The organism is Acidovorax sp. (assembly GCF_046291265.1).
Classification (GTDB): Bacteria; Pseudomonadota; Gammaproteobacteria; order Burkholderiales; family Burkholderiaceae_C; genus Acidovorax.
Map to the genome: position 1 here is coordinate 1 of NZ_JBKBTV010000038.1, position 47,292 is coordinate 47,292.

Consider the following 47,292-nt stretch of genomic DNA (forward strand, 5'->3'; position numbering starts at 1 on the left):
CGCGGCTTCGCTGCTGCCGCAGGTGTTCATCTGGGTGGTCTCGGGGCCGCCCTCGGCCAGCGCCTGGGTGCTGGGCATCGAACTCGGTGGCGCGGCGGTGCTGGCCTACCTCATGCTCAGCTTCTATGTGAGCTTCATGAGCGACTTCCGCCAGGTGCTCGCCAGCATGGAGCAGACGGCGTCGGGCAACCTGCGCACCGTGCTCAAAGCCAGCGGCAGCGACGAGCTGGCCGACCTCACCCGTCTGCTCGACCGCATGGTCGGCAACCTCTCGGCCATGGTGGCCGAGGTGCGCAGCAATTCGGCCCTGGTGGCCCACGCCGGCAAGAGCCTGGCCACCGGCAACCGCGATCTGGCCGACCGCACTGAACAACAAGCTGCCAACCTGGAGCAGACCGCCGCCAGCGTGCACGAACTCTCCAGCACCGTGCAGCAAAACGCCCAGACCGCCGGCGACTCCGACCACCAGGCCGCGCAGGTGCGCGACGTGGCGGAGTCGGGTGCGCAGTCGATGGGGCGCGCGGTGGAGTCGGTCGAAGGCATCCAGAAGAGCGCGCAGCAGATGAACGACATCATCGGCGTGATCGACAGCCTGGCGTTCCAGACCAACATCCTGGCACTCAACGCGGCGGTGGAAGCCGCGCGCGCAGGCGAGCAGGGCAGGGGATTCGCGGTGGTGGCGGCCGAGGTGCGTTCGCTGGCCCAGCGCTCGGCCGCATCGGCGAAAGAGATCCGCCAGCTCATCGAGGCCTCGCGCCTGCAGGTGGAGGCCAGCGTGGCGCAGATCCGCACCGCGGGCAGCAGCATCCAGCAGATCGCCAACGGCGTGCGCGGCGTGGCGGCCAACATGTCGCTGATCTCGGCGTCGAGCGCCGAGCAGAGCACGGGTTTGAGCGAGATCTCGTCGGCCGTGTCGCAGCTCGACGAGATCACCCAGCGCAATGCGCAGATGGTCGAACGCGCCGTGGCGCAGGCCGATCAGCTGGAGCAGCGCGCGGCGCACTTGTCCAAGGCGGTGTCGTCCTTCATGCTGCAGCAAGGTACGGCCGAAGAGGCCATGCAGCTGGTGGACAAGGCGCAGGCCATGCGCCAGCAGCGCGGGCGCGACGCGTTCGTGCGCGACATCACCACGCCCGCCAACAACTTCTTTGATCGCGACATGTACGTGTTCGCGCTGGACAAGAGCGGCGTGTACCGCGCGTTCGGCGGCAAGCCCGAGAAGGTGGGCAGCCGTGTGCAGGACATCCCCGGCATCGACGGCCAGGCGCTGCTCGATGCCATCGTGTCGCAGGCCGAGGCCGGCCCGGGCTGGGTCGAGTACGACATCGGCAACCCGGCCAACGGCAGCATCCAGGCCAAGATGTCCTACGTGGTGAAGGTCGATGACCTCTACGTGGGCTGCGGCGTTTACAAGACCGCGGCCGCGCGCCAGACGGCCTGATTCGGACGCTGGTTCACGTGCTCGTGCGTTTGGCCCGGGCTCGAGCGAGCGCGGCTTCGATGACGGCGCGTTTTTTGTCCAGCAAGGCCTCGTCGGTGATCTGCGAGTGCGAGGCCAGGTCGGCCAGCTTGTCCTCGGCCTTGGCTTCCAGTTTCGCGTCGTGCTCGATTTTTTCGCGCGCCAGACGGCGCTGGCGGGCCTGGTAACGCGCGTGACCCTGACGCGCCTGCTCGGCCGTCCAGGCCTGCCAGCCGGTGCGCTCGCCGCTGACGATTTCCAGTGAAATGCAGTCCACCGGGCACACCGGCAAACACAGCTCGCAGCCGGTGCAGACCGGCTCGATCACGGTGTGCATGCGCTTGTTGCTGCCGACGATGGCATCGGTCGGGCAAACCTTGATGCACAGCGTACAACCGATGCACCAGGCCTCGTCGATCACAGCCACCGTCACCGGGCCTTCAATGCCGTTGTGCGGGTTCAGCGGTGTAGCGGGTCGGCCGGTGATGGCGGCCAGGCGCTCAATGCCCTCCGCGCCGCCGGGCGGGCACTGGTTGATGTCAGCAGAGCCCTCCGCGATGGCCAGCGCATAGCTCGCGCAGTCGGGGTAGCCGCAGCGTGTGCACTGGGTTTGCGGCAGGGCGGCGTCAATGCGCCGGGCGAGCTCGTTCATGACGGCCAATATAGCGGCGCCTGCAGAAGGCGCCGGGCTCCCGAGGTGATGCGTCTCAGGCGGTCGTGGTGCGCGGCTTGCGGGCGGCGGGTGCCTTGGCTGCGGGTTTGGCGACCTTGGCCGGGGTAGCCTTGGCCGCTGTCTTGACGGCAGCCTTGGCCGCCGCCTTCACCGGCTTGGGCGCTGCCGGCTTGGGCGCTGCAGCGGCCTTGGCCGCCACCGGTGCAGGCACCACCGTGGGCTGGTGCACCTTCAGGAAGGTCTTCACCACCGGGTGCACGAACTCGCGCCAGCGGCGACCGCTGAAGATGCCGTAGTGGCCTGCGCCGGCGGCTTCGTAGTGCATGCGGTGCGTCTTGGGAATGCCGGTGCACAGGTCGTGCGCGGCGGCGGTCTGGCCCGAACCCGAAATGTCGTCGAGCTCGCCTTCTACCGTGAGCAGGGCGGTGTGCTGGATGTCTTGCGGGCGCACGCGCTCCAGCTTGCCCTGAGGGTTTTTCACATCCCAGGTGCCGTTGACCAGCTTGAACTCCTGGAACACCGTGTCGATGGTTTCCAGGTAGTAGTCGGCGTCCATGTCGAGCACAGCGTTGTACTCGTCGTAGAACTTGCGGTGGCTGTCGGCGCTCTCATTGTCGCCCTTGACCAGGTCTTTGAAGTAGTCGTAATGGCTGGTCGCGTGGCGGTCCGGGTTCATGGCAACGAAACCGGTGTGCTGCAGGAAGCCGGGGTACACACGGCGGCCGGCGCCAGGGAAGTTGTCGGGCACGCGGTAGATGACGTTGTTCTCGAACCAGCTGTGCGCGCGCTGGGTGGCGAGGTTGTTCACCGCGGTGGGCGATTTGCGTGCGTCGATCGGGCCACCCATCATGGTCATGGACAGTGGGGTCGTTTCGCCCCGGCTGGCCATGAGCGACACCGCCGCCAGCACCGGCACGGTGGGTTGGCACACGCTGATCACGTGGCAGTTGCCGTAGCCTTTTTGCAGGTGGCGAATGAACTCCTGCACGTAGTTCACGTAGTCGTCGAGGTGGAACTCACCCTCGGACAGCGGCACCAGGCGGGCGTTCTTCCAGTCGGTGATGTAGACCTTGTGGTCCTTGAGCATGGTGCGTACAGTGTCGCGCAGCAGCGTGGCGTAGTGGCCGGAGAGTGGCGCGACGATCAGCACGACCGGCTCACCCTTGAGCTTGGCCAGGGTGTTGGTGTCGTCGGAAAAACGCTTGAAGCGGCGCAGCTCGCAGAACGGCTTGTCGATCTCGATGCGCTCGTGGATCGCGACTTCGATGCCGTCCACATCCACCGTGTGAATGCCGAACACCGGCTTCTCGTAGTCCTTGCCCAGGCGGTGCATCAGGTCGTAGCCCGCGGAAATGCGCTGGGCCATCGGCAGTTGTGCCAGGGGCAGGGAGGGATTGGTGAACAGCTTGGCGGCCACTTCGGCCAGGTCTGAAAACGGCTCCATCATGGAGCGCTGGGTTTCGTAAATCTGGTACAGCATGGGTGTCCTGCTTCGTTATGTTGCAGTGCAATATAGCAGCCTGGCCTGGCGAACGTTAGCGTGATAACACCTAATTTACAGGGCCATCTGTCACCTTCGTGAAAGAATCCAGACCACCGATTCCAGCCGTCGGCCAGACGGCACCGACCCTTCCGACGCCATGTCCGACACCTTTGCCTCACCCCCCTTGGCGACCTCATGGGGCGATCTGCCCGTCACCGAGCGCATGCCCGTGCTCTTCGTGGGCCACGGCAGCCCCATGAACGCCATTGAGGACAACCGCTGGCGCCAGAGCTGGCAAGCCCTGGGCGGTGAACTGCTGGCGCGGGCGCAGCCGCCGCGCCTGATCCTGTGCATTTCCGCCCACTGGCTCACGCCGGGTTGGCAGCTCACCGCCATGGCCCAGCCGCGCACCATCCACGACTTCGGCGGTTTCCCCCAGGCACTGTTCGACCAGCAATACCCCGCGCCGGGTTCGCCCCAGGCCGCGCGTTTCATCAGCCAGTCCGTGCGGCAACCGGCCTCCAACCAGCCACTGGCGCTGGATGAAAACGACTGGGGCCTGGACCACGGCGCGTGGTCCATCCTCAAGCCCATGTTCCCGGCGGCGGACATCCCGGTGATCCAGCTCAGCATGGACTACGGCCGCCCCGCTGCCGAGCATTTCGCCATCGGCCAGCAGCTCTCAAGCTTGCGCGAACGGGGTGTGTTGATCGTGGGCAGTGGCAACGTGGTGCACAACCTGCGTACCATGCGCCGCGACGCCGCGGACAACCAGGCCTACGACTGGGCCATCGAGTTCGACCGCGTCACGGCGGAGCACATCGCACAAAGGCGCCTGTCGTCCTTGTGTGAGTTCCAGCATCTGGGTGCCGCCGCGCAGATGGCCCATCCCACCTGGGAGCACTACCTGCCGTTGCTGTATGCGGCGGGCGCGGTGCATGCGGATGACGAGCCGCGCTTTTTCAACGAGGGATTCCAGGGCGCTTCGATTTCGATGCGCTCTGTGGTCTGGGCGTGAACAGAAGCGCCCCAATGCAAAAACCCGCCGGATGACGGGTTTCAGAAGGCAAGCAGTTTGAAATTACTGCTTTTGCTGACGGCGGCGGACGAAGGCCAAGCCAGCCAGGCCGAGGCCGAGCAGTGACAAGGCGCCTGGCTCTGGCACTTTGCCGGTAGCGGTCAGCGTCGACTTGTCGAGGTAGAAATCGCCAAGGAAAGACTTCAAGGTGATCTCCAGCTTGCCGGTGCTGCTGAGCAGGCCAGTGGCCACCATGCCCAAGGTGCCTTCGGTGGTGTACCAGCTGTTGTCAACTTCCCAAAGGCCGTCTGCGGCAGAACCTGGAAGATCAGCAAAGGCCTTCTCGAAGCTCAGGTCGGGTGAGCAAAAAATGAAGAAGCAAATCCCGTCACCATCGTCGTACATCTTCAGCGACAGCTTGAAGCTGCTGATGCTGTCGCTGCCGGCGTTGTAGCCCGCGGTCGTGAGATCGTGGGTCCAGGTGAACGAAGGGCCGATGTAGACATCGGGCCGTTGATCGATCGTTTGGGTCCAGACCGCTGCAGACGCCGAGACGGAAGCCAGTGCCAGTGCAGCACCTGCCAGCAACACCTTGAGGGTTTTCAACATGAGAGAGCTTTCTTTGTTTGGATGAATGTGCAGCTTTGAAGCGGAATGTTCACCACTGCACGTTCCATAAAAGCAATACCCATGCCGGTATATTTTTCCCTTTAATAACAAGGATCTAAAAGGGATTTTGCAACTTTCTGAAACAAATCTGTAAAGGATCTCGACAGTGGCGACGGTTACTCGCTCACCGCCGCAATGGCTTGGCAGACGTAGTCGATGTTCTTGCTGTTGAGCGCGGCCACGCACATGCGGCCAGTGTCGGTGCCGTAAACGCCGAACTCAATGCGCAAGCGCACCATTTGGTCCTTGTTCAGGCCGGAGTAGCTGAACATGCCGATCTGGCTGGTGATGAAACCCATGTCCTGCTTCACGCCGGCGGCCTTCAGACCATCCACCAGCTTCTGGCGCATGGCCTTGATGCGCACGCGCATCTCGCCGAGTTCTTTTTCCCACAGCGCACGCAGTTCGGGGTTGTTGAGCACGGCAGCCACCACCGCGCCGCCGTGGATCGGTGGGTTGGAGTAGTTGGTACGGATGGCGATCTTGAGCTGGGACAGCACTCGCGACGCTTCTTCTGAGCTGTCACAAAGTACCGACAGGGCGCCCACGCGCTCGCCGTAGAGGCTGAAGCTCTTGGAGAACGAGGTCGAGACAAAGAACACCAGGCCGGCAGCGACGAACTTGGCGATCACGGCGCCGTCTTCGGCGATGCCGTGGCCAAAGCCCTGGTAGGCCATGTCCAGGAACGGTGTGAGGCTGCGCGCCTTGACGGCTGCGATCACCTGGTCCCACTGCTCGGGGGTGATGTCGTAGCCGGTGGGGTTGTGGCAGCACGCGTGCAGCACAACGATGGTGCCGGGCGCAGCCGCATTCAGGCTGGCCAGCATGCCGTCGAAGTTGACGCCGCGCTTGTCGGCGTCGTAGTAGGCGTAGCTGCCCACGGTGAACCCGGCGTTGGTGAAGAGGGCGCGGTGGTTTTCCCAGCTCGGGTCGCTGATCAACACCGTGGCATCCGGATTCAGGCGCTTCAAGAAGTCCGCGCCGATCTTCAGGCCGCCTGTGCCGCCGATGGCCTGCACGGTGGCCACCCGGCCGGACTTCACGGGCTCCGAATCCACGCCGAACACCAGGCCTTTGACCGCAGCGTCGTAGGCGGCGATGCCGTCGATGGGGAGGTAGCCACGTGCGGTGGGCTTGTCCATCATGGTCTTTTCAGCGCTTTGCACGCACTGCAGCAGCGGCAGCTTGCCGTTGTCGTCGAAATACACACCCACGCCCAGGTTGACCTTGTTGGGGTTGGTATCGGCGGCAAACTGTTCGTTCAGACCCAGAATGGGGTCGCGCGGCGCCATTTCGACGGCGGTGAAGAGAGACATGCTGAAGTTCCTGAGGGTTGGTGGGCGGGACAACCTGGCATTTTAATCGGCGGGTCTGTACAGCCATGCGGCGAGGGCGTCCGTTGGTGCGGCAGCGCGCGTAGGAAGCACGAAATCTCCTGTAGTGTGCGACCCTCCTCACTTTGGGTACTTCGTCACACGTTGCGGGTAGTCATGCCGTGGGGGTGTGCGGTATATTCAAAAAGACCGTTAACTTTTATTAACATTTGACCGTGCTTTTGAGGACCAGGACCATGCAAAAACATACTTCAGAACTCATCCGCACCCTGGCTCGCGGTACCGCATTGGTGGCCTTGGTCCTGGGTGTGGTGGGTTGTGCAACCCAGAACGCCAGCCCCCCGGCGCCCACAACGGCAGCCAGCGCCACCTACGAATACAAGGTCGGTCCTGGCGACACCCTGAACATCAACGTCTGGCGCAATCCCGAGCTGTCCTCCACCGTGCCGGTGCGTCCCGATGGCAAGGTCTCCACCCCGTTGGTGGACGAACTGGTCGCCCAGGGCAAAACACCCACCGAAATCGCGCGCGATGTTGAAAAAGCCCTTGGCAAATTTGTGCGCGACCCGGTCGTGACCGTCATCGTCACCAACTTCGTGGGCCCTTACAGCGAACAGATCCGCGTGGTCGGTGAGGCCACCAAGCCCCAGTTCCTGCCCTACAAGCAGAAGATGACCGTGATGGACGTGATGATTGCCGTGGGCGGCCTCACCGAGTTTGCCGACGGCAACAAGGCCACCATCATTCGCGCCAGCGAGAACAACAAGCGCTATGGCGTGCGCTTGCAAGACCTCGTCAAGCGCGGCGACATCTCCGCCAACGTTGAAATGCTGCCTGGCGACATCCTGATCATTCCCCAGGGCTGGTTCTGATCCCGAGCCTCTGGCTCTGACCACCGCTGCCGTGCGCGCGGTGGTTTCTTTTCATTTTTGCTGTCACCCACAGTTGCTTGCATGCAAGACCTCATTGATCAAATAACGACCTTCTTGCGGGGGATGTGGAAGTACCGCCGCCTCGGCGTGCTGGTCGCCTGGCTCGTGGCCGCTGCCACGGCCACCGTGATTTTCATGATGCCCGACCGCTACGAAGCTTCGGCGCGCGTGTATGTCGACACCCAGTCCATTCTTCGGCCCTTGATGTCCGGCCTGGCGGTTCAGCCCAACATCGAGCAGCAGGTCACCATGCTCAGCCGCACGCTGATCAGCCGGCCGACGGTGGAAAAACTCATCCGCATGGCCGACCTGGACCTGGGCGCCAAGTCCAAGGAACAGCAGGAGAAGCTCATCACCGAGGTGACGCAGTCGCTGGCCATCCGCTCCACCGGCCGCGACAACCTCTACACCTTGTCTTACCGCGGCGAAAGCCCCGACAAGGCGTTGCGTGTCGTGCAGTCGCTCATGACGATCTTTGTGGAGTCCAGCCTGGGCGACTCCAAGTCGGACTCGGACACGGCCCGCCGCTTCATTGAAGACCAGATCAAGAACTACGAGACCCGGCTGACCGAAGCCGAAACACGACTCAAGGATTTCCGCCTGCGCAACCTGGATCTTCAGACCCAGGGTGGCATGGACATGGCGGGGCGCATGACGGAGATCGTCAACACCCTGAACCAGGCCAAGCTGGAACTGCGCGAGGCAGAAAGCGCCCGCGAAGCCGCGCGGCGCCAGCTCGACCAGGCCCGCGCTGCGCAACGCGCCACGCCGGCGGCCGGTGGTGGCCCTTCGTTTGCAACGCCCGAACTCGACGCCCGCATCGATCCGCTCAAACGCAACCTCGACAGCCTGCTGCAGCGTTTCACCGAGCAGCACCCCGATGTGGTCAACACGCGCCGCCTCATCAAGGAGCTGGAAGATCAGAAGCGCAAGGAGGTGGCCGATCTGCAGCGCGCTGCAGCCGCGAACCCTGGTCAGCCGACCATGGAAACCAATCCCGCCTTGTTCGAACTCTCGCGCATCAACTCCGCGGCCGAGGTGCAGGTGGCTTCGTTGCGTGCCCGCGTGGCTGAATTCGAGTCGCGTGCCACCCGCGCCCGCGAACTGATGCGGGCGGCTCCGCAGATCGAAGCCGAGCAGGCCCAGCTCAACCGCGACTACGAGATCAACCGCAAGAACTACGAAGACCTGGTGGCGCGGCGCGAGTCCATCACCATGAGCGGTGAACTCGAAAGCGCGTCCAGCCTGGCTGACTTTCGCGTGATCGACCCGCCACGGGCCGATCCGAAACCGGTGGCACCTAACCGCATCCTGTTGATGCCGCTGGCCCTGCTGGCTGCGCTGGCCGCGGGCCTGGGCTTCACTTTCCTGATGAGCCAGGTCCGCCCGGTGTTCTTTGATGCGAATTCGCTGCGTTCGGCCACTGACTTGCCCTTGCTGGGCGTGGTCACCCTGGTCAAGCACGACGCCCTGCGTCAGCGGGAACGCCGCAGCCTCATGCGTTTCGCAGCGTCCGTGTTGGCCCTGGTGGTCGTGTTTGTGGTCGGTATCGCGGTGATGTCCTACCGCGCCGGTCTTTGAAGGTGATTGCCCATCATGTCCAGTCTCATTGAAAAGGCCGCCCAACGGCTCGAGCAGTTGCGTCAGGCGGGTGCCGACATTCCCGCTGATGCGCCCGCGCCGGTTGCTGTGCCTGCCAAGGCGGTCGCAGCGCCTTCCGTCGGTGCCGCGCCGGCACGCGCGGTGCCGTCCGAAGCCCACGCGCCCGACAGCGTCCAGTCGAAGGCGGTGCAGATGGACCTGGAGACGCTGCGCGTGGCCGGGTTCGTGACGCCCAACGCCCCCCGTTCCCCGATCGCCGACCAGTTCCGCGTGATCAAGCGCCCGCTGCTGGCCAACGCCACCGGCAAGGGCGCTGCTCCCGTGCCCAACGGCAACCTGATCATGGTGACCAGCGCCATGCCCGGCGAAGGCAAGAGCTTCACCGCCATCAACCTGGCCATGAGCATTGCCATGGAGCTGGACTACCGGGTGCTGCTGGTAGACGCTGACGTGGCCCGGCCTTCTCTGCGTCAGGCCCTGGGACTGGCCGCCGGCCCAGGCCTGCTCGATTTGTTGATCGACCGGAAAACCCAGATGTCGGACGTCTTGCTTCGCACCAACGTGGACAAGCTCAGCGTGCTGCTGAGCGGCTCTCCGCACCCGCGCGCCACCGAGCTGCTGGCCAGCGACGCCATGACCTCGCTGATCGAAGAGATGGGCCAGCGGTATCCCGACCGCATCATCATTTTTGATTCTCCACCCCTGCTGCTGACCACCGAAGCCCGTGTGCTGGCGACCCACATGGGTCAAATCATTGTGGTAGTGCAGGCGGAGAAGACCCTGCAATCGCAGGTTCAGCACGCCATGACCACCATCGAGGCTTGCCCGGTCAAGCTGATGCTGCTCAACCAGGCCCGTGGCGGTGACCAGGACGCCTACGGCTATGGCTACGGCTATGGCTACGGTTACGGGCAAACCACCAGCCAGGCCGCCGACGCCAATGTCCCGGTGGCTGCGGCAACATGAATCGCCGCACCAGGACGGATCCCGTGAAGACCCGCCGCATTCCAGTGCCTTCCGCGCTCGCGCAGCGATCTGCGGTGTTTGCACTGGGTGCCTTGGCCGCCGCTGCCCTGGGCACGGTGGCGCATGCGCAAGACAGCGTGGACTCGGCGGATGCGCCCGGCCCCAAACCCTCGGTCTGGATCGAGCGCCGCGTCACGGTGGGGCAGACCTTGTCCACCAACGGCAACCTGTCCACCAACGCGCGCAGCGAACAGACCACCGAGGTAACGCCAGGCATCCGCGCGGTGTTCAACACCCCCAGCGTGCAGGGTTTCATCGACTACTCGCTGAGCGCGCTGTACTACGCACAGGGCACCTCGGGCAACCAGTTTCGCAACTCGCTCAACGCCAACGCCAAGGTCAACGCCTGGGACAACCGGGCCTTCATCGACTTGTCGGGTGTGGTGTCCAACCAGGCCATTTCCGCGTTTGGCCCACAGTCGGTCAACGGCCGGTCCGACACCAACCAGTCCGAGACAGCCAGCTTCCGCTTCTCGCCCTACCTGCGCGGCAGCTTCGCGGGCGATACCGACTACGAACTGCGCTATAGCCTGCAGACCGCCGACACGGACACCGCGGCAAGGTCCGACATCACCGACCAGTCCGTCTCGATGCGCCTGGGCAGCCGCCCCGCCGGGCAGACCCTGGGCTGGTCGTTCAACGCCTCATCGGGCGCCACCGACTACAGCCGCGGTCGCGACACCGAGTCCAGCAGCGCGCAGGGCGGGCTGATTGTTGCCGTTTCACCGCAGTTGCAGGTGACACTGCTCGCAGGGGTCGAGTCCAACGACATCATCACGTTGCAGAAACAGTCGTACAACACGGCCGGTATCAACGTGGACTGGCGTCCTTCGCAGAACACCCGGGTCTTTGTGGGGTTGGAAGACCGCTACTTTGGCAACGGCCACAACATCACGCTGGAGCACCGCACGGGACGGACGTTGTGGAGCTACACCGACAGCAAGGGTGTGGCCAACAACCCATTGCAAGAGGGGGCTGTGTCGCTCGGTACGAACTTCGACTTCTTCGACCAGCAATACCAGCAGCTCATTCCAGACCCGATCCTTCGCGCGAGGTTTGTCAACGACCTGTTGCAGTTCTACAACCTGCCAGCCGACGCGCTCGCTGTTCAGAACTTCCTGAGCTCATCCGCCACCCTCGACCGCGTGCAACGCCTCTCTGTGGCGCTCTCCGGTATTCGCAGCGTCTGGACGCTCTCGGTTTATCGCAGCGACTCCAGCCGCCTGGACACCATCGTCAGCGGTGGTGACGACTTCGACTTCAACACCGACATCGAACAACAGGGGTGGAGCCTGAACTACGCGCACCGCATGACCCCGCTGACATCGTTCAACGCGGGGCTGACCAACCAGAAAAGCACCGGAAGTTCCGGCCTCAATCTCCGATCCACCACGGCCTCTGTCGGCCTGGGCACCCGTTTGAGTCGTCGCACCTCTGCCAGCGTCCAGCTGCAGCGCGGCAACTACAACGGCTCCTCCGGTTCCTACAACGACACCGCCATCTCGGGTTTCATCACCCACCGGTTCTGATCCATGTACGAAGCCTTCTACGGGCTGAGCAGCAAGCCTTTCCAGCTCAACCCAGACCCCCGCTTTTATTACAGCAGCAAGCCGCACCGGCGCGCTCGCTCCTACCTTGTCTACGGCGTCATGCGTGGCGAGGGTTTCATCGTCATCACCGGTGAAGTGGGTGCCGGCAAAACCACCATCGTGCGCGACCTGCTCGACAGCCTGGAGAACGGCTCGGTGGTGGCCGCGCACCTCGTGAGCACCCAACTCGGCGCTGAAGACGCGCTCAAGCTGGTGTGCGCCGCGTTTGGCGTGCCGGTGCGCGGCACCGGCAAGGCCGACATGCTGATGGCGCTCGAAGCCTTCTTCATCACACAGACCACGCAGGGCAAACGCTGCCTCCTGATCGTGGACGAGGCGCAGAACCTGCAGCCGCTGGCGGTGGAAGAGCTGCGCATGCTCTCCAACTTCCAGTTTGGGGACCAGGCCTTGCTGCAGACCTTTCTGGTGGGCCAGCCCGAGTTCCGCGAGATCCTGCAAGGCCCGAGCATGTTGCAGCTGCGCCAGCGCATCACCGCGCGTTGCCACCTGGGCCCGCTCGACGAAGAAGACACCCGCGCTTATGTGGAGCACCGCCTCAAGTGCGCGGGCGCCACCGACAAGCCGACGTTCGAGCCCGCCATCTTTCCCGCGCTGTTCCAGCACTCCGGCGGTATTCCGCGGCGCATCAACACCTTGTGTGACCGCCTGCTGCTGCTGGGTTACCTCTCCGAAATGACGCACCTCACGCTGGAGGCACTCAACGAGGTGGTGGCCGAGATGCAGGTGGAGAACTCGGCCGCGCCCTCGCGTGTGGCCGAAGACCAGGAGCGCTGGGCGCACCTGCCCAACGCCGGTGCCAGCGCCGCTCCCACCTGGCTGAACGACGACATGGATCTTTCCGAGCTCGCGCTCGACGCCAATCTGGTGGACGGTATGAACGACCAGCTGACCCGGGTGTCGGCAGAGCAGCTCAGCACGCGCCTGCTGCGCATGGAACGCAGCGTGCTGCGCCAGGAACGCATCAGCCTGGAAATTTTGAGCTCGCTCAAGAAGATCGTGGCCGCCGCCCGCAAGCCCCGCGCCGCAGGCCCCACCACCGACCTGCCCAAGTGACCGCCATGCTCACCCGCGCACCCATCACCAACGCCCTGACGATCGACGTCGAGGACTACTTCCAGGTCTCGGCGTTTGCGCCCCACATCGACCGCGCCGACTGGGACAGTCGCGAATGCCGCGTCGAGCACAACATCGACCGCATCCTCAAGCTGCTGGACGACAAACACACCAAGGCCACGTTTTTCACGCTGGGCTGGGTGGCCGAGCGGTACCCGAACATGGTGCGCCGCATCGTGGCCGAGGGCCACGAACTTGCCAGCCACGGTTATGGCCACCAGCGCGCGTCCGATCTCACCGAGGCCGAGTTCTTCCACGACGTTTCGCACGCGAAGGCCTTGCTCGAAGAAATCGGGGGCACCGAAGTGCAGGGCTACCGCGCGCCCAGCTTCTCCATCGGCACCGGCAACCTCTGGGCGCTCGACACCTTGCTGCGCGCGGGCTACCGCTACAGCTCCAGCATCTACCCGGTCAAGCACGACCACTACGGCATGCCCGACGCGCCGCGCTTTGCGCACCAGATCCGCGACGGTCTGATGGAAGTGCCGCCCACCACCTTGCGCATGTTCAACCGCAACCTGCCGTCCGGCGGTGGCGGCTATTTCCGCCTGTTGCCCTACGCGCTCTCGCGCTGGATGCTGCAGCAGGTGAACCAGCGCGATGCCGAGTCCGCCATCTTCTATTTCCACCCCTGGGAAATCGACGCCGATCAACCCCGTATTCCCGGCATCGATCTGAAGACGCGCTTTCGGCACTACGTGAACATCGGCCGCACCGAACAGCGCCTGGCGCGCCTGCTGGATGATTTCCGCTGGGGCCGCATGGACGACATTTTTCTCAAGGAACGCGCGCCCGATCGTTTGACAGAGGTGCCGGTTGTCTGACCCGCGATCATTCGGTGCGAGCCTGGCTTTGAACGCGTCCCGTTGAACGGGCGCAAGGCAGTCATGGGCAATGTCCTCTTCCTCGCGCATCGCATGCCGTATCCCCCGAACAAGGGTGACAAGGTGCGTTCGTACCACCTCTTGCGACACCTGCAACAGCACCACAGGGTGTTTTTGGGGACCTTCATCGATACCCATGACGATGACGAGCATCTGCCCGCGCTGAAGGCACTTTGCCCGGATCTGCATGTGGAACGCATCCATCCCAAGGTGTCGAAATTTCTCAGCCTGACAGGATTGATCAGGCGCGAGGCGCTCACCATCGCTTTTTACAGAAGTGCGGGCATGCGCAGGTGGGTTCAGCGTACGCAGGCGAAGCACCCGTTGCAGGCAAGCCTGGTGTTCACATCCGCCATGGCGCAATACGCCGAGCCCCTGCTGCCTCAAACACCCATGGTGGTCGATTTTGTCGACGTCGATTCCTGCAAATGGCGCGACTATGCCCCGGCACATCGTTGGCCAGTTTCCTGGATTTATCAACGCGAGGCGGATCAGTTGCTGCGCGCCGAGAAAGCCATCGCATCTATTTCTACGCCGTCCTTTTTTGTGACCCCAGTCGAGACCGCCTTGTTTCAGTCACTGGCCCCGGAGAGCGCTGCGAGCATCAAAACGCTGAGTAATGGCGTGGACGCTGAATACTTTTCCCGCGCATTGGATCGCCAAAGCCCGTTTTCGGCTGACGAGAAGGCGATCGTCTTTGTGGGGGCCATGGACTATTGGCCCAATGTCGACGGTGTCAAATGGTTTGCAAGAAACGTCATGCCGCTGGTGCTTGCGCGCTGGCCCACGGCGTGCTTTCACATTGTTGGCCGCAATCCATCGAAAGACGTGCTGGCACTGGCCAGCGACAGCGTCAGGATTTCCGGAACTGTTCCGGACGTTCGTCCCTACCTTCAGTTCGCCAGCGCGGTGGTCGTGCCGCTTCGGGTGGCCCGTGGCGTGCAAAACAAGATTCTTGAGGCGATGGCCATGGCCCAGCCCGTCATCACCGTGCCAGCCTGTGCTGAAGCCATTGGCGCATCTGCCGAAGAAGGGTTGCTGCAAGCCAGTGAACCTTCGGCCTTTCTTGCATCGTTGAACATGTTGTTTGAAAGCGCAGACGCTGCAATGGCGCTGGGCCGAGCTGCGCGCGCGCACGTCGGCTGGCATTTCCGTTGGGCCGACCACATGAAGGGGTTGGACGCCTGCTTTCCTCACACAACGGGAGCCCGTGCATGAAGAATTCACCACTTGCACTCGCGGTGCCCAAGCAATGGCGAGGTCCCGTGTTGGCCTTGGTTGTTCTGCTGATCGCCATCCTGGCGCTGTATGCACACACCGGCCGTGGCATGGTGGCCATCTGGTCGGTTTCCGATACCTATGCGCACGGCTTCGTCGTGCCTTTCATCACGCTGTGGCTGATCTGGCGCATCCGCCACTCCCTTGCCGTTCATGTTCCACGTCCCTCACCGTTGGCGTGGATCCTCATGCTGGGCGCGGCGGCGCTCTGGCTCGCTGGCGATCTTGTGGCAGTGAACGCGGTGACACATTTCTCTCTGGTGCTGCTGCTTGTGCTGGCGGTGCCCTCCGTCCTGGGATGGTCGGTGGCATTGGCCATGGCGTTTCCCTTAGGCTTCCTGTTTTTTGCCGTGCCCATTGGCGATTTCATGCTGCCTCAGCTCATGGAATGGACTGCCGATTTCACGGTGTTTGCGTTGCGCTTGAGCGGCATTCCTGTGTACCGGGAAGGCCTCCAGTTCATCATCCCGTCGGGTGCGTGGTCGGTGGTCGAGGCCTGCAGTGGCATCCGCTACATGATCGCCTCGGTCACGGTGGGCTGCCTGTTTGCGTACTTGAGCTACAGCAGCCTGAAGAAGCGCCTCATCTTTATGGGTGTCGCCATCCTGGTGCCCTTGGTCGCCAACTGGTTGCGCGCCTACATGATTGTGATGATTGGCCATCTCTCGGGCAACGAACTGGCCACTGGGGTGGACCACCTCATCTACGGCTGGGTGTTTTTCGGCGTGGTGATTGTCTTCATGTTGTTCATCGGTGCCCGCTGGGCCGATGCGCCCGCGCCGGCCTCCGGTCCTTTGACGCCGACTGCAAGCAACGCAGCAGCAACTCGCGGCAAGTCCACAGCCATGGCGACCTTGGCGGCATTGTTGATCGTTGCTTCACCGCATCTGCTCGAGCGCCTGCTGGCGATTGGCACCAGTACAAACGAGGTGGAATTGAGTGCACCAAAGGCGCAGTCACCCTGGCAGAACGCCACCACGCCGCCTAGCAACTGGGTCCCCGCGTTCCAGTTCCCCTCAGCCACCAGCCATCTTGGCTTCACCGGTCCGCAGGGCGAAACTGTGGGTCTGCATCTCAGCTACTACCGCGACCAGGACTACGAACGCAAGCTGGTGACTTCGGTCAACGTGTTGGTGACCAGCGACGACAAACAGTGGTCCCAGGTGTCGGGCGGCAGCGCCACCATCCAGCTGGCCGGCCAGCCACTCACCGTGGCCGCCGCCACGCTGCGCGACCAGACTGGAGGCCTCGCCTCCAACAGCCAGCGCCTGCAGGTCTGGCGCTTCTACTGGGTCAACAACCGCTTCACGGCCAGCGATGCCTTGGCCAAAATACAGGGTGCCTTGAGCCGGATCACCGGGCAGGGCGACGACGGAGCCATTGTGGTCATCTACACCCCGCTCGATCCGCAGCTCACCGATGCCGACGCACGCGCGGCCGCCACGGCCGTGCTGCAGGGCTTCGTGCAGAGCCAGGGCAGCGCCATCGAAGTCGCCCTGAAGACCACGCGAGGGGCGCCCTGAATGTGCGGCATTTCCGGCTTGTTCGACACGCTAGGCACGCGCGACTTTGACCGCGCGCTGGCCTCGCGCATCAACAACATCCAGGCCCACCGCGGCCCCGACGAAGACGACCTGCACTTCGAACCCGGCCTGGCCCTGGGCCACCGGCGCCTGTCGGTGATTGACCTCGCCACCGGCCAACAGCCGCTGTTCAACGAAGACGGCAGCGTGGGCATCGTCTTCAACGGCGAGATCTACAACTTTGAAGAGCTCGTGCCCGAGCTCCAGGCGCTGGGCCACACCTTCAAGACGCGCAGCGACACCGAAGTGATCGTGCACGCCTGGGAAGCCTGGGGCCCCGAGTGCGTTAACCGCCTGCGCGGCATGTTTGCCTTTGCCCTGTGGGACCGCAACCAGCAAACCCTGTTTCTCGCGCGCGACCGCATGGGCGTGAAACCGATGCACTACGCCTGGTTGGCTGATGGCACCTTCATCTTCGGCTCCGAGCTGAAGGTGATCACCGCGCACCCCGGCTTTGCGCGCGACATCGACCCGCTGGCGGTGGAAGACTACTTCTCGTTCGGCTACGTGCCCGACTCGCGCTGCATTTACCGCAACGCACACAAGCTGCCATCTGCCCACACGCTGACCTTGCGCCGGGGCGACGCCACACAGGCCCAGCCCGTGCCGTACTGGGACGTGCACTTCACCAACGACAACACCATCAACCAGGCCGACGCCGAAATCGAACTGCGTGATCGTGTTCGCGAGTCCGTGAAGCTGCGCCTCAAGGCCGACGTGCCGCTCGGCGCGTTCCTCTCCGGCGGGGTCGACTCCAGCGCCGTGGTGGCCACCATGGCCGGCCTGTCCACCACCCCGGTGCACACCTGTGCCATCGGCTTTGACGACCCACGCTTCAACGAGTCCGCCTTTGCCCAACAGGTGGCCGACCGCTACCAGACCGACCACCGCCTGGAAGTGGTGAAGAGCGACGACTTCGACCTCATCGACACCCTGGCATGGCTCTACGACGAACCCTACGCCGACAGCTCCGCCATCCCCACCTACCGCGTGTGTCAGATGGCGCGCAAGCACGTGACCGTGGCGCTCTCGGGCGACGGGGGCGACGAAAGCCTGGGTGGCTACAGGCGATACCGCATGCACCTGGGCGAAGAGAGCGTGCGCAGCCGTTTGCCGCACGGCCTGCGCGGCCCGCTGTTTGGTTCGCTGGGCCATCTGTACCCCAAGGCCGACTGGGCGCCGCGCATGTTCCGCGCCAAGACCACGTTCCAGGCCATGGCCATGGACTCGGTGCAGGCCTACCACCACAGCATGTCGCACCTGCGCGCCGACCAGCGCCAGCGGCTGTTTTCGCCAGCTTTTCAGAAGAGCTTGGGCGGCTACAACTCCATCACCGTGTTCCGTGGCCACGCCGAGCGCGCCAACACCGACGACCCGCTGGCGCTCATTCAGTACCTGGACTACAAAACCTGGCTGGTCGGCGACATCAACACCAAGGTCGACCGCGCCAGCATGGCCCACTCGCTCGAAGTGCGCGAACCGCTCATGGACCACCAGCTCATCGAATGGCTGGCCACGCTGCCCAGCAGCCTGAAGATCAACGGCGGCGAAGGCAAGTACGTTTTCAAGAAAGCCTTTGAGCCACTGCTGCCCAACGACATCCTGTACCGCTCCAAGATGGGCTTTTCGGTGCCGCTGGCCAGCTGGCTGCGCGGCCCGCTGGCCGAGCGCATGCGCGAGTCTGTGTTGAGCCAGCGCATGCTGGACTCCGGCTACTTCAACGAAGCCACCTTGCGCACCTTGATCGACCAGCACCTGAGCCGGCAGTCTGACCATTCCACCGCGCTGTGGATGCTGATCATGTTCGACGCGTTTCTGCGCCAGGCGCAGGCGCCAGTTCAGACCTCGCCCATTGTCGCCAACGCACCCGTGGCCGTACACGCATGACCACCCCGATGACCAGCACCGTGCGCCGCCAGCGCATCGTCCACGTGGTGTACAGCTTTGACGTGGGCGGGCTGGAAAACGTCATCGTTCAGCTGATCAATCGCCTGCCCGCCGACCAGTTTGAACACGTGGTGCTCTCGCTCACCACCATCAGCGACTTCAAGAACCGCATCACCCAGCCCGGCGTGCGCTTCATCGAAATGCACAAACAGCCCGGCCACGCCATCCCCCTGTACCCGCGCATCTACAAGCTACTGCGCGAACTGAAGCCCGACGTGGTGCACACATGCAATCTGGCCGCGCTGGAGATCACGCCGCTGGCGTGGCTGGCGCGCGTACCGCTGCGTGTGCATGCCGAGCACGGCTGGGACGCGCACGATCCCAACGGGCAGAGCAAGAAGTACCAGCGCGTGCGCAAGCTCTACCGGCCTTTTGTGAGTCACTATGTGGCGGTGTCGAAAGACCTGTTTTGTTACCTTGCGGACCGCGTGGGAGTTCCACTGCGCCGCAGGAGCCTGATTGCCAATGGTGTGGACACCGATCTCTTCCGTCCCGCAGACACGAGGCGTGGGACTTTGCCAGACTGTCCCTTTTCCGAGGCCGACCATTGGCTCATTGGCGCCGTTGGGCGCATGCAGACCGTGAAAAATCAACCTCTGCTGGCGCGTGCGTTCGTGAACCTGGTGTCTCAATCCCCGCAAGCCCGCGCCTCGATGCGACTTGTGATGGTGGGTGATGGACCTTTGAAATCCGAGGTTGAAAGCATCCTTGAAAGCCACGGCCTGAGAGACCTGGCCTGGCTTGCAGGCACGCGTTCCGACGTGCCCCAACTCATGTCCCGGTTTGATTGTTTTGTGCTGCCATCGCAAGCCGAAGGCACCTCCTGTACGCTGCAAGAGGCCATGTCCTGCGGCCTGCCGGTGGTGGCCACAGCAGTGGGGGGCACGCCCGAACTGGTGCAGCACGGCTTGAACGGTCAGCTGGTTCCGCCCGATGACGAGGTTGCCTTGGCTCAGGCGATAGCGACCGTTTTCCGGGACAAGCAGGCGGCGCTCGAGCAGGGCGTTCGTGCGAGGAAAACAGTGCTGGACCGCTTCGGCCTGCAGGTCATGGTCGATCAGTACGCTCGGCTTTTTTCTGGGCGACAAGCCGCATGACACAAAACGCCAATCCCAAGCGCGCGCTGATCATGGGGGCGATGTGGACCGTCGGTACCCGGTGGTCCATCAAGGCACTGGGCTTCGTGAACACCGTCATCATGGCCCGGCTGATCCTGCCTGCCGACTACGGCATCGTGGCCATGGCCATGCTGTTCGTTGCCATGGTCCATGCGATGACGGATCTTGGTGTTGGCACCGCACTTCTGCGCAAAGGTGAGGTGTCTCGCGACGAAATTGACTCGGCATGGAGCTTGAAGATCATCCAAGGCGGGGTTCTTGCCCTTGTGTTGATGGCTGGTGCAACGTTGGCCGCCAGCTATTTCAAGGAGCCCAGAGTGCAGGACGTGCTCTGGGTTTTTGCGGCCTGCATGCTGATCGACGGAGCCAGCAACATCGGCCTGACCCTGGCGCAGAAGGACCTGAAGTTTTCGGTCGATTTCCGCGTCAATGTGGGTTCGAACGTGGTGCGGGTGATTGTGACCCTTCTTGCCGGTTATTTTTTCCGGGACTACCGGGCGCTGGTGGTGGGAATCGTCTCTGGATATGTTGTGACGTTTGTGTTGAGCTACGCGCTTCACCCTTACCGTCCCCGCTGGAACACCAGCCGCATGGGCGAAATCTGGGCTGTGACGCGCTGGCTCATGCTGTCGTCGCTGGGCACGTTCTTTCTCCGAAGAAGCGACGAGATCATTGCCGGGCGGGTGGGCACCACGGAAGAATTTGGTGAGTATCACGTTGGCGGAGACCTGGGGAGAATGCCCGTGAGCGAGCTGGGCCCCCCCATGGTGCGAGCCTTCCTGCCAGTGCTGTCGGCGATCCAGGACGATCTGAAGCGAATCAATGCGGCCGTGCTCAAAACTGTCGCTGCCGTCAATGCGCTGACGATCCCCATCTCTGCCGGAGTGGCGGCGTTCGCAGTTCCGCTGACGGCGGTTGTGCTCGGACCCTCATGGACACAGGCGGCTTCTTACGTTGCTTTCTATGCGCTGGCCGCGGCTGCACAGTTCTCGGTCAGCCCTCTATTCACGCTGCTGGTACTTCGTGGTCACACGCGCTCCCTGAGCGCCATTGTCTGGATGGAATTGGTGGTTTTTGTCGTGTGTGTTGCATTGCTGCTGCCCACGTTTCATTTGATCGCCCTGGTCTGGGCCCGTTTGATCTCCAGTCTGTTCAACGCGGGTATGACAGCGTTCTATACCCACAAGCTCTGCGATCTGCGCTTTGGTGCGGTGTTGCAGGCTCTGTGGCGCCCTTTGGCCGGTGCAGCCGGCCTGCATGGCATGGGCATGGGCATCACCGCGCTACCGCATCTTGCGAGCTGGCAACAGCTCGTGCTCGGCGGGGTGTCGGGTCTCGCGCTCTACTCGGCCTGGGCTTTTCTGAGCTGGTGGCTGGTGGGGCGTCCCGAAGGGTTGGAATCCACGGTGGTGGATGTGGTCCAGTCGCGATGGCGGCTGGCACGTGGCTGATGCTGGTAATCCCGTCTTCGCGCTTTTTTGTTCAAGTCCAAGGTAGTGCAATGTCTCTGAAGAAAGTTAAACGATGAAAGTCATGGTCGTCTTCGGCACCCGCCCGGAAGCCATCAAGATGGCGCCGCTGGTCAAGGGCCTGCAGGCCCGCGCTGGCGAGATCGACACCGTGGTGTGCGTTACCGCGCAACACCGCGAAATGCTCGACCAGGTGCTCAAGCTGTTCGACATCGTGCCCGAGCACGACCTCAACATCATGAAACCGGGGCAGGACCTGTTCGACATCACCGGCAACATCCTCGCCGGCCTCAAACCCGTGCTGCTGCAGGAGAAGCCCGACCTGGTGCTGGTGCACGGCGACACCACCACCACGCTTGCCGCCAGTCTGGCCGCCTACTACGCGCGGGTGCCCGTGGGCCATGTGGAGGCGGGCTTGCGCACCGGCAACAAGCAGGCGCCTTACCCCGAAGAAATGAACCGCCGCCTCACCGGCGCCATTGCCGACCTGCACTTTGCCCCCACCAGTGCGGCCGAAGCCAACCTGCTGCGCGAAGGCGTGCCGCCAGCCACGATCCACGTCACGGGCAACACTGTCATCGACGCGCTGCTGGCCGTGGTGCACAAGCTGCGCAACGACGCAGAGGCACAAAAGACCCTGAAAGAGCGTTTTGCCTTCCTGAACCCGGCCAAGCGGCTCATTCTCGTCACCGGCCACCGCCGAGAAAACTTTGGCGAAGGCTTTCAAAACATTTGCCAGGCCCTGGCCGACATTGCCGCCGAGCACAGCGACGTGGAGGTCTTGTACCCCGTGCACCTGAACCCCAACGTACGCCAACCGGTGGCCGACATTCTGGCGGCGCGCAAGCTCGACAATGTGCATCTCATCGACCCGGTTGACTACCTGCCTTTTGTGTACCTCATGGACCGGTCTTACCTGATCATCACCGACTCGGGCGGCGTGCAGGAGGAAGCGCCTTCGCTGGGCAAACCGGTGCTGGTGATGCGCGACTCCACCGAACGACCTGAGGCGGTGGACGCCGGGACCGTGCGGCTGGTGGGCACCTCGCGCGAGAAGATCGTGGGGGAAACCCGCCGACTGCTCTCCGATGAAGCCGAGTACACACGCATGTCCCGAGCGCACAACCCTTACGGCGACGGCAAGGCCGTCGAACGCATCATTCAATCGATCTTGTCCTTGAAAGGAAAACAATAAATGGCACGCGAACTGCAGAAAATCGTCGTCATGGGCCTGGGCTACATCGGTCTGCCCACCGCTTCCATGCTCGCCACCAAAGGCCACACCGTGCTGGGTGTGGACGTGAACGAGTCGGCGGTCAACACCATCAACTCGGGGCGCATCCACATCATTGAGCCCGACCTTGACATCCTGGTGCGCTCCGCCGTGAACAGCGGCAACTTGCGCGCCTCGCTCACGCCGGAAGAGGGTGACACCTTCATCCTCGCAGTGCCCACACCGTTCAAGGAAGAAGGCGGCAACCCCAAGGCCCCTGATCTCTCGTATGTGGAGGCCGCCACCCGGGCCATAGCGCCCTACCTGCGCGAAGACAACCTGGTCATCTTGGAGTCCACCTCGCCCGTGGGCACCACCGAGGTGATCGAGAGCATCATCAACGGCCTGCGCCCCGAACTCGCTGGCAAGGTGCACACCGCCCATTGCCCCGAACGCGTGTTGCCCGGCCACATCTTGCGCGAGCTGGTGGACAACGACCGCATCATCGGCGGTACCACCAAGGCGGCCATCGCCAAAGCGCGCACGCTGTACAAAACTTTCTGTAACGGCGCCATTCTGGAAACCGACAGCCGCACCGCCGAGCTGTCAAAGCTGGTGGAAAACTCGTTCCGTGATGTCAACATTGCGTTTGCCAACGAGCTGTCAGTCATCTGCGACAAGCTGGGCATCAGCGTGTGGGAAACCATCTCGCTGGCCAACCGCCATCCGCGCGTGAACATCTTGCAGCCGGGCCCGGGCGTGGGTGGTCACTGCATCGCAGTGGACCCTTGGTTCATCGTCTCCAGCGCACCCGACGAAGCGCGCCTGATCCGTACTGCCCGTGAGGTGAACGATGCAAAACCGCACTGGGTCATCGAAAAAGTTCGCGCCAAGGCCGAGCGCTTCAAGGACCCTGTCATCGGTTGCCTGGGCCTCACATTCAAGGCCAACATCGACGACCTGCGCGAATCGCCGTCCATGGACATCGTCAAGCTGTTGCTCAAGTCGGGCATCGGTACCGTGATGGCATGCGACCCCAATGTCAGCAAAGAAAAGGCGCCGTTCCCGCTGCACGACCTGAAGGACGTGTTGAAAAAGGCCGACATCCTCTTGCTGCTGGTGGACCACCACGAGTTCACCGACATCGATCCGCAGGTGATCAAGGACAAGGTCGTCATCGACACCAAAGGCGTGCTGCGGTAACTGCGGGAGCGCACCCATGATCGAAGGACTGATTCTGTTGACCGAACTCGCTTCGATGGTCCTGCTTCTGTGGACTGTTCAGCGCCGCGACACACCAGGGGCCCGTTCACCCACCAACCTGTTCGCCTACCGCGACCCGGATCATCCTGCCAAGGGCGATGTTTCTCAAGGCCGCAGCCGGAGCCAGCGCGATGCGTGACCTTGTCGCCTTGGGGGCAATGTTCTTCTTCGTGCCCATGGCGTTCATGAGTCCCTTTTCTGCCTACCTGCTTTGGGGGTGGGGGGGGCTTATTGCACTGAACTTCTACCTGTTCGGCTTCATGTCGGGTTTGCCGTACGTGTTCATCTTTGCCCTCATCACCCTCGCACTTGCGGTCTTGCGCAAGGACACGATACGGCAAGCTTTTGAACCCAACCGGACGGCGGTGCTGATGATCCTGTTTGTGGTTCATGGCTTGGTGTGCGCGTTGCTTGCCTACCCAGGGCTTGAGCGCAATTGGGAGCTCTGGGGCAATGTGGCCAAAACCGTGCTCTTTTGTCTGCTGATGCCCATGCTGGCGAACGACCGTTTCCGCATCCATGCCATTGTGGTGATGATGGCGTTGGCATTGAGTTTTCATGGTGTGCTGGACGGCCTGAAGTTCCTCGCCAGTGGTGGTGCGCACAACGCGCAGTCCAACCCCAAGTTTGGTGACAACAACCACCTGAGCCTCATCCTGCTCATGGCTTTGCCCATCATCTATTACCTGCAGCATTACGCTGCCAGTCGGTTGGCCCGCTGGGCTTTTCTTGGTGCCCTGGTGCTGACCTTGCTGGCTGTGATGGCTACCAACTCCCGTGCCGGGCTGGTCGGCTTGCTGGTGGTGGGGGGGGCTGTGGTGCTGACGACACGGCGGCGGTGGTCCGGCTTGGCCTCGGTGGCTTTGGCTGCTGTGTTGCTCACGCAGGTCGCGCCCGAAGATTGGACCAATCGCATGCAGACCATTCAGTCTGCAGAGGAAGACGCGTCGTTCATGGGACGCGTAACGGCATGGAAGGTCAGCTCTGCCATTGCTGTGGCACACCCGTTTGCAGGTGGAGGATTCCGCGCACTGCAATCGATCCCGGTGTGGGATCAGTTCAAGTCCGAACCGGGGCTGCTGGGCTTTGTGGACACGCCTGTGCTCAACCGCAGCGGTGTTGCAGCGCACAGCATCTGGTTCGAGGTGATGGGCGACCTTGGGTTCGTCGGCTTGTTTCTCTTTGTGGCCCTGCTGGTCAATGCGTTCCTCACTCGGCGTCAGGTGTGGAAGCTTGTTCGTGCCAATGGCGTGAGTCAGCGGTGGGCGGGCGACCTGGCCGACATGCTGGGCATCTCACTGCTGGCATTTGTGGTGACAGGTTCCACGCTCAGTGCTGCCTATTTTGAGTTGCCCTATGTCTGCATGATGTTGTTGGAGACGGTCAAGCAGCATCAGTTGCACTTGAGTCGCGCGAGTTCTCCACCCCTTCCGGCCTGATGATGAGATGACACCGTTCTTCAATCTGATCTCGCGCGGCAAGCTCACGGTGCTGCTGTTCCACAAGGTGCCCATGCAGGCGCATCCGCTGGACCCGGGCGAGTTGAACCTCGCTGGCTTTGAGCGCGTTCTCGACGCGGCCATGCGCGCCTTTCGTATCCTTCCCTTGCAAGACGCCCTTGCCGCTCTTCAGACCAACCGGTTGCCTCCCCGTTCGGCCTGCATCACGTTTGACGATGGTTACCCGGAGTGGCTGGCCCACGTGGTACCCGCTTTGGAGCGGCGCGGCGCGCACGCCACGTTTTTTGTGACCACCGGCCAGTTCAATGGTCTACCCCTGTGGAACGAGCGAATCCTCTACGGCATCGATGGGGCGCCCGACGATCTGGAGCCCCTGGTTTTGCAGGGCTCGGGGCTGCAGCCCATCCCCCTGGGCACCGCAACCGACCGCCGCCGAGCCATCCGCCAGCTAGATGCCTTTCTCAAGTACCAGGATCCCGACACCAAGGAGCAAATGCTCGGGCAACTGGAGGAGCATGTCGGGGCAAAGCGCCACACCGTCCCGGTGATGTCAACGCAAGACCTTCGCGCAATTCACGCCAAGGGCTTTGGCATAGGAGGGCACTCGGTCACGCACCCTATCTTGAGTCGGTGCGATCAGGACTTGGCCTACCGTGAGATTGCTGGCGCGCGCGAAGACCTGGAGGCCTTGGTGCGTGGGCACGTGTCGTCGTTTGCCTATCCCAATGGCATCCCTGGCAAAGACTTTGGCCCCGAACACGTTGCCATGGTTCAACGGGCGGGGTACGCACATGCATTGACCACGCACCGAGGCGTCGTAACGGCCGGTACGTCGCCCTTCCAGCTTCCCCGATTCACGCCGTGGGGCCCGTCGCCAACACGCATGGCCTTTCAGCTTGCAAGAAACCTGCGTCAACGCCCCCAATCATTGGCGGTGGAGGAGCGAGACGGGCGTCGAGCGTTGATGGTCGCTTTCCATTTCCCACCCCAGGCTGGCAGCAGCGGCATCCAGCGCACGCTCAATTTCGTCAAGCATTTGCCCTCCAGCGGCTGGCAGCCCACTGTGTTGAGTGCGCATCCCCGGGCCTACGAGGAGTGCAGCAGCGATCTTTTGCAGCAGATCCCGTCGGCAACGCGGGTGGTTCGTGCCTTTGCGCTGGACGCGGCTCGCCACCTGAGCTTCAGGCGCAAGTACCTTGATGTGCTCGCCTTGCCCGACCGTTGGTCAAGCTGGTGGTTGGGGGGAACGCTGGCCGGACTGCGGGAGATCCGGCGAGAGCGGCCAGAGCTCATCTGGAGCACCTATCCCATCGCAAGCGCCCATCTCATTGGCGCGACCCTGCACCGGCTCACCGGGCTGCCCTGGGTGGCGGACTTCAGGGATCCGATGCTCAGCCCTGACTTTCCGTCGGCCAGATTGCAGCGGCGCCTGTGGGAAGGTATTGAGGCCTATGCATTGCAGAACGCCAGGTTCTGTGTATTCACCACCGAGCGTGCCTGCCAGACGTTTCAGAAACGCTACCCGGCCAACGCTGACAAATGCGTTGTGATTGAAAACGGCTACGACGAAGAGGTGTTCACCTCAGCGCATGCTTCTCGAGACGGTGCGCCTGCCGAACAGTTGCTGCTCTTGCACAGCGGCGTCATCTACCCGCAAGAGCGCAATCCAGCGGCACTGTTTGAAGCTGTGCGAGGTATCTTGGAGCAGGGGCTCATGGAACGGCAGGCTCTCAAGATCCGCTTTCGCGCTGCACGACACGAATCGGAAGTCATGGCCTTGGCGCGTATGCATGGTGTTGAGGACATCGTCGAATGTTTGCCGCCCATTCCGTACGCAGATGCCATTGCCGAAATGCTCGGCAGTGACGTCTTGCTGGTGTTTCAAGGCCGGGCATTCAACCCGCAGATTCCCGCCAAGATCTACGAATACCTGCGCACAGGCCGCGCCATATTCGGTCTGATCGACCCCGAAGGCGACACCGCTCGCAAGCTCGAAACGTTCAACTGCGTCGAACTCGCTCCCATCGATTCGGTGGAACGGATCACGGACAAACTTTTGAAGCTTCACGCCACATTCATCGCTGCGGGTGGTGCTGTGATTTCGCACGACAACATCGCAGAGATCCGGCAGTACTCGCGGGAAGATCAGGCTCGGCTGTTGGCCAAGGTGCTTGACCGGGCCTGCGCCAACGTGCAGGTCGTCAGCCCGGTGGCGCAGGGCACGAGTCGACCATGAGTTCTCCTGTCGCTCTGCGCAAGATCGGCCTGCGTTTCCTCGTGGGGGAGTGGGCTGTCGGCATGTGGTATCCGTGCCTGGCCGTTGTCGAGCACAGTGATCTCGGATCGGTCGCAAGCCTTCAGACGCCAGCGTCTTACGAGCTGTTGCTGAGCGCTGGTGCTGCCGGCGTGTTGTGCCGCAGGATCCAGGCCGACCACTTCAACGTGGGCATCGGCCGCTACGGTCGCTGGTTGCGGTACGTGCGGAGTCGCGACGTGCATCACTTCATTGAAATCCAACCCTCTTGGGAAGCTTATTTCAGCCAGTTCACGGGCAAGTCCCGCCAGAACCTGCGCCGCAGCGTGAAGCGGTTCGCTGAACGGCAGCAAGGCGGTGGCGGTGTCGAACTGCTGACCACACCTGACGACATGCCCAGGTTTCACCGCGAGGCGCTTCGCATTTCCGAAGAAACCTACCAGCACAAGCTGCTCAAGAGCGGCCTGCCCGCCGGCAAGGCCTTTGTGGCCCATCTGGAAAAAATGGCCACGGAGGGCAGGGCCAGAGGCTACTTGCTCCGCGATGGTGGACGACCCATTGCGTACGCGTGGTGCAGCCTGGCTGGCGACGTGTTCAAGTACGAGATCGTCGGGTACTTGCCCGACAGCGCGGACCTCTCGCCGGGCACAGTTTTGCTGTACCACATCATCGAAGATGCTCATGCCATTGCCGGTTGCAGGCTCCTGGATTTCGGACCCGGTGAAGCCCTCTACAAATCCATGTTTGCCAACCGCAAGGTGGAATACGTTGATCTCTACCTTTTTCGAATGACGGTGGTCAACGTGTTGCTGGTGGGGCTGCACCGCGGCCTGACGCTGGCCAACGAAGGGCTTGGGCGCTTCCTGGAAAAGCTGGGCGTGAAGTCGCGCATCAAGCGTTTCATGCGGGCCATGAGTTGATTGATGAAAGCAGTTGTCCCATGAAGACCAAGGTCTACTTCACCGTCGACACCGAAAACAGCATGGGGGGCGCCTGGTCAGATGCGACGCTCAGGCCCGTTCCTTCGGAGCGGCGCATCCATTGCCGCATTGACGGTGTGGACCACGGCATCGGCTGGATCTGCCAGGAACTCGTGAAGCGGAACTTCACAGCCACGTTTTTTTCGGAGGTGTTTGCCTCCCAGGTTTTCGGGGAAGAAGACAGCCGACGCTGGATGGGGTACCTGAAAGACCAGGGACAGGATGTGCAACTGCACACCCATCTCAACTTTCACTACTACGCCCAGCAGTTGGCTCAGGGCACACCGGTTGCCCGTCGCACGGACGATCTTGCGCGCCTGGATGAGACTGCCCGGCGACGCACGCTGGCGGAGGCGTGCGACATCTTCGAGCGTCTTTTGGGCGCGCGTCCCAGGGTCTACCGCGCCGGAAACTGGGCCTGCAGCCGAGAGCTGCTTTCAGATCTGCGCCAAGAAGGCATCGTTCTCGACTCAAGCTGCAACCACGTCGTGAAAGGCAAGGGCTCTTTCGATCACACAGACCTGCAGGTCAACGTCCTGCAAAAAGTGGATGGCATCTTCGAGTTGCCCGTCACCCTGGCCCAGCAGACCCTGCCTGAACCTCACCTACGGGACGGGCTCCGTCCTCTGGATCCAACCTCGATGAGCAGTTGGGAGCTGCGTTCAGCGCTGGAACAGGCGCAGAAGGCGGGGATGGAGCATGTGGTGCTCGTGTTCCATTGCTTCAGCTTTGTGAAAAGCCGCGATGCGCAGTACCGGAGCCTGAAAGCTGACAAGGTTGTCATGAACCGTTTCACGGCGCTGCTCGATCACCTGGTTGCGAACAACGATCGTTTTGAAGTGGCAACCTTGGGCGAGTTGGCCGACGCCTTGGCGTCTGACGGTATGGGTGCCCGCAACCCGACGTGCATCCCACAACTTGGATTTGCCCGCCCCCTGGCGCGCAAGCTGGTTCAGATCGCCAACCGGTTGACCTGACCTTCAAGCCGACTGTTCATACTCTTTTGATCCATTCCACCCCGTCCCGTCGCACGACCAACGAGCGGAAGAAAATCTGAGCATGAACCACGCGTTCCCAATGCAGGCCGGCGCGCAAGATGCCTTTTTGGGACAGCTCATTGGCTGTGCGTGTTTCCATGAACACACTGCGCATTCCCCTGTATCTGAGCGCCAGCACCGTTTCGTTGATGGCACGCGCGTAAAGCCCCTTGTTGCGATGCTGCGGCGCAGTTTCGCAATGGCCAATCAACAGAGCGTCGCTTGGCAAACCGAGCACGGACCGCTGTGGACTCCGATGCAGCACAGCCCCCACCGAAACCACAACCTCGTTTCGGGTCACCCAATAGATTTCATCGTTGGCAGCAAGCTGGACCGCGAGATCTTGGAATCCACCCGTGCTGAGCTGCTGCAACTGGTTGGCGGAAAGTTCAGCGACGCGCACCAGGGGGGCGTAGAGGTAGGCATCTGGCCAGGCACACGGGTGCCGAGCCAGCGAAGGGTCGTCAGAAAAAACCACAGCAGTCCAACGGGAGAACAATGTTTTCTCCGCCAACCATTTGGCCGCGCCCAAGAGGCCGTGGCGGCGACTATGGTCCTTGATTGCACCGACATGCGTGGCGAGCCGGTTCAGCGTGGCGTTCGAGCCCTGCCCGACAAGTTTGTCGCGCGGCGCCGGGTGAGCAGTTGGATTGACCATGAAATCCATTTAGGCCCATGGGCGGCGCATTGACAGTGCGATGGCAAACACAAGCCAGCGTAAGAACTTGTGTCGGCGGCCGATCTCGGCGGCTGTTCGTTTCACAGATACCCATCAACGAGGAGAGCTGAGTGAACAGATTGCGAGCCCTGGCAAGACGGCTGCGGAATATCTGGAGCCGCCATGGCTGGCGCATGTTTGGCCCCTTGGTTCTCCACAACGTTCAGTACTACACCCGACACTGGCTCCGCCATGGATCCCTGGCGACCCCGCGCAGCTCAGTCGACCGCATTCCGGGCGTTGAAACACAAAGGGCGGTCTATCTGAGCGAACTGGGTTTCTCGGGCGACGTGGGCGATAGCGCCGAGCCCTACATGCCCATCGACGAAGCGCAATTTCGATGGGTGATGGAAGCCTTGCCCATTCGGCTTGCCGACTATGCCTTTGTGGACTTGGGTTCCGGCAAGGGCAGGGCACTGCTGCTGGCCGCGCAAATGGGCTTCAAAACGATCATCGGCGTTGAGTTTTCACAAGAGCTGCATCTTGCAGCCACCAAGAACGTATCGGCAGCGCTCGGGAAGTGGCCCAACGCCGAGCGCATCAAGCTCGTGTGTGGCGACGCCGCCCAGTTTTCGCCACCTCCACTACCTGTCGTCTGTTATCTCTACAATCCGTTTGGCGCCAGCATCATGCGCGAGGTGATTGACGCATGGACACATGCGATGTCAGCGCATTCCCTTGACGTCTGGATCGTTTACAGCAACCCTACACAGTTGGAATTGTTCAAAAGTGAGCTCAGTTTTGAGCACGTGTTCACCAAGAAAGGCTCGGCTGTATTTCGGCGAGCAGATCTGGGAGTCTCGCGTTGACTGTGAATTTCAATCGGTTGTTGTTTGGGTGTTGAATTAAGCTGGTGTGTTGGCGCCATGACTCTCCAACTCAGACACCGTTCCATGTTGGAAGTAGTAAAACTGGTCGGTGAAATTGATCGGTCTGGTTCTGCCATATCCAAACGGAAGCAAACCAAAATTCCGCCCTCGGGATATCAGCAGGTTACGCACCCGACCCACAATTCCAAACGGTAGGCGGTCCGCCGCCGTGTCTTGAAAAATGCATTCTGGCAAATACGTAGCCCAGCCGTGTGACGCCATCCAAAATTTCATCTCCGGTGAGATTTCAGCATCTCTTGATCTTATTGCTGTGAATCTTTCAATGAACCTTGGAATGGCTGACGTTTTCATGATCATGAACGACTGTTGCATCGGCTGCGGTGTGCCAGTGCCATCGCCGAACAAAATATCGCCCGTCATGCTGGAGATGGCATGCTCAACAATTCCTTTGCCATGTATCAGAGCATCTTGCTCGATGTAAACCCAGTAATCAACATTGCATGAAAGTGCGTACACCATCCCACAAAGATGAGCCCTGGATACACCTGCATACTTCCCAAGATGGCTGGTCGAATGCCCTGCATTTTCGTCGAGACTGACCAATTCCACCCTGGGATCCTTGTGGGGAGTGGGGATGTGATGTGAAGCAGAATCAACGATCAAGATTTTCACGGGGTTCGTGAAGCTGTCAATGGCGGCATGCCATTGATCAAAGAACTCGAGACTCCGGATGCTGTCGCTGCCGTATTTTGTCCGTTTGTTGTTGATCTCGCTGTCTGGCCCGCACCACCATCCGCTCGTGATCACGTACTTAAAATCCTTGGCGTTGCTGGTCATGGGGTGTCTGCCGATTAGAAGTGAGATTCGAGCCAACAGGAATCGCAGCGTCGCAGGTTGGCATCATCAACCTGAGTTCACTAACTGCGACGGCGTTTATTTGCTGATGCAGTTGACCATTGAATGAGTTCACATACCCTGCCAGCCCGGCAATCTTGACAGATGACCTCAACAATTCAGTTTTTGGGAGGCAGCCACTCTTCAAGGTCCATCTTTCGGGCCACTGCATCCAGATCAAAATTCAGGTCAAGCTCTAAACCTTTGTGGACGGATTTTTTGTAGTTTTTGTGGCCGATCTCACTGCAGTGACCGGCGGTCAGTTCCCGTTCGTTCAGGCGCACCACCCGCTGTTTGTAGCGCTGCTCCCAGTAAGAAATTCCAACGCCGCTGTCATACCAGTACGCAGCGCGTTGTGCCTTCTCGCCGACTGGGCCATTGGGATGAGAGTGAAAGTTTCTCCACCAGCCGCAGCCTTTCTCAAATTGGTCTCTGCTTGCAGCTTCTGTGGTGCAGCCCAGCAGTTCCCAATATCGGTGAGTCTTGCGATTGAAGAAGTGCCTCAATCCACCGGTTGAATGGACAGCGGCCATCTGACCGTCTTCCAGCGCATCAAACTGCGCGGCGAACTTGTGCATCTTGTCCATGGGCATCAAAAGGTCAGCATGCCAAAACGCAAGCTTGGGTGCCCACAGGAAGGCGAACTCCAACGGGAAATGGGGCCACACTGCCTTGAGGTCGAGCTCTTTACCAAAGTCGATGAATATCGCCCCAGGCAAAGTGGTCAGGTGCTCTGGCTGGCAATTGGGGTCATGCCCCACCACTGGCGTCCACCCCGCTTCAAGCACCATGCGCTGCTGCAACAGTGACCAACGGTGAGAGATGTTCCAGCATAGCCAGAGCTTTTGCTCACTACCCACCTGCCGTTTCCAGCTGCTTGCAGCCTCCATGACCGCATCCAACGGGAGGTCAAAGCCCCCCCAGTTGCCGGTGCCGTTTTTTCCGTCTTTTTTCTTGATCACTTCCCAGTTCATGCAGTTTCCGTTCCTATTGGGTTGGTTGAAGACCGCCAGCCACGCGGCGGCCTGTCTCTGGTGAGTGTTGGAAGATCAGACGACCGCTTGGGCCGGTAGTGGTCGTGCACTGGAGGATGGCTTGATGGAAAGTGGCCTTTCAACCATCAAAAACAGGGCGGCTGAAGGCGGCAGCGTTGCCAAAAAACTGATCGGCAGCAGTAGCCAAAAGAGCCCGGAGCCGGCGCCCGAGACGGGCAGCAAGTTGGACAGCAGCAGGAAGCTCGCCTTCAGAGCCAGGCCATGAACCAGGTAGTAGGAGTAACTCATGTTGCCCAGCCAGCGAAGCGGGGTCCATGTGAATGCCTGAGACAGCCAGGCTGTTGGCTGCCTGAAGCAGGTCAGGCACAGTGTGAAAAAGGAAAAGAACAGAGCGGTGACCTTGATCGCGCTCCCCTCGGAGCCCATCAGAGGCAGCAGCATCATCGAAAGGCCAGCCAACAGTACCCCCAAGGCAATGAAACTTGAAGGGGTGGGCAAGGCCTTGGACTTCAAGGCTTCATAGAGAAGGATGCCTGCAATGAACATGACAAGGCGTACATGCCCACCATTGAATGCGCAGTAAATGGCTATTGCTGCTGCCACAGAAAAGAAAAAGCAGACTCGCCAGGCAGCGTCTCGATGCCTCAACCGCAACATCAAAATGGCCAATGGCACCGTCAAGTAGTAAAGCATTTCATAGCTCAACGACCAAGCGACGGTGATGATGGGTTCAATCGGGAAGATGCCTGGAAGCAAGAGCAGGTTCTGCAAAACGTAGACGCTGCCTTCTTCAAGGGTTGCCGGCAGTTTGCTTTCGCTGGGGAACACGAACGAAAGCACGAGATAGAGAAACAGCAGCACCAGGAACGCGGGGTAGATCCGCTGCATTCGTCTCTTCATGAATCCTGCGAAGGGTTGCGGCCGGTCCATCAAGGAGCCATAGATCAAGTAGCCACTCAGCACGAAAAACAGATCGACGCCGCTGTTGCCTATCGTGTGCATGGCGCGGCCGACATGCCAAGTGACCGAGTCGATGGGCGTCCAGGGCTCGACAAGCGACACGTAGTGCACCAGAAACACCAGGGCAACAGCGAACCCTCGCAGCCCTTCCATCGGAGCGTTGTTGTCCAGACTTCCGCCACGGGACAACTCGAAGCGCTGAGCAAACCAGTTCATGGCCCTGCCGCCGCTTTGCTGTAGCGCGTCCATCTGCGGTCGATCGATTGTGCAAAGTTCAAGCGCGCACCAGTCTGACGTATTGGTCGTGGGAGTGCGTCCAGGTGAATTCGCGGTTCACCCGCAACTGCAAGGCTCTGCCCATGGCTTCTCCTTTGGTCGGCTCGTCGAGCAATGAGCGCAGTGCCAATGCCAGCGCATGGGGGCTGTCGGGCGCCACGAGAAGCCCTGTCGTACCGTCTTCGATGATCTCCGGGATGCCTCCCACTTTTGACGCAATCACTGGCAGGGCAAAGCAGCCGGCCTCCAGGAGCACGATTCCAAAGGCCTCTTGTCTGGACGGCAGCACAAAGACACTGGCTTTGTTGAAGTGGTCCGCGATGTTCGAATGTGGCACGTCTGTGAAGAACGATACACGTGCCTCAACGCTCCGTTCCTCGCACAGTCTCTGGAGGTTGGGCTGTTCAATGTCTTTTTTCCCCACAAGCACCAGCCGCAGGTCGGGGTAGTCGTGTGCAATGGATGCAAACGCTTCGATCAGGACGTCCTGTCCTTTTTTTTTCTCAAACTTGCCGACCGAAAGCAACACCATTTCGGATGGCGCCACACTTGGCTGACGTCGCGAGACGAATGATTCAGCGTTGACCCCGTTGTGGATCACGGCGAGGTTCTGCAATGGCCCCATGGCGGCCTTGATGCGCCGGCTCAAATCGTGAGAGCACGCGACCACGCCTCTTACATCGCGCGTCAGTGATGTCCAGCGATTGCGCTCGGTGGCGTTGGCGTCTTCGATGGACTGCAAGTCGGTTCCATGGAAAGACAGTAGAACCGGCACCTTCGTTGCGTTGTGCTTGAGCACATCGACCAAGGAGAACGCATTGGCTCCGGGATAGTGAAGATTGATGGCTGCTACTTTGTGGTCAGCGCAGAACTTTTTGAATGCTGAGCCAAACTGACGCTTCCACAAGGCGTACATGCATCGCTGCTGCAAACCCATGCCCGGTGTGAGCGTTCGAATCCTCCAGCGAACGACGTCCATGGTGCCAAATTTTTCCCACACGGGGTTTGGAGCATCCCAGTCATCGATCAAGAAGATCGGCTTGAACGAAGCTGCACGCACCATTTCAGCCGCCAGGCTGATCACCACCTGGTTGACGCCTCCGACATGGTGCAACCCCCAGGGAATCACAAAAAGGTAGCTGGAAAGCTTGGAGTCTTGCGTCATGGTGGTCACGGCAACGTTCTTGAAATGTACGGACCAAGCCGGTTGGCAACCACCACCGGCAAACGCTTCCAAGCTGCAATCGCCATTCTGTATTTGGGATTTCCCGGGTTGATCTGGGGTATCGCTGTCCCATCGGCCATCCAGTAGTGCCAATAGAGCGGCACCGCGCTCGCCCCCCATTGCTTCTTGAAGCGGTGGGTGTTGGCATCCACGGTCGATCGGCCGAAATCAAATGCGGAGCAACCTGCTTCGCAAGCGTGGCTGAGCATGGTCCAGTACAAGGCCATGTTGGCGTTCAGCCCATTGGCACGGCGCAGCGTGGACGCCCAAGGCACTTCCATGCGGGCGCCGTGCCGCAAGACCAATGCGCCGGCCACGGGCCTTCCTTGTGCGTCTCTGCCCAACACCAGTTCTGGCTGCCCAGGTGCTTCCTTCAACACGATTTCGAAGAAGCGCTTGGCGTAAACAGGTGTCCCAAGGTCGCGCATGTTGGTTGAAAACACACGGTAGAAATCGTCCAGCAATTCGACGCCACCCATGTCAAAGGTGAGGCCCTGACCCAAGCCCTTCTTGATCTGGGCGCGCAGTTTGCTGCCGATCTGCGCCCACAAGGCTTCTTTGGTAGCTGGCAAAGGCAGCCACATGGACACTTTGTCGGTTCGCATGGGCCAAGTGGCGCTGGGTGCTGTTTCGCGCAATTCGAGGTGAGAACAAGCCAGATCCCTGGCCACTGTCACGGCCTGTTCAAGCAGCTTGGTGTGAACTTCGCCGTCCTGCGCGAGAACACCGCCGTAGTTGAGAAACGGCAAGGAGACCAAAAAGTTGCCGAACAGGGCGCTGTTCAGTTGCACCAGGGGCAGCGCGCCCACGACATGTCCGGCCCGCTTGGCCACGAGGTGGTGGCTGGTGTGGCCAAACGATTTGTGTAGAACGGTTTGCCAGCCACTGAGGTGGTAGCTGGTGGCCTGCGGTTGCTGGCTCACAAAGTGGTCCCACGCGGGCGTGTCTTCCTCTGCGAGCCTCGCCACAGTCACGGGCCCAAGTTCTTGTCGGTCACTGGGCACGGGCGGTGGAGAGTTCGTCTTCGTTGGTTGCCGTGTCGCCTGCTCATGGGGCTTGCTGCTGGCAACCATGGCTTGGCTCAAGTCCTGCTCTTGCTGGCTGAGCCGCTTGCGTTGTTCAAGCAGTTCCCGGATGTCTTCCCCGCTCTGTTTGGCGACTCCGATGGCTCGGGAAACCTGCTTGCCCTGGGCACGCAATTGCTCCAGTTGGGCGTCCAGCAACTCCCGTTCCGCACGTGGCGCTTTAGTGGCTGGGCGGTCTGGAAGTTGGGTCTGGTTCATCGGGGCTGGGGGTATCGCGGGCATTCTCGCACGCAGGTTTGGTATTGATGTGCACTGGCAGCCTGCTGTGTGTGTTTGTTCATCTGCCTTTGCATTTCATTCCCCTACAATCCGCGCTGGCTGCCCGATCGGGTGGTTCTCAAGTCAGCGGGCAGGGTGATCCAAAGTCATCAAACCGTTCAGGCAGATTGCATGAGCCAGAAGATCAAGACCCTGCTGTTTTCCACCCTGTTTCCCAGCAGCGCCAGACCGGTGCACGGCATCTTTGTCGAAACCCGGTTGCGTGAGCTGCTGAAGAGCGGTGTGGTGGAGACCCAGGTGGTGGCGCCCGTGCCTTGGTTTCCGCTGAATCACCCAGCGTTCGGGGCCTGGGCTCGCATGGCGGCCACGCCCGCGCATGAGTTCCGCAATGGCCTGCAAGTTCATCACCCTCGTTATCTGTTGCCGCCCAAGGTCGGCCAGAACATTGCGCCCTATGTGTTGGCCGCCGGCGCACTGCCCACCATCCGCAAGCTGATTCGCGATGGGTTCGATTTCGACCTTGTCGACGCCCATTTTTTCTATCCTGACGGTGTCGCCGCCGCCATCATTGCGCGCAAGCTCGGCAAGCCGTTTGTTTGCACGGCTCGCGGCTCGGACATCACCTTGTATCGCCAGTTCTCCAAGCCCAACCGCTTGATTCGACAGGCGCTTTCTGAGTCGTCGGCCAACATCGGCGTGTGTACCGACCTGGTGGACCAGATGATCGAACTGGGGTCGGAGCCAGCCAAAAGCCATACGCTTCGCAATGGGGTGGACTTGATTCGTTTTTCGGTCATGGACCGCCAAGAGGCCCGCCAGCAGTTGGGTTTGCCGGCGAAGGGCTTGGTGCTGGTTTCGGTGGGGCACTTGGTTGAGGTCAAGGGCCACCACCTCGTGATCGAGCTGCTGACCAGGCTGCCTTCTGCTCGACTGGTGATCGTGGGTTCTGGCCCCTGGCTGGAGCGGCTGCAATCGCTTGCCCAGTCCCTGGGTGTGCAAGACCGGGTGACGTTCGCGGGACTGCAACCCAACGACCGTCTCAAGACTTACTACAGCGCGGCGGATGCGCTGGTGTTGGCCTCGAGCCGCGAAGGCTGGGCCAATGTGCTGCTCGAAGCCATGGCCTGCGGTACACCCGTGGTCGCCACCCGTGTCAACGGAACGCCCGAGGTGGTGGCCAGCCTCCACGCAGGGCGACTGGCGGATGTGCGTGACGTGGAGCACCTTTACAAGGCACTGACCAGCTTGCTCGCCAGCTATCCCGAACAAGCGCAAGTGCGGGCCTACGCCGAACTCTTTTCATGGGAAGACACAACCCGCCTGCAGTGTGAGTTGTTCGCTTCTGTCATTGCTGCAAAGTCCTGAGGTCCACCGTATGGATATTTCCGCTGTCGTGCTGTCGTTCAACTCCAGGCGCTACATCGAAAAGTGCGTTCGCAGCCTGGTGCAGTGCCAGGACGTCAGTGGTCTTTCCATCGAAATTCTGGTGATCGAGAACGGGTCGGTGGACGGCAGCGTCGAGATTCTCAAGAAGCTTGAGCAAGAGGTCGGTAGCGGTCTTCAGGTGACCTATTTGCCCCAGAACACGGGAACCACCTTTTCGCGCAACATCGCCCTGCGCAAGGCGAGAGGAGCCTCCATCCTGGTGCTGGATTCAGATGCCTACATGAACCCTGAGGCGCTGGTGGCCTTGCTGGCTTACCAGAAGGCGCAGCCACGGGCCGGGCTCGTGGCTCCCCGGCTCATTTATCCATCGGGCAAGTTCCAGCTCAGTGTTGACGTGTTCCCCACCATTGGCCGCAAGTTTCAGCGCTTCGTGGCGCTGAAGCAGATGGAGCAGCGCGAGCCACCGGCAAGCGCCGGGCCGGTTGACTACGCCATCTCCGCTTGCTGGCTGCTCAGCCGCGAGGCTGTTGAGCGCACCGGGCTGCTCGACGAACGCATCTTCTACTCCCCGGAAGACGTGGACTATTGCATCAGGCTTTGGGCTGCGGGCCAAGAGGTGCATTACCTGCCTGAGGTTTCTGTGGTGCACGATGCGCAAGAGATCTCGCGCCCCAAGGGCCTGGGTATCAACAGCTTCACACTGCGCCACGCCAAGGGCCTGGCTTACCTGTTTTTCAAGCACCGCTACGGTCTTTCGTTGAGCGGCCTGCACAGACGCCTCAAGCGGGTGCGCTGATGCCTTTTCGGCCCCGACTCAGCCATGAAAATACTTCACGTTTTTGACCACTCCGTTCCCATTCAGGACGGCTACGCCACCCGGAGCTGGGCCATCTTGCAGGAGCAACAGGCGCGGGGCTGGCAGGTGTTCCCCGTCACCGGGCCGCGACAAGGTTCGTCGGCAGACCATGCAGAAGTGGTGTCCGGGCTGACGTTTCAGCGGACTTGGGAACGGTCAGCGTTGGCAGCCCGCCTGCCTGTGCTGCGGCAGTTCTGGACGATCTGGCTGATGTACCGCCGCCTCCTCACGCTGATACCCGAGTTGAGGCCCGACGTGGTTCACGCCCACTCACCGGCGCTCAATGGTGTGGCCGCGTATTGGGCCGCCCGGCGCTTTGGCGTACCGCTCGTGTATGAAGTGCGCGCTTTCTGGGAAGACGCGGCCGTGGACCAGGGCACCAGCAGCGAACACGGTCTGCGCTACCGCCTCACCCGGGCGCTGGAAAACCATGTGTTTCAGCGGGCTCACCGGGTGGTTGCCATCTGCGAAGGTCTTCGATCGGATATCGAGGCCAGGAAGCTCTGCCGCCTGCCGGTGGCGGTGGTGCCCAATGCCGTTGAGCATGAGCGGTTTGCACAGCCCACAGCCCGCGATTGCGCGCTGGCCGAGCAACACGGTCTGCAAGTCGGGCACACGCTGGGCTTCATCGGATCGTTCTACGACTACGAAGGGCTCGACCTGGCGATTCGCGCCATGCCGGGCTTGTTGGCGCAAGACCCCGCCATGAAACTGCTGCTGGTGGGCGGGGGACAGCAAGAACAAACGCTGCGTGCATTGGCTGCAACACTTGGGTTGCAGGAGAGGGTGGTGTTCACTGGCAAGGTGCCGTTTTCGGAGGTCGAGCGCTACTACTCCGTGATCGACTTGTTGGTGTACCCCCGCAAGTCGTTGCGGCTCACCGAAACCGTGACACCCCTCAAGCCGTTGGAGGCCATGGCGCAGCGCAGGGTGTTCGTGGCGTCCAACGTGGGGGGGCACCGTGAGCTGGTGCAGGACGGTGAGACCGGCGTGCTCTTCAAGGCCGACGACGTGGATGCGCTGGTGAAGTGTGTCCGAACGCTGCTGGCCGACCTCGATTTGCAGGCGCGGCTGCGGGTGAATGGCGAGCGCTTTGTGAGGGAAGAGCGCAACTGGCGAAACAGCGTTGCGGTGTACGACGCTGTTTACGCTGGTGCAGTGAAGTCCGCTGCACCAGCGCTCTGAGCGCAGATCGCTTTCAGCGCGGCACGATCGCCCAGTTGGGTTCCTTGGCCAACTCCGCGTCCATCAGCGGCGTCATGGTCTTCCACTTGGCGTAGGCAGCGGCAGCCCCTGATGCCTGAGCACCTGCTGCAGCGCCCAGCATGCCCCTCGCATAGGCAGCGTAGCCACCTGCCATGTGAGGATAGCCTCCAATATCAGTGATGCTGCTGCAGGGTTTTCCTACATCGGAGGCGTAATTCCTTGCGTACAGCTGGCTCCAGGTGGTGTAGTAGGTGCCTTGTGCATCGGCATTGAACCAGTAGTAGCCCGGAGCGCGCGCTGCGCAGAAGCCGTTCGCATCGTTCATGAAGCGGCCCACGTTGAATTGGCTGAACCAGTCGTGAGCTTCTTTGGCGTTGGGCTCGGTGTTCTCGGCCAGCAAAGCCATCACGGTGCCTACAAAGTCGTTTTGCCAAGGTGGCGTTTCACCGACCGCGTGCTGGATAGCGCCCATTGGCGATCCGAGCCGGTTCGTCACATAGTTCTGCTTGTACCAAGCAAGGTTGTTGTCCAGAACTGTTCTGAAGTAAGCCTTCATGTTGTGGTTGTCCGGAAGCATGCGATAGGCCTCTCCGATGGAGCGCAGTGCCCATGCCGAGCCTCGAACCTGTTGGCGGTTGATCAGGCTCTTGTCGAACTCACGGTAGCTCGCCGGCATTGAAAACACGTTCCATGTAGCCCAAAACATGGCCTCGTCGAGGTAGAAATTGTCGCCCGTCAGAAGGTACGGAACATAGACATAAGAGGCCTGGTGAGCGGTGTCCGGGCCCCAGATGCTCGGATCAGCGCTTTCTGGCAAGTTGATGCTGTTCATGTGTGTTGAGACGTTCGGGCTGGTGATCGTGTTGATCGGACTGTCCGTGTTTTCGTCTCGGAAGTGGATCGGTATGGCCGCGGAGGCGTCGGCCACAGCCATCATGCTGGCGCGTGCACGTTCGTCTTGCGAGATCAAGTACTGGGCTGTCCACTTGGGCAGAGGCCCAATCTCGGGTCGGCCGCCAGTCGATCCAAAGCTGGGGTTCAAGAGTGCGTTGCCCATCGGTCCGTAGGCCGCCTGCTCCGCACGTGCCTGGGCCAGACTGGATGCCTCTGCGGCCAAGGTGGCCTCAGGTACGCGAAGGCTCAGGTCGTAGTTCCAGACAGCCCGGCTGTCCAGGAAGTACCGCATGTTGTGGCGAAGTTGCACCTTGGGCTCTACACCGGTCCACACCACCTTTTGCCAGCGCGCGTGGTGGTAGTGGGTGAAGATGGGTTGTTGGTGGACGGTGGAGCCGTTCACCTTGAATGCCATCTCGTAGGTGATGTTTCTGGGGTTTGCCTTGTAGGTCCAGTTGTTCTCGATGACCACGTTTGTCCGCGTGGTTTGACCCGCCTCAAACATGCGTGTGTCCAGCCGAGCGGTGAGGAAGTTGTGCGTTTCGCCTGTGGATGCGTTCTTGAAGGGAATTGCCAGTTTGAATTCACTGGCCACCGGGCCATGAAAGCGACGAACTGCGCTGGATTGGCTGGCGTTGGCCAGAGTGATCTGTTGTTTCAACAGATCCTGGCCATTGACGGTCCAGGTTTGTGGGGCTTGATAGTTTGACTGGTTGAGCTGCGTGATCTTGGCCTGACCACCGTAGCTGAAGCTGACTTGGAAGGCGCCCTGGGACGGATTCTTGGTCCTGAGCCACAGCTTCTCGTAGCCGCCGCCAATTTTTTCACCCAAGTAAGTCTGGCTTTGGCTGTTGACCAATTGCTGGAAGGCTTCTGCGATCTTGGTCAGAGTGTCGAAGGCTCCGCCCGCCGTGGTCGAGTTGATCGTCAGCTGAAAACTCTCCGTGGTGGGACCCGCAATCGTCATGGTGATTTTCTCGCCCACGAGGAATGGGGTGCCTGGCGTGTGACCGTTGCGGTCACCAAAGTTCACCACAGTGACTTGCTGGTTGAAAATCTTGGCCTCAAGGGACAGGTTCCACGACGGATTGCTGGGCAGGAGCTGGGGTGTGGCGCTGGCGCTGCCCGTGAACAGGTTGATGATCCGCTTCTCTCCAGGCTGAACGCCGGTCAGCTTCGCGTTGATGACGGCAAAGCGAGCGGAGCCGTCGCGGTGCGAGGAAATCTCGTCCGCTTGCATGGGCACCACGGCGTTCATGTTGTCGCGCGCCACGAGCCCCTGTGTGTTGTGTTTCCAATCGCCGGCCTTGAACGGTTGGCCAAAGGTCACGGGCACCGACGCCTGGGCTTGCGCAGCGGTAGACACGACTTCAACGCAAGTGATCGCGCCCGTGGCGCAAGTGAAGGGCGACGATCCATTCGGAGCGGGAGCGGGAGCGGGAGCAGGAGCAGGAGCAGGAGCAGGAGCAGGAGCAGGAGCAGGAGCAGGAGCAGGAGGCGCCACAACATTGTTGGGTGGAGTCGCGCCAACGTTGATGAAGCCGGGGCTGGTGCCCGGGTCGACCATGTTGGGGCTGCTCACGTCCCTGCTGGCCGTGGACTCGCTGTTGCCGCCACCACCTCCACCGCAAGCGGCCAGAACTGCCAGCACCATGGCGCCAGGCACATGTTTGAGTGAGGCCTTGCGGTTCTCGTTGAAAATGGTCTTCGTGTTCATGGGTACTTCGGTATTCAGTTTGTCGGCCTGCGGGCTGTTGCTTGTGCAGGCTGGGCAAGGGGACATGGGCAACTTGGACGGGGTCTGGTGTCGCGCGTGATTTTTTTCACGCCACCTGTTGCACCTGTCTCGACGACAACGGGTTGGACTTTAGGCTGGTGGTTCGTGAATTTCGTCACTTGCCGGACGGGACGGCAATGGCGGACGATGTGTGGAAATGGCCAATAACAAGCGGTGCTTTTGCGCAGACAGGTGGTCCATCGCTGACATGTGGACACATTTGCGCCGTGAGGTCATTGGGTGAAGCTCACCGTGCCCGGCGGCTGTGTGTAAGAGGGGGGGTGCGAGGGCTGTTGCTGGGACAGGCTGCACGGATCAACCGCTAACCTGTCGCCGGCGAGATTTTGCCGAGCAGTTGAAACCAATTCGTCAGGTGCTGTAACGAATTGAAAGGCGGCTCACAATGAAATCCAAATTCGGCGCTGGATTACTACCCCTGCGGAATTGCAATGCCGCAAATTAAACGTTATTGGCTCATTGCTCCGGGCAAACTTCCGGGAGCCCGCAGCTGGCGGTGAAAGTCGTCCTGAAGGCTTTTGAAGCTGGGTATTCGTTCAGGTGTGTGCTGCCAGCCAAGAAGTAGCCCATCGGTATTCATGAGGGTGGCGCCCGGACGCAACTTTTCATTGAATTCGGCGGTGATCTGGGAGCCGTCCCGCGCTCTTGCAACACCTTCATACAAGTTTCCATACAGACGGGCCCGCGCCAGACTGCCCCGCGTGGCCACACCGCTGGTGTTGATGAGTGTGTTGTGGGCCAACACGATCTGGTTGCTCTGGTTCACGTCCAGCCCCGTGTCGTTGCAGTGGGCCACGATGTTGTTGGCGGCCAGGCCCAGGCGATGTTCGAACCCCGCGCATGAACCGTCTCTGCAAAACGCCGCACCTGTGGAGCCTCCGCCAAATGAAATACCAACGCGCACTCCCGGTGCCGAGATGTTCTTGCTGGAGCAGACCACGAGGTTGCGCTCTATCCGCCCGCCCTCACTGGCACCTTTCATATAGATCCCATAGGTGGTCCACTTGGGGCTGCTGTGCACGATGTCTGTGACCACGTTGTCTTGCACCCGCCAGTGGTTGGCGCCAACGAGGTCAAACGCAACCACCGGCGCATCCCCGCTGCGTGGTGCCGTGTTGGTCAGGGTGTTGTGTGCCAGCAGCCCGCGATCGGGCCATATGCCCTCTGAGCCGTTGACCTTGATGTGGGCGTTGAAGTCCGAGATGCGGTTGTTGCGGATGGTGGTGAAGGCGCCCCCGCCCACAACATGAAAGGCGTGTTCGCAATCGCCTGGATCTGAACAAACGCCCTGTATGTCGAGGTTCTCGAAAACCCAATGCGGTCGGTCGACCACGATGCCGTTGAGTTGTGCAAACTGCAGCCAAACGGTGCCAGGGCGCTCGGTGCTGAGAACAATCGGCGCGTTTGAACGACCATCGTTGCCCAAGCCGAGGTTTCTGTCGAATGGGTACAGGCCCGGTGCAATCAAGATCCGCGTTCCGGCCTTGGCGTCGCGCAACGCTTGCCGTATGGCCTGTGGACTGTCGACGCGCAGTTCTTGAACGATGCCCGCTATGGGCGCTTGCAACGTTGTGGCTTGCTGACCCTTGCCCAACGAAGGCAATGGGCCGGCGGGCGGTTCGCGTTCAAAGTGGCGTTGTGCTGCGTGCAGCGGTGGCAGCAAAACGGCCTCCAGTTTGTTGTGACCCTCCAGCCGCCGTTTCAGGTAACGGATGAGTTCTTGGGGGCTGCGGTTGCGGGCTTCGGTCACCAGGTTTTGGCCGGTGGGTGTGACCACCAGCAGGGCAGCGCCGATCGCGAAAAGCAGCAGAGCAAGCAGCGCCAGCCGGGTCATCCATCGCGTCAGGCGTTGCATGGATTGGAGTGCTTTGGTTGAGGCGTGTACGGACATGTCACGTCGCTATGATGCATGCTCTGCTCAACAGGCCCAAGCGCCGCATCAATTCAGCACAACATGAAAATCACAGTGGTGGGAACCGGGTACGTGGGCTTGGTCAGCGGGGCTTGTTTGTCGGAGGTGGGCAACGACGTGTTGTGCCTCGACGTGAACCCGGACAAGATCCGCATTCTGGAAGAGGGCGGCATCCCGATTTTTGAGCCGGGCCTGCAGGAGATGGTGCAACGCAACGTCGCGGCGGGGCGTCTGCGCTTCACCACCGACGTGTCTCGCGCCGTGCACCACGGCACCATCCAGTTCATTGCCGTGGGCACGCCGCCCGACGAAGACGGCTCGGCCGACATGCAGTATGTGCTGGCCGCTGCCCGCAACATCGGCCGCCTCATGACCGACTACAAGGTGGTGGTGGACAAGAGCACGGTGCCGGTGGGCACGGCCGACCGGGTGAACGAGGCCATTGCCGATGAGCTGCGCCAGCGCGGTGTGCAAACGCCGTATGCGGTGGTGTCCAACCCCGAGTTCTTGAAAGAAGGCGCTGCGGTTGAAGACTTCATGCGGCCCGACCGCATCATCGTGGGCGCGAACGACGAGCAGGCCGTTCATCTCATGCGCGCCATCTACGCGCCGTTCCAGCGCAACCGCGAGCGCCTCATCGTCACCGACGTGCGCAGCGCCGAGCTCACCAAATACGCCGCCAACGCCATGCTGGCCACGCGCATCAGCTTCATGAACGAGCTGGCCAACCTGGCCGAGGCGCTGGGCGCCGACATTGAAATGGTGCGCCAAGGCATGGGCTCTGACCCGCGCATCGGCTACCACTTTTTGTACCCCGGCGCGGGCTACGGTGGCTCGTGTTTCCCCAAGGACGTGAAGGCGCTCATCAAGACCGCGTCGGATCAGGGCGGGCTGGATTTGAAGGTGTTGACCGCAGTGGAAGCCGCCAACGACGCGCAGAAACACGTGCTGGGCCGCAAGGTCAAGCAGCGCCTGGGCGATGACCTCAAAGGCCGCCACTTCGCCGTGTGGGGCCTGGCCTTCAAGCCCAACACCGACGACATGCGCGAGGCCCCCAGCCTGGAGCTGCTGGCCGACCTGCTGGCCGCCGGCGCCACCGCCACCGTGCACGACCCGGTGGCCATGCACGAGGCCCAGCGCGTGCTGGGCGACGAGCCGCGCATCACCTACGCCAAGAACCCCAACGATGCGTTGGCGGACGCCGACGCGCTGGTCATCGTGACCGAGTGGAAAGAGTTCCGCAGTCCGGACTTTGACCTGATCAAACAGCGCCTGAAGCAACCACTGATCGTGGACGGCCGCAACCTGTACGACCCGGCACTGGTGCGTGGCATGGGGTTCGACTACCTGGCCATCGGGCGCTGATTGCACGGGCGGAGCAGGGCCACTGCGCTTCATGGCCGCTGACCTGTTCCAGTCCGAAGTCTGGTTTGCCCACCTGCTGGCGCACGGCTTCGAGCGCCGGCCCCACCCTGTCAGCTTGTCGCTGGCGCCGGGCGTCTGCCTGCCGCTCATGCAGCAGGCGCGCGGCGAGCCGCTCAGCTCGCTGAGCAACTACTACAGCTGCCTCTACGGCCCGCAGGGCGATGCGAGCAGCGTAGCGGCCTCCCAATGGCTCGCCGCAGTGCAGGCCATGAAACAGCTGCCCGGCAGCGCGGTGGTGCGTTTGCAGCCGTTGGACGCGGCCGCCGACTGGCTGCCGCGCCTGGAGACTGGCCTGCACGCTGCCGGCTACTCGACCGATCGTTTTTTCTCGTTCGGCAACTGGTACCAGCCCGTGCCGCCGGGCGGGTTTGGGGCCTACTGGGCAGCGCGGCCATCAGCGCTGCGCAACAGCGTTGAAAGAGGTCGCCGGCGGCTCGACAAGTCGGGTACCTGGCGCATCGACATCCACAGCCAGGCTTCGGACGCCTTGGAGGGCGCGATCGCGGCGTACGAGGCTGTTTACGCCAAAAGCTGGAAGACACCTGAGCCCTGCCCGGCGTTCATGCCCGGCCTCATTCGCCTTGCAGCCAACGAGGGGTGGCTGCGCCTGGGTGTGCTTTGGCTCAACGGCGAGCCGCTCGCAGCGCAGCTGTGGCTGGTGTGCCAAGGCAAAGCCAACATCTACAAGCTGGCCTATGTGCAGGGGTTCGAGAAGCTCTCCGCCGGCTCGGTGCTCACCACCGCACTGATGCAGCACACCATGGACGTGGACGGCGTGAGCGAGGTGGACTACCTGAGCGGAGACGATGCCTACAAGGCCGACTGGATGGCGCTGCGGCGTGAGCGGATCGGGCTTGTGGCGTTTGACAAGTTCAGGCCATCGGGTTGGCTGGCCCTCGCCAGGCATGCGGCAGGCAGGCTCAAGAAACGTTTACGCGGCATCCGAGGCCGGTGAGCTCCGTTCAAAGCAGAACCCCGAGTAGGCCGTGACACCGTGGTCGCCGTGACCCGGTATCTGCAGGCCTTTGCCAACGTTCTCCCATTCATCGAGCTTTCGGTATCCCAGCCCCAGCACCGAGGCGACAAATTCCGACCTGGCTTGAACGCGATAAGGGCAGAAGGCCGTGCCAATGCTGTTGAGCGTAAAAAACGAGTGGGTTTCGTGAATGGGCGTGGTGTTGACCACAATGCGGGCCGGCATCTTGTCCAGA

Annotated in this window: 38 protein-coding genes and 1 pseudogene; 26 read left to right on the forward strand and 13 right to left on the reverse strand. The window is 61.5% G+C overall.

From position 1 onward, the window contains the following. Positions 1 to 34: 34 nt before the first annotated feature. The gene (locus tag ACK41V_RS14810) at positions 35 to 1,441 is read left to right on the forward strand and encodes a methyl-accepting chemotaxis protein (protein ID WP_409783402.1); all 1,407 of its coding nucleotides are present in this window, start codon (positions 35 to 37) and stop codon (positions 1,439 to 1,441) included. Between the two features lie 13 nt (positions 1,442 to 1,454). Here ACK41V_RS14810 and rsxB read toward each other — a convergent pair whose 3' ends face one another. Both rsxB and ACK41V_RS14820 read right to left on the reverse strand, forming a co-directional pair. Next, positions 1,455 to 2,111: an electron transport complex subunit RsxB gene (rsxB, locus tag ACK41V_RS14815; RefSeq protein WP_409783365.1), complete on the reverse strand. Its 657-nt coding sequence runs from the start codon at positions 2,109 to 2,111 to the stop codon at positions 1,455 to 1,457. A gap of 55 nt (positions 2,112 to 2,166) precedes the next feature. Continuing rightward, positions 2,167 to 3,612, reverse strand: coding sequence for a polyhydroxyalkanoate depolymerase (locus ACK41V_RS14820; protein ID WP_409783366.1), 1,446 nt, complete (start codon positions 3,610 to 3,612; stop codon positions 2,167 to 2,169). 160 nt (positions 3,613 to 3,772) lie between these two features. Here ACK41V_RS14820 and ygiD point away from each other — a divergent pair, with 160 nt between their 5' ends. Continuing rightward, entirely contained in the window at positions 3,773 to 4,633 is an 861-nt protein-coding gene (gene ygiD, locus ACK41V_RS14825; protein WP_409783367.1) for a 4,5-DOPA dioxygenase extradiol, read from the forward strand. 63 nt (positions 4,634 to 4,696) lie between these two features. Here ygiD and ACK41V_RS14830 read toward each other — a convergent pair whose 3' ends face one another. Both ACK41V_RS14830 and ACK41V_RS14835 read right to left on the reverse strand, forming a co-directional pair. Then, entirely contained in the window at positions 4,697 to 5,242 is a 546-nt protein-coding gene (locus ACK41V_RS14830; protein WP_409783368.1) for a PEP-CTERM sorting domain-containing protein, read from the reverse strand. Positions 5,243 to 5,418: 176 nt separating this feature from the next. Continuing rightward, entirely contained in the window at positions 5,419 to 6,618 is a 1,200-nt protein-coding gene (locus ACK41V_RS14835) for an amino acid aminotransferase (RefSeq protein WP_409783369.1), read from the reverse strand. 254 nt (positions 6,619 to 6,872) lie between these two features. Between ACK41V_RS14835 and ACK41V_RS14840 the strand changes: the two genes are divergently transcribed. From ACK41V_RS14840 to ACK41V_RS14925, 18 genes are all read left to right on the forward strand, one after another. Then, positions 6,873 to 7,508: an XrtA/PEP-CTERM system exopolysaccharide export protein gene (locus ACK41V_RS14840; protein WP_409783370.1), complete on the forward strand. Its 636-nt coding sequence runs from the start codon at positions 6,873 to 6,875 to the stop codon at positions 7,506 to 7,508. Between the two features lie 81 nt (positions 7,509 to 7,589). Further along, positions 7,590 to 9,149 carry an XrtA system polysaccharide chain length determinant gene (locus ACK41V_RS14845; protein ID WP_409783371.1) on the forward strand — a complete coding sequence of 520 codons (1,560 nt, stop codon included), beginning with the start codon at positions 7,590 to 7,592 and terminating at the stop codon, positions 9,147 to 9,149. Positions 9,150 to 9,164: 15 nt separating this feature from the next. Then, positions 9,165 to 10,136 carry an XrtA-associated tyrosine autokinase gene (locus ACK41V_RS14850; RefSeq protein ID WP_409783372.1) on the forward strand — a complete coding sequence of 324 codons (972 nt, stop codon included), beginning with the start codon at positions 9,165 to 9,167 and terminating at the stop codon, positions 10,134 to 10,136. Positions 10,137 to 10,159: 23 nt separating this feature from the next. Further along, positions 10,160 to 11,725: a TIGR03016 family PEP-CTERM system-associated outer membrane protein gene (locus ACK41V_RS14855; protein ID WP_409783373.1), complete on the forward strand. Its 1,566-nt coding sequence runs from the start codon at positions 10,160 to 10,162 to the stop codon at positions 11,723 to 11,725. Positions 11,726 to 11,728: 3 nt separating this feature from the next. Beyond that, positions 11,729 to 12,859: an XrtA/PEP-CTERM system-associated ATPase gene (locus tag ACK41V_RS14860; RefSeq protein ID WP_409783374.1), complete on the forward strand. Its 1,131-nt coding sequence runs from the start codon at positions 11,729 to 11,731 to the stop codon at positions 12,857 to 12,859. 5 nt (positions 12,860 to 12,864) lie between these two features. Beyond that, a complete protein-coding gene (locus ACK41V_RS14865; protein ID WP_409783375.1) occupies positions 12,865 to 13,743 on the forward strand; it encodes an XrtA system polysaccharide deacetylase in 879 nt (292 codons plus the stop codon). Between the two features lie 63 nt (positions 13,744 to 13,806). Beyond that, complete coding sequence (locus tag ACK41V_RS14870) at positions 13,807 to 15,021, forward strand: TIGR03087 family PEP-CTERM/XrtA system glycosyltransferase (RefSeq protein ID WP_409783376.1); 1,215 nt, start codon at positions 13,807 to 13,809, stop codon at positions 15,019 to 15,021. Further along, the gene (gene xrtA / locus ACK41V_RS14875) at positions 15,018 to 16,604 is read left to right on the forward strand and encodes an exosortase A (RefSeq protein ID WP_409783377.1); all 1,587 of its coding nucleotides are present in this window, start codon (positions 15,018 to 15,020) and stop codon (positions 16,602 to 16,604) included. Before ACK41V_RS14870 ends, xrtA begins: the two co-directional genes overlap by 4 nt. Then, a complete protein-coding gene (locus ACK41V_RS14880) occupies positions 16,605 to 18,551 on the forward strand; it encodes an XrtA/PEP-CTERM system amidotransferase (RefSeq protein WP_409783378.1) in 1,947 nt (648 codons plus the stop codon). It abuts the gene before it with no gap. Continuing rightward, the gene (locus tag ACK41V_RS14885; RefSeq protein ID WP_409783379.1) at positions 18,548 to 19,708 is read left to right on the forward strand and encodes a TIGR03088 family PEP-CTERM/XrtA system glycosyltransferase; all 1,161 of its coding nucleotides are present in this window, start codon (positions 18,548 to 18,550) and stop codon (positions 19,706 to 19,708) included. The genes ACK41V_RS14880 and ACK41V_RS14885 overlap by 4 nt, the downstream gene beginning before the upstream one ends. Next, positions 19,705 to 21,180, forward strand: a complete 1,476-nt coding sequence (locus tag ACK41V_RS14890) for a lipopolysaccharide biosynthesis protein (RefSeq protein WP_409783380.1) — start codon at positions 19,705 to 19,707, stop codon at positions 21,178 to 21,180. The genes ACK41V_RS14885 and ACK41V_RS14890 overlap by 4 nt, the downstream gene beginning before the upstream one ends. Before the next feature lie 73 nt (positions 21,181 to 21,253). Beyond that, entirely contained in the window at positions 21,254 to 22,393 is a 1,140-nt protein-coding gene (gene wecB, locus ACK41V_RS14895) for a non-hydrolyzing UDP-N-acetylglucosamine 2-epimerase (RefSeq protein WP_409783381.1), read from the forward strand. Next, on the forward strand, positions 22,394 to 23,614 hold the full coding sequence (gene wecC / locus ACK41V_RS14900; protein WP_409783382.1) for a UDP-N-acetyl-D-mannosamine dehydrogenase: 1,221 nt from the start codon (positions 22,394 to 22,396) through the stop codon (positions 23,612 to 23,614). It abuts the gene before it with no gap. Between the two features lie 16 nt (positions 23,615 to 23,630). Further along, a complete protein-coding gene (locus ACK41V_RS14905) occupies positions 23,631 to 23,813 on the forward strand; it encodes a hypothetical protein (protein WP_409783383.1) in 183 nt (60 codons plus the stop codon). Further along, positions 23,806 to 25,113 carry a putative O-glycosylation ligase, exosortase A system-associated gene (locus ACK41V_RS14910; RefSeq protein ID WP_409783384.1) on the forward strand — a complete coding sequence of 436 codons (1,308 nt, stop codon included), beginning with the start codon at positions 23,806 to 23,808 and terminating at the stop codon, positions 25,111 to 25,113. Before ACK41V_RS14905 ends, ACK41V_RS14910 begins: the two co-directional genes overlap by 8 nt. 7 nt (positions 25,114 to 25,120) lie before the next feature. Further along, on the forward strand, positions 25,121 to 27,370 hold the full coding sequence (locus ACK41V_RS14915; protein ID WP_409783385.1) for a polysaccharide deacetylase family protein: 2,250 nt from the start codon (positions 25,121 to 25,123) through the stop codon (positions 27,368 to 27,370). Next, entirely contained in the window at positions 27,367 to 28,308 is a 942-nt protein-coding gene (locus tag ACK41V_RS14920; protein ID WP_409783386.1) for a GNAT family N-acetyltransferase, read from the forward strand. Before ACK41V_RS14915 ends, ACK41V_RS14920 begins: the two co-directional genes overlap by 4 nt. Before the next feature lie 20 nt (positions 28,309 to 28,328). Continuing rightward, positions 28,329 to 29,345, forward strand: coding sequence for a hypothetical protein (locus ACK41V_RS14925; RefSeq protein WP_409783387.1), 1,017 nt, complete (start codon positions 28,329 to 28,331; stop codon positions 29,343 to 29,345). A 16-nt stretch (positions 29,346 to 29,361) separates the two neighbouring features. Here ACK41V_RS14925 and ACK41V_RS14930 read toward each other — a convergent pair whose 3' ends face one another. Further along, positions 29,362 to 30,072 carry a hypothetical protein gene (locus ACK41V_RS14930; RefSeq protein ID WP_409783388.1) on the reverse strand — a complete coding sequence of 237 codons (711 nt, stop codon included), beginning with the start codon at positions 30,070 to 30,072 and terminating at the stop codon, positions 29,362 to 29,364. 122 nt (positions 30,073 to 30,194) lie between these two features. Here ACK41V_RS14930 and ACK41V_RS14935 point away from each other — a divergent pair, with 122 nt between their 5' ends. After that, entirely contained in the window at positions 30,195 to 30,932 is a 738-nt protein-coding gene (locus ACK41V_RS14935; RefSeq protein ID WP_409783389.1) for a class I SAM-dependent methyltransferase, read from the forward strand. A gap of 36 nt (positions 30,933 to 30,968) precedes the next feature. Here the strand turns inward: ACK41V_RS14935 and ACK41V_RS14940 are convergent, their stop codons facing one another. The 5 genes from ACK41V_RS14940 to ACK41V_RS14960 all read right to left on the reverse strand — a co-directional run bounded on the left by ACK41V_RS14940 (position 30,969) and on the right by ACK41V_RS14960 (position 36,586). Further along, positions 30,969 to 31,790: a hypothetical protein gene (locus ACK41V_RS14940; protein WP_409783390.1), complete on the reverse strand. Its 822-nt coding sequence runs from the start codon at positions 31,788 to 31,790 to the stop codon at positions 30,969 to 30,971. Positions 31,791 to 31,966: 176 nt separating this feature from the next. Next, on the reverse strand, positions 31,967 to 32,821 hold the full coding sequence (locus ACK41V_RS14945; RefSeq protein ID WP_409783391.1) for a hypothetical protein: 855 nt from the start codon (positions 32,819 to 32,821) through the stop codon (positions 31,967 to 31,969). A gap of 75 nt (positions 32,822 to 32,896) precedes the next feature. Then, positions 32,897 to 34,018, reverse strand: coding sequence for an acyltransferase family protein (locus tag ACK41V_RS14950; RefSeq protein ID WP_409783392.1), 1,122 nt, complete (start codon positions 34,016 to 34,018; stop codon positions 32,897 to 32,899). A 58-nt stretch (positions 34,019 to 34,076) separates the two neighbouring features. Continuing rightward, on the reverse strand, positions 34,077 to 35,243 hold the full coding sequence (locus ACK41V_RS14955; protein ID WP_409783393.1) for a glycosyltransferase family 4 protein: 1,167 nt from the start codon (positions 35,241 to 35,243) through the stop codon (positions 34,077 to 34,079). Between the two features lie 5 nt (positions 35,244 to 35,248). Further along, entirely contained in the window at positions 35,249 to 36,586 is a 1,338-nt protein-coding gene (locus tag ACK41V_RS14960; protein ID WP_409783394.1) for a FemAB family XrtA/PEP-CTERM system-associated protein, read from the reverse strand. A 192-nt stretch (positions 36,587 to 36,778) separates the two neighbouring features. Here ACK41V_RS14960 and ACK41V_RS14965 point away from each other — a divergent pair, with 192 nt between their 5' ends. Genes ACK41V_RS14965 through ACK41V_RS14975 form a run of 3 tightly spaced genes read left to right on the forward strand, consistent with a single transcriptional unit; the run spans position 36,779 to position 40,034 of the window. Beyond that, positions 36,779 to 37,972, forward strand: coding sequence for a glycosyltransferase family 4 protein (locus ACK41V_RS14965; protein ID WP_409783395.1), 1,194 nt, complete (start codon positions 36,779 to 36,781; stop codon positions 37,970 to 37,972). Positions 37,973 to 37,982: 10 nt separating this feature from the next. Then, positions 37,983 to 38,789: a glycosyltransferase family 2 protein gene (locus ACK41V_RS14970; protein ID WP_409783396.1), complete on the forward strand. Its 807-nt coding sequence runs from the start codon at positions 37,983 to 37,985 to the stop codon at positions 38,787 to 38,789. 24 nt (positions 38,790 to 38,813) lie between these two features. Then, positions 38,814 to 40,034, forward strand: a complete 1,221-nt coding sequence (locus tag ACK41V_RS14975; RefSeq protein WP_409783397.1) for a TIGR04063 family PEP-CTERM/XrtA system glycosyltransferase — start codon at positions 38,814 to 38,816, stop codon at positions 40,032 to 40,034. Positions 40,035 to 40,047: 13 nt separating this feature from the next. Here ACK41V_RS14975 and ACK41V_RS14980 read toward each other — a convergent pair whose 3' ends face one another. Together ACK41V_RS14980 and ACK41V_RS14985 are read right to left on the reverse strand one after the other, a co-directional pair. Continuing rightward, positions 40,048 to 42,279 (reverse strand): hypothetical protein, encoded by a 2,232-nt coding sequence (locus ACK41V_RS14980; RefSeq protein ID WP_409783398.1) that lies wholly within the window; start codon positions 42,277 to 42,279, stop codon positions 40,048 to 40,050. Positions 42,280 to 43,192: 913 nt separating this feature from the next. Further along, positions 43,193 to 44,599, reverse strand: coding sequence for a hypothetical protein (locus tag ACK41V_RS14985; protein ID WP_409783399.1), 1,407 nt, complete (start codon positions 44,597 to 44,599; stop codon positions 43,193 to 43,195). Between the two features lie 99 nt (positions 44,600 to 44,698). On the opposite strand from ACK41V_RS14985, the gene ACK41V_RS14990 reads away from it, so the two are divergent. Further along, positions 44,699 to 46,021 (forward strand): UDP-glucose dehydrogenase family protein, encoded by a 1,323-nt coding sequence (locus ACK41V_RS14990; RefSeq protein ID WP_409783400.1) that lies wholly within the window; start codon positions 44,699 to 44,701, stop codon positions 46,019 to 46,021. Between the two features lie 31 nt (positions 46,022 to 46,052). Then, positions 46,053 to 47,036, forward strand: a complete 984-nt coding sequence (locus ACK41V_RS14995) for a GNAT family N-acetyltransferase (RefSeq protein ID WP_409783401.1) — start codon at positions 46,053 to 46,055, stop codon at positions 47,034 to 47,036. On the opposite strand, the pseudogene ACK41V_RS15000 reads toward ACK41V_RS14995, so the two are convergent. Next, positions 47,013 to 47,292: pseudogene (locus tag ACK41V_RS15000) on the reverse strand (hypothetical protein); the annotation flags it as partial. The gene ACK41V_RS14995 and the pseudogene ACK41V_RS15000 sit on opposite strands and share 24 nt — an antisense overlap.

Excerpts from the sequence above, each read along its gene's own strand:
- rsxB (WP_409783365.1), bottom strand. The coding sequence starts at position 2,111 with ATGAACGAGCTCGCCCGGCGCATTGACGCCGCCCTGCCGCAAACCCAG.
- ACK41V_RS14820 (WP_409783366.1), bottom strand. The coding sequence starts at position 3,612 with ATGCTGTACCAGATTTACGAAACCCAGCGCTCCATGATGGAGCCGTTT.
- ygiD (WP_409783367.1), top strand. The coding sequence starts at position 3,773 with ATGTCCGACACCTTTGCCTCACCCCCCTTGGCGACCTCATGGGGCGAT.
- ACK41V_RS14830 (WP_409783368.1), bottom strand. The coding sequence starts at position 5,242 with ATGTTGAAAACCCTCAAGGTGTTGCTGGCAGGTGCTGCACTGGCACTG.
- ACK41V_RS14835 (WP_409783369.1), bottom strand. The coding sequence starts at position 6,618 with ATGTCTCTCTTCACCGCCGTCGAAATGGCGCCGCGCGACCCCATTCTG.
- ACK41V_RS14840 (WP_409783370.1), top strand. The coding sequence starts at position 6,873 with ATGCAAAAACATACTTCAGAACTCATCCGCACCCTGGCTCGCGGTACC.
- ACK41V_RS14845 (WP_409783371.1), top strand. The coding sequence starts at position 7,590 with ATGCAAGACCTCATTGATCAAATAACGACCTTCTTGCGGGGGATGTGG.
- ACK41V_RS14850 (WP_409783372.1), top strand. The coding sequence starts at position 9,165 with ATGTCCAGTCTCATTGAAAAGGCCGCCCAACGGCTCGAGCAGTTGCGT.
- ACK41V_RS14860 (WP_409783374.1), top strand. The coding sequence starts at position 11,729 with ATGTACGAAGCCTTCTACGGGCTGAGCAGCAAGCCTTTCCAGCTCAAC.
- ACK41V_RS14865 (WP_409783375.1), top strand. The coding sequence starts at position 12,865 with ATGCTCACCCGCGCACCCATCACCAACGCCCTGACGATCGACGTCGAG.
- ACK41V_RS14870 (WP_409783376.1), top strand. The coding sequence starts at position 13,807 with ATGGGCAATGTCCTCTTCCTCGCGCATCGCATGCCGTATCCCCCGAAC.
- xrtA (WP_409783377.1), top strand. The coding sequence starts at position 15,018 with ATGAAGAATTCACCACTTGCACTCGCGGTGCCCAAGCAATGGCGAGGT.
- ACK41V_RS14880 (WP_409783378.1), top strand. The coding sequence starts at position 16,605 with ATGTGCGGCATTTCCGGCTTGTTCGACACGCTAGGCACGCGCGACTTT.
- ACK41V_RS14885 (WP_409783379.1), top strand. The coding sequence starts at position 18,548 with ATGACCACCCCGATGACCAGCACCGTGCGCCGCCAGCGCATCGTCCAC.
- ACK41V_RS14890 (WP_409783380.1), top strand. The coding sequence starts at position 19,705 with ATGACACAAAACGCCAATCCCAAGCGCGCGCTGATCATGGGGGCGATG.
- wecB (WP_409783381.1), top strand. The coding sequence starts at position 21,254 with ATGAAAGTCATGGTCGTCTTCGGCACCCGCCCGGAAGCCATCAAGATG.
- wecC (WP_409783382.1), top strand. The coding sequence starts at position 22,394 with ATGGCACGCGAACTGCAGAAAATCGTCGTCATGGGCCTGGGCTACATC.
- ACK41V_RS14905 (WP_409783383.1), top strand. The coding sequence starts at position 23,631 with ATGATCGAAGGACTGATTCTGTTGACCGAACTCGCTTCGATGGTCCTG.
- ACK41V_RS14910 (WP_409783384.1), top strand. The coding sequence starts at position 23,806 with ATGCGTGACCTTGTCGCCTTGGGGGCAATGTTCTTCTTCGTGCCCATG.
- ACK41V_RS14915 (WP_409783385.1), top strand. The coding sequence starts at position 25,121 with ATGACACCGTTCTTCAATCTGATCTCGCGCGGCAAGCTCACGGTGCTG.
- ACK41V_RS14920 (WP_409783386.1), top strand. The coding sequence starts at position 27,367 with ATGAGTTCTCCTGTCGCTCTGCGCAAGATCGGCCTGCGTTTCCTCGTG.
- ACK41V_RS14925 (WP_409783387.1), top strand. The coding sequence starts at position 28,329 with ATGAAGACCAAGGTCTACTTCACCGTCGACACCGAAAACAGCATGGGG.
- ACK41V_RS14930 (WP_409783388.1), bottom strand. The coding sequence starts at position 30,072 with ATGGATTTCATGGTCAATCCAACTGCTCACCCGGCGCCGCGCGACAAA.
- ACK41V_RS14940 (WP_409783390.1), bottom strand. The coding sequence starts at position 31,790 with ATGACCAGCAACGCCAAGGATTTTAAGTACGTGATCACGAGCGGATGG.
- ACK41V_RS14945 (WP_409783391.1), bottom strand. The coding sequence starts at position 32,821 with ATGAACTGGGAAGTGATCAAGAAAAAAGACGGAAAAAACGGCACCGGC.
- ACK41V_RS14950 (WP_409783392.1), bottom strand. The coding sequence starts at position 34,018 with ATGAACTGGTTTGCTCAGCGCTTCGAGTTGTCCCGTGGCGGAAGTCTG.
- ACK41V_RS14955 (WP_409783393.1), bottom strand. The coding sequence starts at position 35,243 with ATGACGCAAGACTCCAAGCTTTCCAGCTACCTTTTTGTGATTCCCTGG.
- ACK41V_RS14960 (WP_409783394.1), bottom strand. The coding sequence starts at position 36,586 with ATGAACCAGACCCAACTTCCAGACCGCCCAGCCACTAAAGCGCCACGT.
- ACK41V_RS14965 (WP_409783395.1), top strand. The coding sequence starts at position 36,779 with ATGAGCCAGAAGATCAAGACCCTGCTGTTTTCCACCCTGTTTCCCAGC.
- ACK41V_RS14970 (WP_409783396.1), top strand. The coding sequence starts at position 37,983 with ATGGATATTTCCGCTGTCGTGCTGTCGTTCAACTCCAGGCGCTACATC.
- ACK41V_RS14975 (WP_409783397.1), top strand. The coding sequence starts at position 38,814 with ATGAAAATACTTCACGTTTTTGACCACTCCGTTCCCATTCAGGACGGC.
- ACK41V_RS14985 (WP_409783399.1), bottom strand. The coding sequence starts at position 44,599 with ATGCAACGCCTGACGCGATGGATGACCCGGCTGGCGCTGCTTGCTCTG.
- ACK41V_RS14990 (WP_409783400.1), top strand. The coding sequence starts at position 44,699 with ATGAAAATCACAGTGGTGGGAACCGGGTACGTGGGCTTGGTCAGCGGG.
- ACK41V_RS14995 (WP_409783401.1), top strand. The coding sequence starts at position 46,053 with ATGGCCGCTGACCTGTTCCAGTCCGAAGTCTGGTTTGCCCACCTGCTG.